Annotated in this window: 48 protein-coding genes and 1 pseudogene (2 of these 49 running past the window's edge); 30 read left to right on the top strand and 19 right to left on the bottom strand. The window is 45.6% G+C overall.

The window, feature by feature from the left end:
- The 5 genes from MKA69_RS12990 to MKA69_RS12970 form a co-directional block, all read right to left on the bottom strand.
- A protein-coding gene (locus MKA69_RS12990) for a lysophospholipid acyltransferase family protein (RefSeq protein ID WP_305848186.1) crosses the window boundary here: on the bottom strand, window positions 1-515 show its 5' portion. 166 nt of this gene lie to the left of the window's left edge; 515 of the gene's 681 nt are visible here — the first part of the coding sequence; it begins with the start codon at window positions 513-515; its stop codon lies off the left edge, out of view.
- Window positions 516-522: 7 nt separating this feature from the next.
- Complete coding sequence (locus MKA69_RS12985) at window positions 523-1,455, bottom strand: phosphatidate cytidylyltransferase (protein WP_000932198.1); 933 nt, start codon at window positions 1,453-1,455, stop codon at window positions 523-525.
- 2 nt (window positions 1,456-1,457) lie between these two features.
- Entirely contained in the window at window positions 1,458-2,150 is a 693-nt protein-coding gene (locus MKA69_RS12980) for a CDP-alcohol phosphatidyltransferase family protein (RefSeq protein ID WP_095468212.1), read from the bottom strand.
- 144 nt (window positions 2,151-2,294) lie between these two features.
- A complete protein-coding gene (locus MKA69_RS12975; RefSeq protein WP_305848245.1) occupies window positions 2,295-4,124 on the bottom strand; it encodes a bifunctional diguanylate cyclase/phosphodiesterase in 1,830 nt (609 codons plus the stop codon).
- 98 nt (window positions 4,125-4,222) lie between these two features.
- Window positions 4,223-4,693, bottom strand: coding sequence for an oxidoreductase (locus MKA69_RS12970; protein ID WP_305848185.1), 471 nt, complete (start codon window positions 4,691-4,693; stop codon window positions 4,223-4,225).
- Window positions 4,694-5,222: 529 nt separating this feature from the next.
- Between MKA69_RS12970 and MKA69_RS12965 the strand changes: the two genes are divergently transcribed.
- The 4 genes from MKA69_RS12965 to MKA69_RS12950 all read left to right on the top strand — a co-directional run bounded on the left by MKA69_RS12965 (window position 5,223) and on the right by MKA69_RS12950 (window position 10,014).
- Entirely contained in the window at window positions 5,223-6,692 is a 1,470-nt protein-coding gene (locus MKA69_RS12965; RefSeq protein ID WP_305848184.1) for a protein adenylyltransferase SelO, read from the top strand.
- Between the two features lie 227 nt (window positions 6,693-6,919).
- On the top strand, window positions 6,920-7,918 hold the full coding sequence (gene dctP, locus MKA69_RS12960) for a TRAP transporter solute-binding subunit DctP (protein WP_000595035.1): 999 nt from the start codon (window positions 6,920-6,922) through the stop codon (window positions 7,916-7,918).
- Window positions 7,919-7,986: 68 nt separating this feature from the next.
- Entirely contained in the window at window positions 7,987-8,649 is a 663-nt protein-coding gene (locus MKA69_RS12955) for a TRAP transporter small permease (RefSeq protein WP_000438268.1), read from the top strand.
- A gap of 3 nt (window positions 8,650-8,652) precedes the next feature.
- Window positions 8,653-10,014 carry a TRAP transporter large permease gene (locus MKA69_RS12950; RefSeq protein ID WP_000257372.1) on the top strand — a complete coding sequence of 454 codons (1,362 nt, stop codon included), beginning with the start codon at window positions 8,653-8,655 and terminating at the stop codon, window positions 10,012-10,014.
- Between the two features lie 106 nt (window positions 10,015-10,120).
- On the opposite strand, the gene MKA69_RS12945 is transcribed toward MKA69_RS12950, so the two are convergent.
- Window positions 10,121-11,461: a sigma-54 dependent transcriptional regulator gene (locus tag MKA69_RS12945; RefSeq protein WP_055030046.1), complete on the bottom strand. Its 1,341-nt coding sequence runs from the start codon at window positions 11,459-11,461 to the stop codon at window positions 10,121-10,123.
- Window positions 11,462-11,463: 2 nt separating this feature from the next.
- Window positions 11,464-13,257 (bottom strand): sensor histidine kinase, encoded by a 1,794-nt coding sequence (locus MKA69_RS12940; RefSeq protein WP_305848183.1) that lies wholly within the window; start codon window positions 13,255-13,257, stop codon window positions 11,464-11,466.
- On the opposite strand from MKA69_RS12940, the pseudogene MKA69_RS12935 reads away from it, so the two are divergent.
- The 14 genes and pseudogenes from MKA69_RS12935 to pyrF all read left to right on the top strand — a co-directional run bounded on the left by MKA69_RS12935 (window position 13,247) and on the right by pyrF (window position 28,091).
- Window positions 13,247-13,466, top strand: a pseudogene (locus MKA69_RS12935) (TolB protein). The gene MKA69_RS12940 and the pseudogene MKA69_RS12935 sit on opposite strands and share 11 nt — an antisense overlap.
- 290 nt (window positions 13,467-13,756) lie before the next feature.
- Entirely contained in the window at window positions 13,757-15,058 is a 1,302-nt protein-coding gene (tig, locus tag MKA69_RS12930; protein WP_001198448.1) for a trigger factor, read from the top strand.
- A 106-nt stretch (window positions 15,059-15,164) separates the two neighbouring features.
- On the top strand, window positions 15,165-15,791 hold the full coding sequence (gene clpP / locus MKA69_RS12925; RefSeq protein WP_000121679.1) for an ATP-dependent Clp endopeptidase proteolytic subunit ClpP: 627 nt from the start codon (window positions 15,165-15,167) through the stop codon (window positions 15,789-15,791).
- Window positions 15,792-15,870: 79 nt separating this feature from the next.
- Window positions 15,871-17,151, top strand: a complete 1,281-nt coding sequence (gene clpX / locus MKA69_RS12920; protein ID WP_000130332.1) for an ATP-dependent protease ATP-binding subunit ClpX — start codon at window positions 15,871-15,873, stop codon at window positions 17,149-17,151.
- Between the two features lie 122 nt (window positions 17,152-17,273).
- A complete protein-coding gene (gene lon, locus MKA69_RS12915; RefSeq protein ID WP_055032989.1) occupies window positions 17,274-19,643 on the top strand; it encodes an endopeptidase La in 2,370 nt (789 codons plus the stop codon).
- Window positions 19,644-19,818: 175 nt separating this feature from the next.
- Complete coding sequence (locus tag MKA69_RS12910; protein ID WP_001044516.1) at window positions 19,819-20,091, top strand: HU family DNA-binding protein; 273 nt, start codon at window positions 19,819-19,821, stop codon at window positions 20,089-20,091.
- Window positions 20,092-20,243: 152 nt separating this feature from the next.
- Complete coding sequence (gene ppiD, locus MKA69_RS12905) at window positions 20,244-22,103, top strand: peptidylprolyl isomerase (protein WP_095458555.1); 1,860 nt, start codon at window positions 20,244-20,246, stop codon at window positions 22,101-22,103.
- A gap of 133 nt (window positions 22,104-22,236) precedes the next feature.
- Window positions 22,237-22,548, top strand: a complete 312-nt coding sequence (locus tag MKA69_RS12900; protein ID WP_001159854.1) for a ComEA family DNA-binding protein — start codon at window positions 22,237-22,239, stop codon at window positions 22,546-22,548.
- A 176-nt stretch (window positions 22,549-22,724) separates the two neighbouring features.
- Window positions 22,725-23,402: a (d)CMP kinase gene (cmk, locus tag MKA69_RS12895; protein ID WP_000094754.1), complete on the top strand. Its 678-nt coding sequence runs from the start codon at window positions 22,725-22,727 to the stop codon at window positions 23,400-23,402.
- A gap of 108 nt (window positions 23,403-23,510) precedes the next feature.
- Window positions 23,511-25,181, top strand: coding sequence for a 30S ribosomal protein S1 (rpsA, locus tag MKA69_RS12890; protein ID WP_000140315.1), 1,671 nt, complete (start codon window positions 23,511-23,513; stop codon window positions 25,179-25,181).
- 252 nt (window positions 25,182-25,433) lie between these two features.
- A complete protein-coding gene (ihfB, locus tag MKA69_RS12885; protein WP_000167341.1) occupies window positions 25,434-25,712 on the top strand; it encodes an integration host factor subunit beta in 279 nt (92 codons plus the stop codon).
- 144 nt (window positions 25,713-25,856) lie between these two features.
- The gene (locus MKA69_RS12880) at window positions 25,857-26,138 is read left to right on the top strand and encodes a LapA family protein (protein ID WP_000691489.1); all 282 of its coding nucleotides are present in this window, start codon (window positions 25,857-25,859) and stop codon (window positions 26,136-26,138) included.
- Window positions 26,139-26,150: 12 nt separating this feature from the next.
- Complete coding sequence (gene lapB / locus MKA69_RS12875; protein ID WP_000889972.1) at window positions 26,151-27,320, top strand: lipopolysaccharide assembly protein LapB; 1,170 nt, start codon at window positions 26,151-26,153, stop codon at window positions 27,318-27,320.
- Between the two features lie 75 nt (window positions 27,321-27,395).
- The gene (gene pyrF / locus MKA69_RS12870) at window positions 27,396-28,091 is read left to right on the top strand and encodes an orotidine-5'-phosphate decarboxylase (protein WP_000999554.1); all 696 of its coding nucleotides are present in this window, start codon (window positions 27,396-27,398) and stop codon (window positions 28,089-28,091) included.
- 63 nt (window positions 28,092-28,154) lie between these two features.
- On the opposite strand, the gene miaE is transcribed toward pyrF, so the two are convergent.
- Entirely contained in the window at window positions 28,155-28,925 is a 771-nt protein-coding gene (miaE, locus tag MKA69_RS12865; RefSeq protein ID WP_032469804.1) for a tRNA isopentenyl-2-thiomethyl-A-37 hydroxylase MiaE, read from the bottom strand.
- Between the two features lie 67 nt (window positions 28,926-28,992).
- Window positions 28,993-29,757: a hypothetical protein gene (locus MKA69_RS12860; RefSeq protein WP_001020614.1), complete on the bottom strand. Its 765-nt coding sequence runs from the start codon at window positions 29,755-29,757 to the stop codon at window positions 28,993-28,995.
- 288 nt (window positions 29,758-30,045) lie between these two features.
- Between MKA69_RS12860 and cysB the strand changes: the two genes are divergently transcribed.
- Window positions 30,046-31,020 carry an HTH-type transcriptional regulator CysB gene (gene cysB / locus MKA69_RS12855; RefSeq protein WP_305848182.1) on the top strand — a complete coding sequence of 325 codons (975 nt, stop codon included), beginning with the start codon at window positions 30,046-30,048 and terminating at the stop codon, window positions 31,018-31,020.
- 79 nt (window positions 31,021-31,099) lie between these two features.
- Window positions 31,100-32,314 carry a methyltransferase gene (locus MKA69_RS12850; RefSeq protein WP_305848181.1) on the top strand — a complete coding sequence of 405 codons (1,215 nt, stop codon included), beginning with the start codon at window positions 31,100-31,102 and terminating at the stop codon, window positions 32,312-32,314.
- An 18-nt stretch (window positions 32,315-32,332) separates the two neighbouring features.
- Here the strand turns inward: MKA69_RS12850 and ald are convergent, their stop codons facing one another.
- Entirely contained in the window at window positions 32,333-33,457 is a 1,125-nt protein-coding gene (ald, locus tag MKA69_RS12845; RefSeq protein WP_000583517.1) for an alanine dehydrogenase, read from the bottom strand.
- A 156-nt stretch (window positions 33,458-33,613) separates the two neighbouring features.
- Here ald and lrp point away from each other — a divergent pair, with 156 nt between their 5' ends.
- Both lrp and MKA69_RS12835 read left to right on the top strand, forming a co-directional pair.
- Window positions 33,614-34,108, top strand: coding sequence for a leucine-responsive transcriptional regulator Lrp (gene lrp, locus MKA69_RS12840; RefSeq protein ID WP_000228498.1), 495 nt, complete (start codon window positions 33,614-33,616; stop codon window positions 34,106-34,108).
- Window positions 34,109-34,289: 181 nt separating this feature from the next.
- Complete coding sequence (locus MKA69_RS12835) at window positions 34,290-37,148, top strand: DNA translocase FtsK (protein WP_305848180.1); 2,859 nt, start codon at window positions 34,290-34,292, stop codon at window positions 37,146-37,148.
- A gap of 51 nt (window positions 37,149-37,199) precedes the next feature.
- Here the strand turns inward: MKA69_RS12835 and dsbB are convergent, their stop codons facing one another.
- Entirely contained in the window at window positions 37,200-37,721 is a 522-nt protein-coding gene (gene dsbB / locus MKA69_RS12830; protein ID WP_001238518.1) for a disulfide bond formation protein DsbB, read from the bottom strand.
- A 78-nt stretch (window positions 37,722-37,799) separates the two neighbouring features.
- Window positions 37,800-39,392, bottom strand: coding sequence for a Na(+)/H(+) antiporter NhaB (gene nhaB / locus MKA69_RS12825; protein WP_055032993.1), 1,593 nt, complete (start codon window positions 39,390-39,392; stop codon window positions 37,800-37,802).
- Between the two features lie 647 nt (window positions 39,393-40,039).
- On the opposite strand from nhaB, the gene fadR reads away from it, so the two are divergent.
- Window positions 40,040-40,879, top strand: coding sequence for a fatty acid metabolism transcriptional regulator FadR (fadR, locus tag MKA69_RS12820; protein ID WP_000234817.1), 840 nt, complete (start codon window positions 40,040-40,042; stop codon window positions 40,877-40,879).
- Window positions 40,880-40,970: 91 nt separating this feature from the next.
- On the opposite strand, the gene MKA69_RS12815 is transcribed toward fadR, so the two are convergent.
- Both MKA69_RS12815 and MKA69_RS12810 read right to left on the bottom strand, forming a co-directional pair.
- Window positions 40,971-42,122: a DUF1887 family protein gene (locus MKA69_RS12815; RefSeq protein WP_000974446.1), complete on the bottom strand. Its 1,152-nt coding sequence runs from the start codon at window positions 42,120-42,122 to the stop codon at window positions 40,971-40,973.
- A 157-nt stretch (window positions 42,123-42,279) separates the two neighbouring features.
- Window positions 42,280-44,271 carry a methyl-accepting chemotaxis protein gene (locus tag MKA69_RS12810; RefSeq protein ID WP_032469797.1) on the bottom strand — a complete coding sequence of 664 codons (1,992 nt, stop codon included), beginning with the start codon at window positions 44,269-44,271 and terminating at the stop codon, window positions 42,280-42,282.
- 260 nt (window positions 44,272-44,531) lie between these two features.
- On the opposite strand from MKA69_RS12810, the gene hinT reads away from it, so the two are divergent.
- The 7 genes from hinT (at window position 44,532) to MKA69_RS12775 (ending at window position 50,557) form a co-directional block, all read left to right on the top strand.
- Window positions 44,532-44,882, top strand: coding sequence for a purine nucleoside phosphoramidase (gene hinT / locus MKA69_RS12805; protein WP_055030338.1), 351 nt, complete (start codon window positions 44,532-44,534; stop codon window positions 44,880-44,882).
- A gap of 36 nt (window positions 44,883-44,918) precedes the next feature.
- Window positions 44,919-46,322: a COG3014 family protein gene (locus tag MKA69_RS12800; protein ID WP_305848179.1), complete on the top strand. Its 1,404-nt coding sequence runs from the start codon at window positions 44,919-44,921 to the stop codon at window positions 46,320-46,322.
- Window positions 46,322-46,711, top strand: coding sequence for a YcfL family protein (locus tag MKA69_RS12795; protein WP_055027991.1), 390 nt, complete (start codon window positions 46,322-46,324; stop codon window positions 46,709-46,711). The genes MKA69_RS12800 and MKA69_RS12795 overlap by 1 nt, the downstream gene beginning before the upstream one ends.
- A gap of 24 nt (window positions 46,712-46,735) precedes the next feature.
- Window positions 46,736-47,326 (top strand): penicillin-binding protein activator LpoB, encoded by a 591-nt coding sequence (gene lpoB / locus MKA69_RS12790; protein WP_000750166.1) that lies wholly within the window; start codon window positions 46,736-46,738, stop codon window positions 47,324-47,326.
- Between the two features lie 27 nt (window positions 47,327-47,353).
- A complete protein-coding gene (locus MKA69_RS12785; RefSeq protein ID WP_305848178.1) occupies window positions 47,354-48,220 on the top strand; it encodes a phosphotransferase in 867 nt (288 codons plus the stop codon).
- A 151-nt stretch (window positions 48,221-48,371) separates the two neighbouring features.
- On the top strand, window positions 48,372-48,911 hold the full coding sequence (gene ycfP, locus MKA69_RS12780; protein ID WP_000587953.1) for an alpha/beta hydrolase YcfP: 540 nt from the start codon (window positions 48,372-48,374) through the stop codon (window positions 48,909-48,911).
- A gap of 356 nt (window positions 48,912-49,267) precedes the next feature.
- A complete protein-coding gene (locus MKA69_RS12775) occupies window positions 49,268-50,557 on the top strand; it encodes an NAD(P)/FAD-dependent oxidoreductase (RefSeq protein ID WP_055032997.1) in 1,290 nt (429 codons plus the stop codon).
- A gap of 48 nt (window positions 50,558-50,605) precedes the next feature.
- On the opposite strand, the gene MKA69_RS12770 is transcribed toward MKA69_RS12775, so the two are convergent.
- The 5 genes from MKA69_RS12770 to mfd form a co-directional block, all read right to left on the bottom strand.
- Entirely contained in the window at window positions 50,606-51,931 is a 1,326-nt protein-coding gene (locus MKA69_RS12770; protein WP_305848177.1) for an IS4 family transposase, read from the bottom strand.
- 127 nt (window positions 51,932-52,058) lie between these two features.
- A complete protein-coding gene (locus MKA69_RS12765) occupies window positions 52,059-52,595 on the bottom strand; it encodes a GNAT family N-acetyltransferase (RefSeq protein ID WP_000186697.1) in 537 nt (178 codons plus the stop codon).
- 155 nt (window positions 52,596-52,750) lie between these two features.
- Complete coding sequence (locus MKA69_RS12760; RefSeq protein ID WP_305848176.1) at window positions 52,751-54,820, bottom strand: beta-prism lectin domain-containing protein; 2,070 nt, start codon at window positions 54,818-54,820, stop codon at window positions 52,751-52,753.
- Window positions 54,821-55,164: 344 nt separating this feature from the next.
- Window positions 55,165-55,935, bottom strand: a complete 771-nt coding sequence (locus tag MKA69_RS12755; protein ID WP_305848175.1) for a peptidoglycan binding protein CsiV — start codon at window positions 55,933-55,935, stop codon at window positions 55,165-55,167.
- Window positions 55,936-55,988: 53 nt separating this feature from the next.
- Window positions 55,989-57,671, bottom strand: partial view of a transcription-repair coupling factor gene (gene mfd / locus MKA69_RS12750; protein ID WP_305848174.1) — the final stretch only. It continues 1,785 nt past the right edge of the window; the window shows 1,683 of its 3,468 coding nt (coding positions 1,786-3,468); its start codon lies off the right edge, out of view — the gene reads right to left on this strand; its stop codon occupies window positions 55,989-55,991.

Raw genomic sequence — 57,671 nt, 5'->3', positions numbered from 1 at the left:
ACGAACATCGCTGTACCTTTGGGTAGCGCGCGCCCTAAACCTCGCATGACCACGGGTAATACCGCACGCTCCGGGTGATGTTTGACTAAATGATAAATGCCTTTTTTCAAACCACTCATTATTTCCGGCTCGCCTCGACTCCCTTCTGGGAAAATAATCAGAATATCGCCTTGGTCTAAAGCCTCATGGCAAGCTTGCAGTACCGCGTCACGTTCACTGTTTGAGGGGGAGCGACGGATCGGAATGATGCCAATAATATTCAGAGATAACCAAGCCACAAAGGGATTCACCAGAAAATAATCCGCTGCAGCGACAGGACGCACTCGGTGAATTAAATGCAGCGGAAACAGAGCCATAAGTACGAGTGTATCTAAATGACTATTATGATTTGCGGCAATCACCATTGGACCTTGAGTAGGGAGATTTTGGTGTTGCAAAATATTGAGCCCTAAACCAATAAAAACGAGGGGTTTAACGATCAATAGGAAAAACAGCACTTTCAGAATACGCGCCATATAAGCCTCAGTAATAGAGATAATAGAGGTAGTGGAAAAACAGCGGAGCAGTAAACATCAAGCTATCGACCCTGTCCAAAATGCCTCCGTGGCCCGGAATAAACTGGCTGGTGTCTTTGATACGCAAATCGCGCTTGACTGAAGAAATCACCAAATCGCCAATAAATCCACTTAAAGCAATGATGACGCCGCCGACTAACCCTTGCTCTGCGGTCAGTGGCGTTAAATAAGGCGCTGCAAAATATGAAGCCGTAACCACGGTCAATGTGCCGCCGATAAAGCCTTGCCAAGTTTTATTCGGGCTGACTTTCGGAACGATCTTATGTTTACCCAAACTTTTTCCCCATACGTATTGGGCAACATCATTGAACTGAGTCATCACTAATAAAAACAGCAACATACCCAGTGAACCTGCATCTGGGTTTAAGCTTGGTAACACCAATAGGTATGCCATATGGCTGATACAAAATACCGTCAACATCATTGCCCAGTGAATAATGCCTGCCGAGCGAATAAAGCCTTTAGTATCTCCAATCAGCACCATCACCATGGGTAGGTATAGGAATACATAGACTGGAATAAAGATAATGAACATGCCGTACCAGCCGATGGAGAGCCAGTAGTACTGAAATGGAATGGACAAATAAGCCCAGAAAATCACCCGGCGATCGGTCATTCGTGTGGGCACAATCGAGAGAAACTCTTTCAGCGCCATGAAGCTCAGAAAACCCACAAAAAAGAGCGTGTAATTGAGGGGAAGCTGCAATACGACAAACACAATCGCAACCATCCACCACCATGAACGAATACGCAGCTTTAATTCGAGATAATCGCGTTCAGGATTGCGGCGAGACAACCACAAATAACAGAGTGTCCCCACCACTAAAACGGCTAAAATCACCAACATCAAGTGCAGTGAGTGTTGCGGAATGTTGAGCATGACTAGTTACCTTGATGATCGGACGAGGAAGTACGTGCCGCATGGAATTGATAAATGTGCTGTAAGCGTCGCCAAACCGTGAGTACCAGCCCGATTAGCATGACGATTAAGGTGGTATCCATGGTGTATGCGAAAAAAGTTGGGAGTTCGTCGAACAGTGACAGTGCAGCGATAAAGAGCAAACTCAGGGTCAGCAGCGCCATGCGATGCTGTTTAGCCATCGGGCCTTGAAAATCAGCTTCACCGCCCATGCTGACTCCCAATACACGAATGTAGGCGGTCAGCACCGCAAGGAGTGCGCAAAGCCATGCCAAAGTCATTCCCAGCGCAGAAGTCGTGACAAAACCTGCACCAAGAATTAACAAAGGGTCGGCAATGCGATCCGGTACATCATTAAATAATTCGCCAGCAGGCGTTTTCTTCCCACCTTCTACGGCAACCATGCCATCAAACAAATTACACAGTAAACGTGCTTGAATCGATAAGGCCGCCAGAATGAGCCAAAGCGGAGCAGGGTAGCCTTGATATACGGCCAATATGACAAAGCCAAGCAGTGCGAAGGCAATACTCATGAGCGAAATTTGGTTAGGGGTGATCTGTTTTTGGCTCAACCAAACGGCAATACGTTTGGTGAAGTTCAGTTCTCGGACCGCAAGTGGGCGGCGATTTTTCTCTTCGGATGGTGTCTTGTCCATATAACCTCTTGTTGCCACATAGAAAGAGTGGCTAGCAATAGGCGATGTGGTACCACCAATCCGCGCTGAAAAGAAGTCATACCAAGTATGGGTTACCTATTTTTGGCACGCGTCTCAATCTTGTAGCATGGTATTGCTAATGCATTACTCATTAATTTGCGCGGATAGCGAGGTATTCTCTGAGGAAAAGTAGTGATCGCAGAAAGTGGCGAACTCAGTTTTAGTGATAGGACGAGAGAAATAGTAGCCTTGAAATTCATCTACCCCCAATTGCTTGAGCTGATCGAGTTGTGTCATCTGTTCAATACCTTCAGCAACGACTTCCATCCCTAATTGATGAGAGAGGCTAACAATCGAAGCGATGAAAATCGCTTGCTGCTGATTTCGATTCATATTGTCGACAAAGGATTTATCAATTTTCAGTTTACTGAACCTGAGATGGTTGAGTTGATACAGTGAAGACCAACCCGTTCCAAAGTCGTCTAAGGCAAAGCGAACCTTCATTTTTTCCAATTTTTCAATGATGCTCATGCTGTGTGCGAAGTCATCAATCGTCATCGTTTCAGTGAGCTCTAGGATGATCGCATTAAGAAAGTTTTCATGGCTGCCAAAAATGTCGGTGACGAGATCCGGTAATTCATCGTCAAACAGAGAGTTGGAAAGGTTGATGGAAACATCTAATCGACGGTTATAGTTTTTCCAATCATTTTGTAATGCAAGGTAGACTTGCTGCATGATCCACGCCCCGAGTTTTTTCCCGAGTCCGTATTCTTCTGCTATTTCAATCAAGTATTGTGGATTGATGAAGCCAAATTCATGATGCTGCCAGCGGATTAAGGCTTCGCACCCTAATCGCTTTGGGTTGCGCGATAAAATAGGTTGGTAGCATAAGTACAAGTGAGATTGGTCTGGATCCAACATCAGCTTTTGTAATTGCTCTGCAAGTATCCGCTTTTTGTTGTAGGCACTTTCAATTTCACGGGTGTAATACACCACCTGACCATCCGGAGTTTTTTTCGCGATATTCAGCGCTAAATCAGCATTATTTAATAAACTATTCGCTCGTAGCGTACTGGTTTGTGTGATGTCTTGGGTTTGACAGGTGACAACGCCCATTGCGACACTCAAACGTTTTGTGGGGTCATTGTCTTGTACTAATTTGGTTAAATCATTCCATAAATTACGGATGAAAAACTCCGCGTTGCCATTACAAGGATGCAGTAAAACCGCGAATTCATCGGCACCAATTCTGGCGCATTGATAAGCAAATGGATGGCAACGTTGAGTTAATAACCCAGCAATTTTGATTAGTAATAGATCGCCAGAGGCATAACCGATGGTATCGTTCAACTCTTTGAATCGATTAAGGTCGAATAAAATGAGTGCAACGGGTTCTTGTTTACCTAAACGACTTGTTTTCAGTATTTTAACGATGTAGTTGCGATTTTTGAGCCGTGTTAATGGGTCATGCCATGCGAGAAACTGCTGGTAATCGGCGGAGCGATAGGTCAGGTAAGACAGCAAAATCAATATGAGTAAGATCGCGGCGAAAAAATAGAGCAGCTGCTGTTTATTGTCGGTGATAATGCGGAGGTTCGCGTTGGCGCTTTCACCCGTGAAATTCACAATGGCTAAATCACGAATTTGATTGTTGTAAGGCTCCAGAATTTGCCGCAACTCCTGAAGTGCTGCTTTATCGCCTCGACTTATTGCTAACTCATAACGTTTGAGTTGAATAAACGTTTCTTGAATGATTTTTTGGGCATCGTGCTGCTGCCGAAGCTCATGAGTCTCTTTGCTGGTTAGAAAAAGATCAAAACGGTTCCACAGAATATCGTAATTGAGGCTCATTGCCTGATAGTTTTCACGGCTTCCGGTTAGCAAGTAAGTGTCTAATCTATGGGTAAAATTGAGCGTCTCTACTTCCAATTGTGCCAAAGACCAAGCGGTAAGCTGAGTATATTTGGTCAGCATGTTGTAGGTATTGGTAAAGCGTACCATGGCCCACAACGAAATTAGGATCATAGCGAAGACTAGAGTGAAAAAAGCAAGCAGAGACTTTTTCATAATAGTTAGGGGCTAATAATTTCTATATGGCTGATTTGCCAGACCATGCGGCTGTGGAGCACTTCATTATTGAGCTCCCCATTGCTACTGAGCGGGTAAATCGACCAAACTGGCCCACGATCACGAATGGCCATCGGCTTACCATTTTTCTGAATGGCGAACACAGGATTGTATTTTTCGATGTCGGAATAAGGGATAACTGCCCAATATTTATTTAATGCGATGACTTTGAGATCGGCTTGTTTTACGCCCATCCACGCTAAAATCGCTTGAGCAGAAATGCCTTTGAATTCGGTATTGCCTTGTGTCCAAGGGGTTTCGGTGACAATCGTTAAATCACTACGTGCAAGAAGCTCTTGGTAGGTGGCAGAAACGGTTTGATCCTGATGGGCTAGCGTTAGAATCGGTTCCTCAGCAAAAAGTTTGTTGCTGATTAAAACTAATAATGTAAAGAATAAAGTACGACCAGTTTGCATGCGCGCGCTCCCAATTTGAGTGACTCTTATAGGTATAGGTAGCCCGTGTGCAGCGTGCAAGTTCCATCTTTAGACTTAACACTAAAGTCGTGTTTGTTTGGTTTTTGGATGAGTAGTAGGTGCAACTTTTGTCACAAAAAATTAACACCATAACCTCTTGCTGATTTTCTGAAACTTCACCATATTGTCATTACCGTGTCATAAACATAAAGGTGAGGAGATCGATATGGAACACGTTGAAATGGTTCAACCTAGCATGCTAGGTGTTGTGGGTCGTACTTTGGTGTTTTCCTTGCTGGCATTAGGCTTCACCTTCATGCTTTTGTAATGACACCGAATTGTTGTCAAAGCCGAGCTTAATGCTCGGCTTTTTTATGGGCTTGAATTGCGTTGTGAGTGCCTTACACAAGCATAGGACGTTGAACCGATCTTGGCGTTATTTTCTGCATGCCAGAGGCCACAATAAAACCTAGTGTAAAGGTCGGGTATTTGCTAACGTGCGGAAAAATGATTTATCGCGAGTCTGATTATGTCGGTGTGGAATTCTGTACGTCTTAGCCAACGCTTTGCTGCTTTACCTCAATCTTTTTATACATCAATCCGTCCACAGCCTTTAAAAAACGTTCGCTGGGGAATGTGGAATGCGGCTCTAGCGCAGGATTTTGCTTTGCCTGAAGTCCCTAATGATGAATTATTGGCCTCTCTTTCTGGTCAACAGTTAGCGGCTGGTTTTGCACCTTTAGCGATGAAATACGCCGGACATCAATTTGGTATCTACAATCCAGATCTCGGTGACGGGCGTGGATTACTGTTGGCCGAAATGGTGACGAAGCAAGGGGAAGTGTTTGATATTCACCTCAAGGGGGCAGGGCTTACGCCTTATTCACGCATGGGGGATGGTCGTGCGGTGCTGCGTTCGTCAATTCGCGAATATTTGTGCAGTGAAGCGATGGCTGGGCTCGGAATTGCTACCACACGCGCTTTAGCGCTGATGGTGAGTGATACTCCAGTGTATCGTGAACGTGAAGAACGGGGGGCGTTGTTAGTACGTCTTGCGCAAAGCCACATTCGGTTCGGTCATTTTGAACATTTGTTTTATACCGAACAACACACTGAACTGAAATTGTTAGCGGATAAAGTGATTGAATGGCATTTCCCTGATTGCGCTCAGAGCGCAAAACCTTATGCCAATTGGTTTCTGCAAATTGTAGAACGCACGGCACTGATGATTGCGCAGTGGCAGGTTTATGGCTTTAACCACGGGGTGATGAATACCGACAATATGTCGATCCTAGGGCAAACCTTTGACTATGGACCGTTTGCCTTTTTGGATGATTACGATCCTAATTTCATCTGTAACCACTCCGACTATCAGGGGCGTTATGCCTTTGATCAGCAGCCGCGTATCGGCTTATGGAACCTGTCTGCGCTCGCGCATGCACTATCGCCATTAGTCGAAAAAGCAGATTTAGAAACCGCGCTAGCCAGTTATTCCGATCACCTTAACGTGCATTTTAGTCAATTGATGCGAGCAAAGCTGGGGCTAGCAACCCAGCAAGAAGGTGACGGTGAGCTGTTTGCTGATTTCTTCGCGCTACTGGCCAACAATCACACCGATTACACGCGCTTTTTACGCGAGCTCTCTTGTCTGGATCGGCAAGGAAATGAGGCGGTGATGGACTTAGTGTTAGATCGCGAAGCGGTTAAGCTTTGGTTAACCCGTTATCTTGATCGCGCTGCCCGTGAGCTTGGGCAAGATGGTCTGCCAATCAGTACCAGTGAGCGTTGTCAAGCCATGCGTCAAGTGAACCCGAAATACATCTTGCGTAACTACTTAGCTCAGCAGGTGATTGAGTGGGCAGAGCGTGGGGATTTCCAAGAGATGCATCATTTGGCTCGGGTTCTCGCGACCCCTTATGATGAACATCCAGAGTTTGAGCATTATGCAAAGCTGCCTCCAGAGTGGGGTAAAAAACTCGAAATTAGCTGCTCATCTTAATTATCGTGCATGGGTGGAAAGTGACACAAACGTTAAATTTGATGGGTGGTTTTCCACCCATTTTTTATGGTGTTAGTGTAGCATGGGGGCCATTTTGTAGTGTGTTGGATAGCAACGTACTGATTTATAAGTGATGTTAAATTTATGTAATGGTTGGCGCGCTTGTTGCTTTGGTATAGGTACGCAGTCCAATGATGGGCTGAAAAATCCAACCAAGGAGAATAAGAATGATCAAGCCGCTTACCCTAATTGCTGCTTCTGTCCTCGCTGTCACAAGCTTTAATGCTGCCGCTAATTGTGACCCAGGCGAAATCGTGATCAAGTTTAGCCACGTGACCAATACAGATAAGCACCCGAAAGGGATTGCTGCGTCACTGCTCGAAAAACGTGTCAATGAAGAGATGAATGGTAAAGCCTGTATGCAGGTGTTCCCTAACTCGACACTGTACGATGATGACAAAGTGTTAGAAGCATTGCTCAACGGAGATGTGCAATTGGCGGCGCCTTCGCTGTCAAAATTCGAAAAATTCACCAAAAAGTACCGCATTTTCGACCTACCTTTCCTTTTTGATGATGTTGATGCTGTTGACCGTTTCCAAAGTTCGGCCAAAGGTGAAGAGCTGAAAAATGCTATGACTCGCCGTGGCGTGAAAGGCCTAGAATTCTGGCACAACGGAATGAAGCAAATTTCTGCTAATAAACCGATCCTCGTTCCTGCGGATGCGAAAGGCTTGAAGTTCCGCGTACAAGCGTCTGACGTATTGGTGGCTCAGTTTGAGCAGATCGGTGCTAACCCACAGAAAATGTCATTTGCAGAAACCTATGGCGGGCTACAGACCAAAGTTATTGATGGTCAAGAGAACACTTGGTCAAACATCTATGGCCAAAAATACTTTGAAGTACAAGACGGTGTAACCGAAACCAACCACGGTATTTTGGATTATCTGGTCGTGACTTCAAGCAAATGGTGGGACGGTTTACCGGCAGATGTTCGTGACCAGTTTGCTCAAATTCTTCGTGAAGTGACGTTAGAACGTAACGCAGAATCCAATAAGGTTGAAGAACTGAACAAGCAGTACATCATTGAAGCGGGTGGGGTGGTGCGTCCCCTGACTCCTGAACAACGTCAGCAATGGGTTGATGCTTTCAAACCAGTTTGGAAAAAGTTTGAAAAAGACATCGGTTCTGATCTGATTGATGCCGCGTTGGCTTCGAACAAGAAGTAATCTCTCTTTTGGCCCCATTGCGGTGGGGCCTTTTGTCTGTTCGTCACACTATTAGAGCGATGTATCACATGGAACAGTCATGGCTTTCTAGAGTCGGTCAGTTTACCGACATGATTGAAGAATTTCTGATTGCGTTTTTTATGGGCGCAATGACCCTATTAACCTTTGCTAACGTCGTCATGCGCTATCTGTTTAACGACAACATTCTCTGGGCGTTAGAAGGCACCGTATTTATGTTTGCGTGGATGGTGCTGGTCGGTGCCTCTTTCGGCGTAAAAAGACACTTCCATATCGGTGTGGATGTATTGATTAATATTGCCCCTCAAGGGCTGCGCAAGCTCTATGCGCTAGTGGCGGTGGCTTGCTGCTTAGCATTTTCTATCATGCTGTTGGTCGGGTCTTGGCAATATTGGTATCCCTTTATCAGTGAACGTGCATGGTATGAAACGGACGATATTCCTATGCCGGATGCACTACAGTTTCTCGCGGATTGGTTAAATGAAGGTGAGCGTTATGAAAAGCTGCCGCGTTTTATCCCTTATGCCGCCTTGCCAATTGGTATGGGATTGCTCACTTTCCGTTTTATGCAGATCGCTTGGAAAATTGTAACGGGTCAGTTGGATCGTATGATTGCAGGGCATGAAGCAGAAGAAGATTTAGAAGCACTGAAAGCGGAGCTTTCAGAAGCCAGTGAGGCAATGATGCCTAACACCCAAGGCAAGGAGAAGTAAATCATGGCGGTTGCACTGTTATTTATTCTGGTGATTGGCCTGATGCTGATTGGGGTACCGATTGCCATTTCTCTTGGGTTGTCGAGCATTCTGTTTCTGCTTTGGCATTCTGATACCTCTCTAGCGGCAGTGGCGCAAACGTTGTTTAACGCGTTTGCAGGGCACTATACGCTGCTGGCGATCCCGTTTTTCATTTTGGCTTCAAGTTTTATGTCTACTGGCGGGGTAGCAAAACGGATTATTCGTTTCGCGATTGCGATGGTGGGTTGGTTCCGCGGTGGTTTGGCGATTGCCTCCGTCGTGGCTTGTATGATGTTCGCTGCGTTGTCAGGCTCCTCTCCGGCAACGGTGGTTGCCATCGGTAGTATTGTGATCGCCGGTATGGTGAAAAACGGCTATAGCAAAGAGTTTGCGGCTGGAGTGATCTGCAACGCGGGAACCTTGGGTATTTTGATCCCGCCTTCGATTGTTATGGTGGTGTATTCAGCGGCAACCAACGTCTCGGTCGGTCGTATGTTTCTTGGTGGTGTGATACCAGGATTATTGGCCGGTTTGATGCTGATCATCGCCATTTACATTACCGCGCGGGTGAAAAACTTACCCAAACAGCCCTTTGTCGGCTGGAAAGAGGCATTAAAAGCGGCCAAAGAAGCGAGCTGGGGCTTATTGTTGGTGGTGATTATCCTAGGCGGTATCTACGGTGGGATCTTTACTCCAACGGAAGCCGCAGCGGTGGCGGCGGTGTACGCTTTCTTTATCGCCAACTTCATTTATCGCGATATGGGGCCGTTTGCGGATAAGACCAATACCAAACCGGTACTGGTCAAAGTAGTGGAAACCTTTGTCCACAAAGACACCAAAGCGACTTTGTATGATGCAGGTAAACTGACCATCATGCTGATGTTCATTATTGCCAACGCCCTGATCCTCAAGCATGTACTGACCGAAGAACGCATTCCACAAATGATTGCAGAATCGATGTTATCTGCGGGAATGGGGCCTATCACTTTCTTGATTGTGGTGAACTTACTGTTGCTGATTGGCGGCCAATTTATGGAACCATCAGGCCTATTAGTGATTGTTGCACCTTTGGTATTCCCGATCGCAATCGCGCTGGGTATTGACCCCATCCACTTGGGAATCATGATGGTGGTGAACATGGAAATTGGGATGATCACTCCTCCGGTGGGCTTGAACTTGTTTGTGACGGCAGGGGTTGCAAAAATGTCGATGGTTAACGTGGTGAAAGCGGCGCTACCATGGGTTGGCGTGATGTTCTTATTCCTCATCATTGTGACTTATGTACCGTGGATCTCGACATGGTTGCCCACACTCTTGATGGGGCCGGAAATCATTACTCGCTAGAGGATGAGCCATACCGTGAATGAGACACAGCCCTTCGCATGCGAAGGGCTGTTTTTTCCTATCATCCACAACTGATGGCGGTGTGCGCGCTTTCTAGAATCGGCAACTAGGGTTTGTAACTCTCTTTATCGAGTTGGTACTTCTGCATTTTGTCATACAAGGTTTTACGCGGGAGGTTGAGACGCTCCATGGTCGTCTTGATACTGCCACCACACTCAATCAGAGTTTGTTCTAAGATGGATTTTTCGAACTCCGCGACCTGCTCATTCAATCCCAACAACTGGCGCTTAGGCTCGTTATTTTCAGCAAACTGCGCCAACTTACCGAGTAAAACGTAGCGTTCAGCGGCATTGCGTAGCTCGCGCACATTGCCCGGCCAGTCGTGGCTGAGTAAGTTCTGCACATCAATGGAAGTTAAAGCGGTCGCGGCTTTGCCATAACGAGCGGCGGCGACCAGTAAAAAATGGTGAAAGAGAGCCGGAATGTCCTCTCTGCGTTCACGCAGTGGTGGAATGTCCAAGGTGACAATATTGAGTCGATAATAGAGATCTTGCCGAAATTGTCCTTCCGCCGCGGCTTGTTTTAAATCGATTTTAGTCGCCGCAATCACCCGAATATCGAGAGGGATGAGCTCATTTGAGCCAATTCGCTCTATCACTCGTTCTTGTAATACACGCAGTAGCCGGATCTGTGCTTGCATTGGCATGGACTCAATCTCATCGAGGAACAGAGTACCGCCTTGGGCATGTTCAAATTTTCCAACTCGTCGACTTTCGGCACCCGTAAACGCGCCTTTTTCATGGCCGTACAGCTCGCTTTCAATCAAGTTTTCCGGTACGGCACCACAGTTAATCGCGACAAAGTTTTGCTCGCGGCGTGAGCTTTGTTCATGCAGCGAACGGGCAACCAACTCTTTGCCCGTTCCCGTTTCTCCGAGCAGTAAAATATCCGCTTGGGTGTCCGCCACCTGGGCAATGGTTTCACGCAAAGACTGAATCGCCATTGTCTCGCCAATAATACGTGGGCCTAAAGTTTGGCTGACTTTTAAACTGCGTTTTAGCTGACGGTTTTCCAAAGTAAGGCGACGCTTTTCGATGGCACGGTGTACTGTATCAATCAGTCGCTCTGGGGCGAATGGCTTTTCAATAAAATCGTAAGCACCATCATGCATGGCTTTGACCGCCATTGAAATATCACCATGTCCCGTGATGAGAATGACGGGCAGTTCACTGTCTTGATGCAATACGGAGTTCAGTAAATTCTGCCCACTTAAACCGGGTAGACAAATATCACTGACTATCACCAGTGGTAACCCTTGTGCCTTGATTGCCAGCAGTGCCTCTTCGACACTGGCAAAAAACTGCGCGTTGAGGTTGGCCAGTTCAAAACTTTGTGCGAGCGCGATGCGAATATCGCTCTCATCATCAATCAAAAATACATCACACATGGTCATTCCATATTGAGAGGTGTGAAACGAGGCAGGATGATCATAAAGCGCGCACCACCCAGTGGTGATGTTGCGACACTCAACTCGGCCTGCATGCTGTGTAAAATCTGTTGTGAGATAGAAAGTCCAAGCCCTAAACCATTCTTTTTGGTGGTGTGGAATGGCTCAAACAGATGCGGCAGAGTTTCAATACCAATGCCGGGGCCGTTATCATCCACATAAAGCTGTATCTGCTGTGGAGAAATATGCAACCTGATTTGGACGATGCGTTCAGCTTGTCCCTCTAAGGCTTGCAGTGCATTGGTGAGCAAGTTGATCAGCACCTGTTCAAGCTGAATGGGGTTCACGCGTACCCAGACCGGAGTATCAACCTCACACAACTCTAATTGAGTCATCTGCGCTTTGAATTGAGCGGTCATTAACTCTTTGGCGGATAAAATCAACGGGTACAACTGGACTTCTTGCTGCTCATTCGAGGTGGATTTACGAGCAAATGATTTAAGCTGTTCACTGATTTTAGCCATCCGTTCGGTGAGTGCTGAGATGCGTGTTAAGTTCTCTTCCGCTCGTTCTGGCTTGTTGGTCGCAAGGAAACGGCGACCGTTATCGGCAAAGCTGCGAATCGCGGCGAGGGGGTTGTTCAGCTCGTGACTGATGCTGGCCGACATCTGGCCGAGCACTGCCAGTTTCGCCGCTTGGATCAGTTCATCTTGTGTTTGGCGCAGGGCGTGCTCGGTTTTGATTCGCTCGGCAATTTCCGCATGCAGCTTGGCGGTGCGTTCCATCACCTCAAATTCAAGTTTCTGTTTGGTTTCTTGTTGCAGTTGTTCAATTTGTCGTTGGCGCAGTTGTCTGTGATACCAGAGCTGGAAACCCAAGTAGACGATTGCAAACAGCATGCACAGGATGATCAGTAAGCCAAAAGCGGACCAAAATAGCTCGATCTTCGGTGAAAGCACGCGAATAGTCAGCGCATGTTGCGGTAAGGTCCGGCTAGAAACGATATAGTCATCTTGCAGCCAATGTTTTTCTGGCTTGCGCCATTCGCTTTGTTCTGCATACAAATCGCCTTGCCAACCCAAGGAAGGAATGGGGCTGTCCAGATATTGTTGGCTGGTGCGAATCGCTTTCAATTGCGATGCAGGTAAATCTGCAACACTATGAAACAGCCAAGCGGGTTGGCTCGACATAAACACCACTTGATTATCATCCGTCGCGACAAAATAGCTTTTCTTGCTTTGCCAACCCTCTTCAATGGCTGACAGATCCATTTTGACCACGATAACACCCAGCGTTTCCGCAGCATAAATAACGGGGTAGGCGTAATAGTAACCGCGTTGTCCCGAAGTCGAGCCGAGCGCGAAATACTGGCTTTTTTCACCGGTGATCGAGCGGTAAAAATAGGGGCGCCATGCAAAGTTTCGCCCAATAAACGAGCGATCCAAATTCCAGTTACTTGAAGAAATGGTGTTACCAAATCGGTCAATCAAATAGGTGTCCGCAGCTTGAATCACGTCGTTGACCTGCTCTAGGTAACGATTGGTAATGTCAATTTGCGCTGAATTTTGTGGAGCAAGCAGAGCGTCAATTAACTCTTTATCTTTCGAAATCAAGTGGGGAATGTGAGCGTACTTATCTAAAGTAGTCACAATATGATTGGAAAAGCGATCAAGCTGTGATTGATGCTCACTGAGCAAAGAACGGTATTGAACACGCCAATAGAGATGCGTGCTCAAACTGGCTAGCGCAATAAAAATTACCCACAACATCAGGCTAAGACGACGAATCGAAGACATCCTTGGCTCTTATTCAACAAATCCTTTCGCTTCATCATACTGAGTCTAGGAGGCTCACGCGTTTAAAAAGATCGCAATCTCGGTATGCAAAACAAGAGCAAGATCTCTTTTTACGCTTTTCAATAAAAAAAAGCCTCGATTCCATTGAAAAAGCCTATATTGTCCCCATTTCAGAGTGGCTATTGGTTTCCTTTTGGTTGAATTTTTAGCACTTGATTGGGTTTTCAGGAGATTGGCTTGACTCTGACCGGGGATTAACTCGACAGCTCCTGCTGCGGTCGTTAGAATGTCGCGTCTGAAATTTTGTCCTGAGACTAATCAGAGATACCTTTACCAAAAGATATCGCTCATTAGTCTGGTTTTCTGGCGATTCGCTTGAAAGCCGATGCTCAATATTTACATTTCAGTGTTCAATCGGGCACAACACAAGGATGCAGCCACACGTCGTGTTGGCTCATGACGCTCAGAAACCCTGAGCCAGTTTTGAGGTTTAGAAATAATGCAAGTTACTGTTGAAACGCTAGAAGGCCTACAGCGCCGTCTGAATATTACTGTTCCAGCTGCAAACATCGAAGACGCTGTAGCAGCTGAATTACGCAACATCGCGAAAAACCGTCGTTTCGATGGTTTCCGTAAAGGCAAAGTGCCAATGAAGATGGTTGCGAAAATGTACGGCAAAGCAGTACGTCAAGACGTGCTGGGTGAAGTGATGCAACGCCACTTCATCGAAGCGATCGTAAAAGAAAAAATCAATCCAGCTGGCGCACCAACGTTTGCTCCAGTTGAAATTGGCGAAGGCAAAGATCTGGTTTTCACAGCAACATTCGAAGTTTACCCAGAAGTTGAACTGAAAGGCCTAGAAAGCATCGCAGTAGAAAAACCATCAGCAGAAGTGACTGACGCTGACGTGGCAGAAATGCTGGAAACTCTGCGTAAGCAACAAGCAACTTGGAAAGAAGTTGACGAAGCTGCAGAAAACGGCAAGCGCGTTTCTATCGATTTCGTTGGTTCTATCGACGGCGTTGAATTTGAAGGCGGTAAAGCAGAAAACTTCCCTCTGGAAATGGGCGCAGGCCGCATGATTCCAGGTTTTGAAGACGGTATCGTTGGCAAAACTAAAGGAATGGAATTCGTTATCGATGTGAACTTCCCAGAAGAGTACCACGCAGAAAACCTGAAAGGTAAAGCAGCTCAGTTCGCGATCAAAGTGAACAAAGTGGAAGCACGTGAACTGCCAGAACTGAACGATGAATTCGTTGCACGTTTCGGCGTTGCTGAAGGCGGCGTTGACGCTCTGAAAGCAGAAGTTCGTAAGAACATGGAACGCGAACTGAAGCAAGCGATCAAAGCGCGCATCAAAGAGCAAGCGATCGAAGGTCTAGTAAAAGCGAACGAAATCGACGTTCCTTCTGCACTGATCGATCAAGAAATCGGTGTTCTGCGTCAGCAAGCTGCACAACGTTTCGGTGGCAATGTTGAAGCTGCGGCTCAACTGCCTCGTGAACTGTTCGAAGAGCAAGCTAAGCGCCGCGTAGTTGTTGGCCTGCTGTTGGGTGAAGTTATCCGTACTCACGAACTGAAAGCAGACGAAGAAAAAGTGAAAGCACTGATCACTGAAATGGCTACCGCGTATGAAGATCCAACTGAAGTTGTTGCTTACTACGAGCAAAACCAACAGTTGATGAACAACATGCGTAACGTTGCTCTAGAAGAGCAAGCGGTAGACGCGATCATTGCGAAAGCACAAGTAACTGAAAAGGCGATCAGCTTCAGCGAGCTGATGAACCCAGTTGCTGCTTAATAAGCAAACTGTAGCGTAGAAGGTTGACGAAACAATCAATCATCTGCTAACAATGGTCCGTGTGATACCCATCATTCGGGCCATTTATTTTAGGGATATTAAGACTATGAGCTACCAAGAAAAAAATGCAATGTCGCCCATTTTTGACGCACTCGTACCTATGGTGGTTGAACAAACCTCTCGTGGTGAGCGCTCATACGACATCTATTCTCGCTTACTGAAAGAGCGAGTGATTTTCTTAACCGGTCAAGTAGAAGATCACATGGCAAACCTTGTCGTGGCTCAACTGCTTTTCTTAGAATCTGAAAACCCTGATAAAGATATTTTCCTCTACATTAACTCACCAGGTGGCAGCGTGACGGCTGGGATGTCAATTTACGACACCATGCAATTCATTAAACCCAATGTGAGCACAGTATGTATGGGGCAGGCCTGTTCAATGGGCGCTTTCTTGCTTGCTGGCGGTGCGCCAGGCAAGCGTTATGTACTGCCGAACTCTCGAGTGATGATTCACCAACCACTGGGTGGATTCCAAGGCCAAGCCTCTGATATTCAAATTCATGCTCAAGAAATTCTGACCATTAAAAACAAACTGAACCGTTTGTTGGCAGAGCACACAGGCCAGCCACTTGAAGTGATTGAGCGTGATACCGATCGTGATAACTTCATGTCGGCAGATCAAGCAGTGGAATACGGTTTGGTGGATGCGGTGCTCAAACACCGTGGCGAGTAAGCTCGTAATTGTATAACGCAATTTTGATTGAAGTGTTATACACTCAAACCAAAGTGAGTAAAGGCTAAGAGGTTAGCGAATGACAGACAAAAGCAAAGAGGGCGGTAGTAGTAAACTGCTGTACTGCTCTTTCTGTGGCAAAAGCCAGCACGAAGTTCGCAAACTGATCGCAGGTCCATCTGTTTACATTTGTGATGAGTGCGTTGATCTATGCAACGATATCATCCGTGAAGAGATCAAAGATGTTCTGCCAAAAAAGGAATCAGCGGCGTTACCGACGCCAAGAAAGATTCGTGAACATCTCGATGATTATGTGATCGGTCAAGAACACGCCAAAAAAGTGCTAGCCGTTGCGGTATATAACCACTACAAGCGTTTACGTAATGGTGATACGACTAGCGAAGGCGTTGAGCTGGGCAAAAGTAACATTTTGCTGATTGGCCCAACGGGTAGCGGTAAAACACTACTGGCTGAAACGCTGGCGCGTTTGCTGGATGTGCCATTTACCATGGCGGATGCGACCACATTAACCGAAGCGGGTTATGTGGGCGAAGATGTAGAAAATATCATTCAAAAGCTGCTGCAAAAGTGCGATTACGATGTTGCAAAAGCGGAGCGTGGTATCGTCTATATCGATGAGATTGACAAAATTTCTCGTAAGTCTGAAAACCCATCCATCACACGTGACGTGTCGGGTGAAGGGGTTCAGCAAGCGCTGTTAAAACTGATTGAAGGTACCGTTGCTTCAGTTCCACCACAAGGTGGCCGTAAGCATCCACAGCAAGAATTCTTGCAAGTGGACACCTCGAAAATCCTGTTTATCTGTGGAGGCGCATTTGCTGGCCTAGATAAAGTGATTGAACAGCGTGTCGCGACGGGTACTGGTATCGGTTTTGGCGCGGATGTGCGTTCTAAAGACAACAGCAAAACCTTAAGTGAGCTGTTTACTCAGGTTGAACCTGAAGATTTGGTGAAATACGGTTTGATTCCAGAGTTCATCGGTCGTCTGCCTGTGACGGCGACGCTGACTGAACTGGATGAAGCGGCATTGATTCAAATTCTGTGTGAACCAAAGAACGCACTGACCAAACAATATGCTGCATTGTTTGAACTAGAAAATGTTGACCTTGAGTTTCGTGAAGATGCGCTGAAAGCGATTGCCGCCAAAGCGATGAAACGCAAAACTGGTGCACGTGGTCTACGTTCAATCCTTGAAGCGGTTCTACTGGAAACCATGTACGAACTGCCTTCGATGGAAGAAGTCAGCAAAGTCGTGATCGATGAATCCGTAATTAACGGTGAGTCTGCACCGCTACTGATTTACAGCGCAAATGAGAGCCAAGCCGCTGGCGCGGAGTAATCTGAAGCAACAAAAAATAACGAGGAGGTATTCAATACCTCCTTTTTTTTATTCTGTCATTGAATCCAGTCAGTTAGCCCCCATATACTGCGTAACAAATGCAAAGCGGAAGAGAGAAAAATATGAACTTGGAGCGTTCCGAGCGTATCGAGATCCCCGTACTACCCCTGCGCGATGTGGTTGTCTATCCACACATGGTCATTCCTTTGTTTGTTGGCCGAGAAAAATCGATCCAGTGCCTTGAAGCGGCGATGGATAACAACAAGCAAGTCTTGTTAGTCGCGCAAAAGAAAGCGGAAACCGATGAGCCGAAAGTTGCCGACTTATTTGAAGTCGGTACGGTAGCGACTATCTTACAACTGCTGAAACTTCCCGATGGCACAGTAAAAGTGCTGGTCGAAGGCCAGCAGCGCGCCAAAATCACTCAATTCTATGAAGAAGAGTATTTCTTTGCCGATGCCGAGTACTTGGTTACCCCAGAGCTGGATGAACGTGAACAAGAAGTTGTGGTTCGTAGTGCGATTAATCAGTTCGAAGGCTTTATCAAGCTCAATAAAAAGATCCCACCTGAAGTTCTGACTTCTCTCAACGGGATTGATGAAGCTGCACGTTTAGCGGATACGATTGCCGCGCATATGCCGCTGAAATTGGTGGATAAGCAAAAGGTGCTCGAACTGCTGGATGTGACAGAGCGTTTAGAATTCTTGATGGGGCAGATGGAGTCTGAAATCGATCTGCTGCAGGTTGAGAAGCGCATCCGCACCCGCGTTAAAAAGCAGATGGAAAAATCGCAGCGCGAATACTATCTGAATGAACAAATGAAAGCGATTCAAAAAGAATTAGGCGAGATGGATGATGCGCCTGATGAATTTGAAACGCTGAAAAAGAAAATCGAAGACTCGAAGATGCCGAAAGAGGCGCGAGAGAAGACGGAACAAGAGCTGCACAAACTGAAAATGATGTCGCCCATGTCTGCGGAAGCGACCGTTGTACGTAGCTACATCGATTGGATGGTGAGTGTGCCGTGGACAAAACGCAGTAAAGTGAAAAAGGATCTCTCGAAAGCAGAAGAGATTCTTAATGCGGATCATTATGGTCTAGAACGCGTTAAAGAACGTATTTTGGAATATCTCGCCGTTCAGAGCCGCATCAATAAACTCAAAGGCCCAATTCTATGTTTAGTCGGGCCTCCAGGGGTGGGTAAAACGTCATTAGGTCGTTCAATTGCTGCTGCAACAGGACGCCAATATGTGCGTATGGCTCTAGGTGGGGTACGTGATGAAGCGGAAATTCGTGGTCACCGCCGTACCTATATTGGTTCTATGCCGGGCAAACTTATCCAGAAAATGGCGAAAGTTGGCGTAAAGAACCCGCTATTCTTGCTTGATGAAATCGACAAGATGTCATCTGACATGCGTGGTGATCCAGCCTCTGCATTGCTAGAGGTGCTTGACCCTGAGCAAAACAACTCGTTCAACGACCACTATCTGGAAGTCGATTACGATCTGTCTGATGTGATGTTCGTTGCGACTTCAAACTCGATGAACATTCCGGGGCCATTGTTGGATCGGATGGAAGTCATCCGTCTATCGGGTTACACCGAAGATGAGAAGCTCAATATTGCCAAAGACCATCTGGTTAGTAAGCAGATTGAGCGTAATGGCCTCAAACCAAGTGAAATCGTGATTGAAGATTCCGCCATCGTCGGCATCATTCGTTACTATACGCGTGAAGCGGGTGTGCGTGGCCTTGAGCGCGAAATCTCAAAGATTTGCCGTAAAGCAGTGAAGAAAATCCTGCTCGATAAAGGGGTGAAAACCGTTGTCGTAAACCAACAAAACTTGAAAGAGTTTTTAGGTGTACAACGTTTTGACTACGGCAAAGCTGAAGAAAGCAACCGTATTGGTCAAGTCAACGGCTTGGCGTGGACAGAAGTCGGCGGTGATTTACTGACTATTGAAACCCAATCGATGCCGGGTAAGGGTAAACTGACCCAAACGGGCTCACTGGGTGATGTGATGCAAGAGTCGATTCAAGCGGCGATGACGGTGGTACGTTCACGTGCAGAAAAACTGGGCATTAACCCTGATTTCTACGAGAAAAAAGATATTCACGTCCATGTTCCTGAAGGAGCGACGCCTAAAGATGGTCCAAGTGCGGGTATCGCCATGTGTACTGCGCTGGTTTCTAGTTTGACGGGGAACCCAGTTAAAGCAGAAGTGGCTATGACCGGTGAAATCACTCTGCGTGGTGAAGTGCTACCGATTGGCGGGTTGAAAGAGAAACTACTAGCGGCTCACCGTGGTGGCATCAAAACCGTACTGATCCCGAAAGATAACGAGCGTGATTTGGAAGAGATCCCAGACAATGTGATCGCTGATCTGCAAGTCCTTCCGGTACAGTGGATTGACGAGGTGCTCCAAGTTGCTTTAGAGCAAGACCCGACAGGGGTTAGCTTTGAGAGCAAAAAGAGTGATGCGCAGCAAAAATAAGTAAATCTTTACGCTGATAGGTCTAAAAAGGCTTGTCAGCGTTTTTTTTGGAAGCTAACGTTACTGTCAGTAGCTTGTAGCCCTGATGCAACAAGGCTTTAGGCTAGTTTAAAAACTTTAATGGAACGAAATCGGCACCGATAAAATAATAACGGGTGACCAAAGGGGAATCACAGTGAATAAGACACAATTAGTAGAACAAATTGCAGCGAACGCAGATATCTCTAAAGCCTCTGCAGGCCGCGCTCTTGACGCTTTCATCGAAGCAGTGAGTGGTACACTACAATCAGGTGACCAAGTGGCACTGGTTGGCTTTGGTACGTTCAGTGTACGTACTCGTGCAGCGCGTACAGGCCGTAACCCAAAAACTGGCGAAGAGATCAAAATCGCTGAAGCAAAAGTGCCATCATTCAAAGCTGGCAAAGCGCTGAAAGACGCTTGCAACTAATTTGAATGAAGTTTTTGCACTTTTCTGCAAAATAAATTCGAACCTTTTGAAATTATGCGCATCCTACTGATGCGCATTTCTTTTTCTGATATTATCGCGCCATTCATTTTGGGCTGACGTGCCTGATATCAACCCCGGAGAGTAGTAGCACTATGATGGATCGATTACGCGAAGGCGTGAACAGCATCGCGGTTAAAGTTATCCTTGGATTAATCATCCTGTCTTTCATTTTTGCTGGTGTAGGTAACTACCTGATCAGCGGCGGTAACAACACGGCCGCTAAAGTGGGCAAAGCAGAAATTAGTCGTGGTGACTTTGAGCAAGCCTATCAAAACGAACGTAACCGTATGCAAGCTCAGTTGGGCGATTATTTCTCCAACTTACTGGCGGATCCGACTTATGTCGCTTCTTTCCGTAAGTCAGTGTTGGACCGTATGGTGAATGATTTACTTCTAGAACAACATGCGGCGTCGTTGGGTCTACGTGTGAGTGACCAACAAGTGCGTCAAATGATTTTGGACATGCCTCAGTTCCAGTCGCAAGGTCAGTTTGATCAAGAACTCTACCAAGCAGCGTTGCGTCGTGCAGGCTTTACACCAGACATGTTCGCGGAATATTTACGTAAAGATTTAGTACGTAACCAATTAATGAGCGCATTGCAGGGTAGTGAGTTCAGTCTACCCGGTGAAGTGAATCTGCAAGATCAACTGATTTCTCAAACCCGAGACATTCGCACCATCACTCTATCTCTGGCTGACTTTGCGAAAAAAGTCACGCTCAGTGATGACGACATTCAACAGTATTACAAGGCCAATACAGAACGCTTTACTCGCCCTGAGCAGATGAAAGTGTCCTATGTTGAGCTGTCTGCTGACGCGCTGAAAAAACAAATCATGATTGATGATGAAGCTGCGCAAGAGTATTACCAAGAGCACCTTGATAAATATTCAACCGCTGAGCAGCGCAAAGTGAGCCATATCCTCGTTGAAGGCAGTGATGAGCAAAAAGCGCAAGCGATTCTAGATGAATTGAACGCGGGTGCTGATTTTGCCACTGTTGCAAAAGAAAAATCGCAAGATGTTGGCAGCGCACAAGAAGGTGGTTCACTCGGTTGGATCGAGCGTGACACGATGGATCCCGCGTTTGAAGCCGCCGCCTTTGCGCTGACCGAAAATGGGCAAATTTCTGGCTTAGTTAAGTCTGAGTTTGGTTATCACATTATTCGTTTGGATGAAGTGAAAGCTCCAGTTGTTAAGCCATATAGCGAAGTTGTGGAAGCGATCAAACAAGAATTGGTCGATCAGCAAGCCTTAGATACGTTCTATGCAAAACAAAGTGAGCTTGAAAAGCTAGCTTTTGAACACTCGGATTCTTTGGATGAAGCCGCGAAAGCGATTTCCGCTACGGTACAACACACTGATTTTATTTCGGCTGAACAAGCGCCTGAACTGTTAGCTGCGCCTGCTGTGCTGCAAGTGTTAAAAACTCCAGAAGTGAAAGAAGATGGCTTAAATTCAGAAGTGATCGAAGTTGCTCCTGAGCATGTGGTTGTGGTGCGTGTTGAAGAATCACGCCCAGAAACGGTATTGCCTTTAGAAGAAGTGAAACCTCAAGTGGTTGAACAACTTTCACGAATGAAAGGCGAGCAGCAGGCTCTTGAGTTGGGGAATCAGTTAGTTGCGTCACTGAAATCTGGCAAGACGGATGTGTTAGCTGAAAACGGCGTTGCTTTTGGCGAATTACAAATGATTGATCGTAGTTCACCACTCGCGAATACCGTCTACGCAATGGTTAAACCACAAGACGGCGCAAAAGGTTACGCACAAGCGAAAGACTTTGACGGTAACGTAGTAGTGATTGAGCTAGATAAAGTCGAGAGTAAAGTCACACCGGCTTATCATGAGCAAATTGCTACTCAGTTATCACGTATTGGTTCACAACAAGACTTAGCGGGCGTGATCAGCGTACTGCGTCAAAACACCGATATTGAGTATCATATTGCGACAGAATAATCATTCAGATTGTAATTGATATGTTTAAAGAAACGGGCTACAGCAGTAGCCCGTTCTATTTATAACACCTTGAAATATCCACTATAACTATCCTCGTTATGATGTCCCTCTATAACCAAAACGAGGGTCAACTATGCAATTCAAAACGAAATTAATCACACTGCTACTTTCACTCTGCTTGCCAACACTGCCAGTATTGGCAAACGCGGAGGACACAGTGCCTGCAGCACAAGTCGAAGAAGGCATTGATATTACTGTGAATATTAATACGGCTTCGGCAGAAGAGTTAGCCACCTTACTAAAAGGCATTGGTGTAAAGAAAGCGCAAGCGATAGTGGAATATCGTGAAGCAAATGGGCCTTTCTTGACTATTGATGACCTCGCGAAGGTAAAAGGAATTGGTGACGCGACCGTGCGTAATAATGCCGCAAGGATCTTGTTATAAATCCTGTCTTGGATTCATTTTAACCCGGTTAATACCGGGTTAATTTTTTGATTAACCGTGTTTTTGTGGGTTAATCCAGACTCTTACCTAGCACAGAAGCGCCTTTACACTTATAATTCTTCGCCGAAAATGCGGACGTAATATCGGCCGCCTAAAACTAGAAAGTGGAGAAACGCATGTCCTCTCATACGCCAGTTGTTACCGTCGATGGCCCGAGCGGTGCAGGTAAAGGCACACTATGCATGTTGTTGGCTAGAAAGCTCGGTTTTCAACTGCTAGATTCTGGTGCGATTTATCGTGTATTAGCTCTAGCGGCCATTCATCACGGAGTGGATCTTGAATCAGAAGAGGCTTTAGTCCCTCTAGCGACTCACCTCGATGTACAGTTCATTGCCGAGGGTGACCTAGTGAAAGTCATTCTCGAAGGCGAAGATGTTTCTCGTGAATTACGCAAAGAAGAAACCGGTATGGCCGCTTCAAAAGTCGCCGCATTGCCTCGAGTTCGCGAAGCTCTTTTGCGTCGTCAACGCGCATTTGCGAATGGCAGTGGTTTAGTCGCTGACGGTCGCGATATGGGTACTGTGGTTTTTCCAAGCGCAGAAGCCAAAATTTTCCTTGATGCGAGTGCAGAAGAAAGAGCCCGTAGACGCTTCAAGCAGTTGCAACTGAAAGGGCTTGATGTTAAATTTGACGCCCTTTTAAGCGAAATTCAGGAAAGAGACGATCGCGACAGAAATCGTGCTGTTGCTCCTTTACGTCCTGCTGAAGACGCATTAGTGCTGGATTCAACCTCATTGACTATCGATGAAGTGGTAGAACAAGCGCTACAATATATCGAATCTAAACTGGTGTGAGTGAATCACGCTAAGTAAGAACGTCGGTCGCAAGGATGATGACTGGCGAATTTAATAACCCCATGTGGTAGGACACCCGTGGCCGTTTACTTATTGAAGATTAAATAAATGACTGAATCTTTTGCTCAACTCTTTGAAGAGTTTCTGAACGAGACCCAATTCCAACAAGGTACTATCGTTAAAGGTACTGTAGTAGCAATCGAGAACGGCTACGTTCTGGTTGATGCTGGCCTGAAGTCTGAGTCTGCTATCCCTGCTGAACAATTCAAGAACGCTGCTGGCGAACTAGAAGTTCAAGTTGGTTCTCAAGTAGACGTAGCTCTGGACGCGGTTGAAGATGGTTTCGGTGAAACTCAACTTTCTCGTGAGAAAGCGAAGCGCCATGAAGCTTGGATCGTTCTTGAAAAAGCTTACGAAGAAGCTGCAACTGTTATCGGTATCATTAACGGTAAAGTTAAAGGTGGTTTCACTGTTGAACTGAACGGTATCCGTGCGTTCCTGCCAGGTTCACTGGTTGACGTGCGTCCAATCCGTGACACTGCTCACCTAGAAAACAAAGAGCTAGAGTTCAAAGTTATCAAGCTAGACCAGAAGCGTAACAACGTTGTTGTTTCTCGTCGTGCAGTTATCGAATCTGAAAGCAGCGTAGAGCGTGATGAACTGCTTGAAACTCTGCAAGAAGGTACTGAAGTTAAAGGTATCGTTAAGAACCTGACTGACTACGGTGCATTCGTTGATCTGGGCGGTGTTGACGGTCTGCTACACATCACTGACATGGCTTGGAAACGCGTTAAGCATCCATCAGAAATCGTTAACGTTGGTGACGAGATCCTAGTTAAAGTACTGAAGTTCGATCGTGATCGTACTCGCGTATCTCTAGGTCTGAAACAGCTGGGCGAAGATCCATGGGTAGCAATCGCTAAGCGTTACCCAGAAGGTCACAAACTGTCTGGCCGTGTAACTAACCTGACTGACTACGGCTGCTTCGTTGAAATCGAAGAAGGCGTTGAAGGTCTAGTACACGTTTCTGAAATGGACTGGACTAACAAGAACATCCACCCATCTAAAGTTGTTAATGTTGGCGACGAAGTTGAGGTTATGGTTCTGGATATCGACGAAGAACGTCGTCGTATCTCTCTAGGCCTGAAACAGTGTAAAGCTAACCCATGGCAATCATTCGCTGAAGCGCAAGCTAAAGGCGACAAAGTAACTGGTAAGATCAAGTCTATCACTGACTTTGGTATCTTCATCGGTCTAGACGGCGGTATCGACGGTCTGGTTCACCTGTCTGACATCTCTTGGAACGTACCAGGAGAAGAAGCAGTTCGTGAATTCAAGAAAGGCGACGAAATCTCTGCAGTTGTTCTAGCAGTAGACGCTGAGCGTGAGCGTATTTCTCTGGGCATCAAGCAAATGGAAAACGATCCATTCAACGCTTATGTATCAGACAACAAGAAAGGTGCTCTGGTTAACGGTACTGTAACTGCAGTTGACGCTAAAGGCGCAACTATCGAGCTGGAAGACGGCGTAGAAGGTTACATCCGCGCTTCTGAAGTATCACGTGACCGTATCGAAGATGCATCACTGATCCTGAGTGTTGGTGACAAAGTTGAAGCGAAATTTACTGGCGTTGACCGTAAAAACCGCGTAATCAACCTGTCTATCAAAGCGAAAGACGAAGCTGAAGAGCAAGAAGCAATGGCAACTATCAACAAAGCGGACGACGCTGCGTTTGGTAATGCAATGGCTGACGCTTTCAAAGCGGCGAAAGGCGAATAATAGCCAAACGCTAAAAGATAAAAGGAGCCGCAAGGCTCCTTTTTTGTCTTTGTAATCTCATGATCGCGACCTAAGATTCACGATGAAAAGTTGCGAAAGTGCAGTTGAGCGTTCACTCTTATCAATAGCGCCACAAACCCGATGTGAGATCTCGCCCAACGCCGAGTTCTTTTTCTACAATATAAATCAAGTGTTTGTTGGAATTGATATTACTGACTATAATTAAGCAGTAAAAACTCGAAGAGGGAAACTATGACTAAGTCCGAATTGATTGAAAGACTCTGTGCAGAACAAACACATCTATCTGCAAAAGAGATCGAAGATGCGGTAAAAAATATCCTTGAGCATATGGCCTCTACGTTAGAAGCGGGTGAGCGCATCGAGATTCGTGGTTTCGGTAGCTTTTCCTTGCACTATCGTGAGCCTCGTGTTGGTCGCAATCCTAAAACTGGCGATAAGGTTGAACTGGAAGGTAAATACGTTCCACACTTTAAACCTGGCAAAGAGTTACGTGAACGCGTTAACTTGTAATAGGTATTGAGTAAAGTTTGTTCATATAAGCGGCATGCTGATCCAGTGTGCCGCTTTTTTATGAAAGCAAGCTTACTTAGCCGTGGTTTGTCTCGCCATTTTCCTGCATAATCTGTGTGCCAATTTGTGAAAAGGTAATGACTTATGAAAATTATAAAGATAGTCGCCGTACTCGCTCTTTTCTTAATCGCATTAGCCCTAGGCTCTCAAAATCAGTCGGTTGTAGTTTTCAACTATTTGCTGGCTCAAGGTGAATTTCATCTGTCTACATTGTTAGGTGGTGTTTTTATTATAGGCTTTGCTTGTGCAGGTGCGATCTTCGGAGCAATGCACCTTAAATCGCAGCTGAGAATCAGAAAATTGTCAAAACAGCTGAAATTAGCCAATCAGCAATCGGCGCCTGAAACTAAAGTGCATACCGGATAAGGCTGCTTTTCAATGTTAGAAATACTGTTCTTGTTATTGCCAATTGCCGCCGCCTACGGTTGGTATATGGGGCATCGTAGTGCCCAGCAAGACAAGCAGAAGCAATCTCATCAAATTTCACGGCAATATGTAACGGGGTTAAACCTGCTGCTTTCTGATCAATCGGATAAAGCCGTTGATCACTTCATTGAATTACTTCAAGTCGATAACGAAACTATCGATACTCACTTGGCGCTTGGTAATCTTTTCCGTTCTCGTGGTGAAGTGGACCGTGCCATTCGTATTCACCAGAATCTTATCTCTCGATCTGGGTTAACGGTTGATCAGAAAAACCTCGCGCTACAGCAGCTAGCAAAAGATTATATGGTGTCAGGCTTTCTTGACCGAGCCGAAAAAATTCTTGAGCAACTGATTGATGAACCTGAGCATCGTGAATCTGCTCTTCAGCAACTCACCGCTATCTACCAACAGACGCGTGAATGGCACAAGGCTATTGAATGTGCCTCAGCGTTGGTGAAGTTAGGGCGTAAGCGGATGAGAGGCAGTATTGCGCACTTTTACTGTGAATTAGCCATGCTTGAAAAAGCGGATGGCAATGACAGCAAAGCCGTTCAGTGGTTTAAGAAAGCATTACAAGAAGATCCTAAGTGTGTGCGTGCTACGATCTCACTAGGTAAGCTTTATCTACAAAATGAAGACTACCAAAAAACCATTGACCATTTAGAAGCCGTTATTGAACAAGATATTGATTTTGTTGGTGAAGTGCTTAATACCTTGGCGGAGTGTTACCACCATCTTGGCCGCGAGCAAGATCTCATTGACTTTTTACGTCGCTGTATTGCCAACAAAGCTGGGGTATCAGCAGAGTTAATGTTAGCTCAGCTCGTCGCTCAACATGAAGGCACTGCGGCGGCACAAGAAATTTTGACCAAACAGTTGGTTAAGAATCCTACAATGAAAGGTTTTTATCGCCTGATTGATTACCATATTGCGGAAGCAGAAGAAGGTCGAGCGAAAGCCAGTTTATCGACACTGCAGCGCTTGGTGGGAGAACAACTCAAAGTAAAACCACACTACCGCTGCCGTAAATGTGGGTTTTCAACGCATTCACTCTATTGGCATTGTCCTTCGTGTAAGAACTGGGGTTCAATTAAACCGATCAGAGGCTTAGACGGTGAGTAATTAAAGCATTCGGAAGCATTATGCAGCTATTTATGGCTGTTTTTTTTTAAACATGTTGTACAGATAGGAGAAACGATGAACGACCCAAAAGTGATTGTTGCACTGGATTATGACAATCTCGCGGATGCGCTCGCGTTTGTGGATAAGATCGACCCAAGCTCATGTCGATTAAAAGTGGGTAAAGAGATGTTTACTCTGTTTGGCCCTGATTTTGTCCGTGAACTACATAAGCGCGGTTTTTCTGTGTTTCTGGATCTGAAATTTCACGATATTCCCAATACTTGTTCAAAGGCGGTGAAAGCTGCCGCTGAGATGGGGGTATGGATGGTAAATGTTCATGCTAGTGGTGGTGAGCGTATGATGGCGGCATCACGTGAAATCTTAGAACCATATGGAAAAGATCGCCCATTACTGATTGGTGTTACGGTTTTAACCAGTATGGAATCTTCTGATTTACAAGGTATTGGGATTCAAAGTTCACCACAAGATCATGTATTAAGACTGGCTACTTTGACCAAAAATTCAGGCCTTGATGGTGTTGTTTGCTCTGCTCAAGAAGCGTCACTGTTGAAGCAAAATTTGGGGCGTGAATTCAAGCTCATCACACCAGGGATTCGACCTGCTGGCTCTGAGCAAGGCGATCAGCGCCGTATTATGACGCCAGCGCAAGCTATTGCTGTAGGCTCTGACTATTTAGTGATTGGCCGACCTATCACTCAGGCTGAGCAACCTGCATTCGTCTTGCAAGAAATTAATCGCTCTTTAGCCTAGTCGGATGAAGATAAGCATTATGTAATCATTAAGCCCTACTTTGGTAGGGCTTAATTTTATGGTTTAGTTTGGAACACCGCTGTGGAATTTGAAATCACTGTCTGGGCTTGAGATCAATTCCGCTTCAATTCTTCCGAAATACGCTACACGTTCAGAGATATCGTGGCCGGCAATTTGTTCTGCGAGCTGCAAGTAATCTTGATAATGGCGCGCTTCTGACCGTAACAAGGAAATGTAGAATTTTGCCATCTCTTCATCCAGATAAGGAGCGAGTTTAGCAAAGCGCTCACAGGAGCGAGCTTCAATGTAAGCGCCTACTATCAATTTATCTATCAAAGTCTGAGGCTCATGCGTTTTCATGTGTGATAAAAGTGTTTTCGCATAACGACTGGCAGGAATTGATTCATAGGCGATATTGCGTGCCTGCATGATTTCTAAAACTTGATAGAAATGGTGTAACTCTTCTTTTATCAGTAACACCATTTTGTCGATCAGATCTTGGCTATATGGCGAGTTAGATTTAGCAATGATCGCTTTAGAGATTTGGCTTTTTCCTTTGAGCGAGTCAATATCTCCAATTTTGCGGTAAGCAAAATCTTCATAAGGCTTAAACCAATCCAGTAGCGATACTTCACTGTCTTTGTCGACCGCATATTTACGGATCAGGAACATAGCCGATTGACCGGCTTTTAATTCACACAGCAAATGGTCTAAAAGTAAAATACGCAGACTTTCGGGTTTACGAGCTTCGGCTATCCATGAGTCTGGAGTAGGGCATTGCAAGAAATGGTTAATCGGTTCTAAGAGCGGTTGAATGGCAGAGGAATAAATCATGGTCATTATTTAATAGCAAGGCCGCATAAGCGGCCTGAAGTTAATCAAATCAATATAGTGCGGAATATTACCACTTTTTCTTTTCGCCGAAGAGCACATCCATATCGCTTTTACGCTCATTTTCTTCAATCTGTTGCAAATCAGACGCAGTTTTGTTTTGGCGTTTTTGTTCGAGCTCGTCATACATGGTTTGTAGTTTTTCTCGAGCTTGGTTCGAATAGCTATCATTTTTAGACGCTAACACATCGATCCCTTTACGTAGCAACTGAATTGCGGTGCCGGGTTGACCACGCAAAATAGAGTCATTAGCGCGTTTGATAACGTTCTCTATGTTGATACGGATCTGAATGGTTTCTAAGCGAGCATTTTCGGCTACATAGGCTTGGGTTTCAAAACGGCCTTTGTTGTGTTCGCTGCGGATCGTATCACGTAAACGCTTGACGAGCTTGAGCATGATGATGGCTTGTTTATCGCTACTCGGTACTTTAAAGGATGTACTTTCACCACCCGGATGACTTTGTTGCAGGTGGTTGATTTGTCCCTTCATATTCTCAATTCGTTGAGCGAGTTGTTTATTTTTAGGGTCAAGGTCATACATGCTTTGCAGTGCATCAAGAATGCGATTGTTCAAGCAGACTAATAGCTCTTTACTGAAGGGTAAGTGATGAGCGTTACCGATAAGATCTTCAGTGGCATCAATGATGGCAACATAACGTGAAGATTCTTGCTTCTTAGCACTTTCGACCTTCACTCTATATTGCAACATGATGTTGTAGCCAAGAACCAAAATAAGCAAAATGGCCACCAGAGCAATGATTAAACCTATATTCATAAAATCCGTATCTTCAGTTTTCAATGGCTAACGATTAAGGATACACGCTCGTTGTAATCCCGACAATTTACTCTGTTGATTATTCCTGTTTTATCAAGCAAAAACCGCTTTGCCGCAACGACTTTGAGGGTTACGTGGCAATTTTTTCATCAGATACGCAAGACGCTGAATATTCAAATCACGCTTCTTTCGATAAAGGCTAGGAATTGTTGTCCTGAAGCGTTATAACTAATAATTATAAAATATGTGTGTATGTGGCAAAGCATCGCAAGGGATTATGGGAAAAAGATGAAACTGCAGCAGTTAAAATACATTGTTGAAGTGGTCAATCACAATTTGAATGTGTCTGCGACCGCGGAAAATCTGTATACCTCACAGCCTGGGATCAGTAAACAGGTCAGATTATTGGAAGATGAACTTGGGATTCAGATTTTTGAGCGCAGTGGCAAGCATCTGACACAAGTGACACCAGCAGGGGAGCATATTGTTCGGATTGCAACTGAAATACTTTCGCGAGTAGAAAGCATTAAAGCGGTGGCGTCTGAACACACTCATCCAGAAATGGGTACGTTGAATATTTCGACAACCCATACACAGGCTCGATATGCCTTACCTGAAGTGATCAAAGGTTTCACCAAACGTTATCCCAAAGTCTCTTTGCACATGCACCAAGGTACGCCAACTCAAATGTCAGAAGCGATTGCAAAAGGTACAGCCAATTTTGCGATTGCGACGGAAGCTTTGCACTTGTACCAAGACGCGATCATGTTGCCTTGCTATCACTGGAATCGTTCGATTGTTGTTCCGAAAGATCACCCATTGACTAAGAAAGAACAGGTGACGATCGAAGATCTGGCTTCTTACCCATTAGTGACCTATGTGTTTGGTTTTACTGGCCGCTCAGAGCTGGACAGTGCATTCAACCGAGTTGGTATGACACCTAAAGTAGTGTTCACTGCCACGGATGCGGATGTGATCAAGACTTATGTGCGCATGGGTATCGGCGTGGGGGTAATTGCGAGTATGGCAGTTGATAAAAAACAGGATACCGATCTTGTCGCCATCGATGCGAGCCATATTTTTAGTGCCAGTACAACCAGTATTGGCTTCCGTCGTGGTACTTTCCTGCGTTCTTATATGTTTGATTTTATGGAGCGTTTTGCTCCACACTTGACTCGCCCTGTGGTTGAGCAAGCGATTTCTCTTAAATCTAATGTTGAGATCGCTGAAATGTTTAAGGACATTGATCTTCCTGTACGTTAACGCGCTTTTACTTTTACTTTTACTTTTACTTTTACTTCGCTGTGCTTCCTCCTAGAATGGCTCACCCATCGGAGGAAGCATGCAAGCTCAGTTCAAACTACTCGATTCATTCCTAACTCAAACACAACCTTTTTGGCGTTATGAGGCTTTTCACGCTTGTCGGTTGGCCGGTGTGCCTTGGGGAGAACAGAAACCTACGTTAACCGCCTGGTTGCATTCACTCACTCAACGCGAGATAGAACAATACAAGGCTGAACCTGAGCATCTATTCTCCGTTCTGTCTGAATTTTTCCCGCCGTTGGACGAAGTTAGAAATACACTTGTCATCCAGCCTTGTTCATTGCCCGGATTACTTTTGCCTAAGTTTTTTGATAAAGGAATCCCTGGGCGCAAATGGCAGCAGATCGAAGCAATGAGCAAAGTGCTTATCGCTCACCATCAAGGAAATCAATGGCTAGAGTGGTGTGCAGGTAAAGGTTATTTAGGGCGCATTTTGGCTTGTGTGAGTCAGCAACCCGTGGTCAGTTTTGAATATCAAGCTGAGCTTTGCTGCTCTGGGCAGCAGGAAGCAGACTTACTTCAATTGCCGATGCAGTTTGTACAAGGGGACGCATTGGATGAGCGTTCAGCCTCCTTGTTTCAACCCAGCACGCACGCTGTTGCGCTACACGCGTGTGGTGACTTACACGTAAAGATGCTGCAGTACGCGACATCTGCTCACACTGATGCCATCAGTTTTTCTCCTTGTTGTTATCACTTGACTCAAACTGAACAGTATCAAGGTATGTCGAGTCTTGCGCAGAGTTCCGCTCTTACACTCACTCGCCAAGAGCTGCGATTACCGCTCCAAGAAACTGTGACGGGTGGCGACCGTGTTAAAAGGCATCGTCAACAAGAGATGGTTTACCGCTTTGGTTTTGATGCCTTAATGACCCAAGTGTGTAATCTATCTTCTTATACGCCAGTTCCCAGCATTCAAAAATCCAAGCTTAACCAAGGACTTGCAGAATTTTGCCAGTGGGCAGTACAAGAGAAAAATCTCGCAGTGGATTTTACCGAAGTTGATTTTGCTTACTTTGAGAGCATTGGATATCAGCGATTTTGGCAAATGGAACGGATAAGTCTCGTTCAAGATGGTTTCCGGCGACTGCTAGAGCTTTGGCTTGTTCTGGATAAGGCGCTGTATTTACAGGAAAACGGCTATGAAGTCAGCCTGAGTGAGTTTTGTGACCGTAAGGTAACGCCGCGAAATTTGGTCGTAAACGCTCAGCGTCGAAAAGGAGAGAGCCGATAATATCGGCTCTCAGAAAAATTAATTAAACATCGCAATCGCTTTGGCTGGCTCGATATATTCGAGGCCAAAGTTTTCTGCTACCTCTTTGTAAGTCACTTTTCCGTGAATTACGTTGAGGCCTTTTAAAAATCCTGCATCTTCCAATAGGGCTTTTTGGTAGCCTTTATTGGCGAGTTTAACGATATATGGTAGCGTGGCGTTATTAAGAGCAAAGGTAGAAGTGCGCGCCACAGCACCGGGCATATTCGCCACACAGTAATGAACGACATCATCAACGATGTAAGTCGGCTCTGCGTGGGTAGTTGGATGAGAAGTTTCGAAACAGCCGCCTTGGTCGATGGCAACGTCAACCACTGCAGAGCCTGGTTTCATGCGTTCAATGTGTTGTTTGGTAACCAGTTTGGGAGCTGCTGCACCGGGAATCAGTACCGCCCCGATCACTAAGTCTGCTTCTAATACGTATTTTTCGATAGCATCTGTGGTGGAATAAACCACGTTAGCTCGGCCTTGAAACTCTTCATCGAGTTTGCGTAAGGTATCAATATTGCGATCCAAAATGGTGACATTTGCACGTAGCCCAATCGCCATACGAGCAGCATTGGCGCCGACCACGCCACCACCGATGACGACGATATTGGCAGGAGCTACACCGGGTACGCCGCCGAGCAGTAAGCCGCTACCACCGTGAGATTTTTCTAATGTTTGAGCGCCTGCCTGAATGGACATCCGGCCCGCGACTTCAGACATTGGAGCCAATAGTGGTAAACGACCCATATTATCTGTTACAGTCTCATAGGCTATGCAGACAGCTTTGCTCTTGATTAGCTCTTCAGTTTGTGGAAAATCTGGAGCGAGGTGCAAATAAGTAAATAAAATTTGCCCCTCTTTGAGCATGGCACGCTCTACAGCTTGAGGTTCTTTGACCTTTACAATCATCTCTGCTTTCGCGAATACGTCTGCAGCGGTAGGAAGAATGGATGCGCCTACAGCGATGTAATCATCGTCTGAAAAGCCGATGCCGGAACCGGCATTTGTTTCTACGTAAACTTGGTGACCGTGTGTGACAAGTTCTCGCACGCTAGCTGGAATCATGCCCACACGATATTCGTGGTTCTTGATTTCTTTAGGAACGCCAATGATCATCCTAACTCCTTAGATTAATTTGGTTGTATTGACTATATGTAGGGTTGTTCTATCGAATTTGTGGCTAGTATAGTGACTAGTGTGAAAAATTTGATGCTAAATATTAAGAAGTTGTAGTATATTTTTTTGCAGGGAAGTAATAAGGTGGAATAAAAAATGGTGGATAGTTATAAGAAGCCGTCTAAGGACTTAGACCGTATTGATCGCAATATATTGAATGAATTGCAAAAAGACGGTCGAATTTCAAACGTAGAATTATCAAAGCGTGTAGGACTTTCACCTACACCGTGTCTTGAGCGTGTTCGTCGTCTCGAACGTCAAGGATTTATTACCGGCTATACCGCGTTATTGAATCCTCAGTATTTGGATGCGTCACTATTAGTGTTTGTTGAAATTACGTTAAATCGTGGTGCGCCCGATGTATTTGAACAGTTTAATACCGCAGTTCAAAAGCTAGATGATATTCAAGAGTGTCACCTAGTTTCCGGTGATTTTGACTATCTGCTAAAAACCCGTGTATCGGATATGGGCGCTTATCGCCGTTTGTTAGGTGACACCTTACTCCGCTTACCTGGTGTAAATGACACGCGTACTTACGTGGTCATGGAAGAAGTTAAGCAAACCAACCAATTAGTGATTAAAACTCGCTAACTCAGAGCGAATGTTGGAGATCTTTCCACATTCTGACTTTCGCGAATTGGGTTTTTGCCCTTGATATGGTTAAATCTCCAAACAAACCGAGCGGCGTTAGCCGCTCGGACTGTTTCAACGCCATGAAACTGCGTATAGTGTTGCGCAGTATGAATTGCCTTAATCATAGTCAAGTTGGTTTATGTTCAAAGAGAACAAAAATAAAGTCGAAACCATTATTAAAACGAGTGAAGAGGTTGCCTCTTCTCGACTCAATGGCTCACAACGTCTAAAAGAAAGCGGACTCATTCTCGCTTTCTTGTCTTCTATTTTTCTTGCAGTTGCCCTATTTAGTTTTAATCCAGCCGATCCTTCATGGTCACAAACTGCATGGGGCGCGGATATTCATAATGCAGGTGGTTTAGTCGGTGCTTGGCTGGCTGATACGCTGTTTTTTGTTTTTGGTTCTTTAGCTTATCCATTACCTTTCATTATTGCTTTTGCTGCTTGGGTCGTATTACGCAAGCGTGATGAAGGCGAAGAAATTGATTTTACGCTCTGGGGAACAAGGTTACTTGGATTAACCATTGTGCTCTTAACCAGTTGTGGTTTAGCGGACATCAACTTTGATGACATTTGGTATTTCTCCTCTGGCGGCGTAATTGGCGATGTATTAACCAGCTTGGCTCTGCCGACTTTGAATATTTTGGGTACCACATTAGTGCTGCTGTTTTTGTGGGGAGCTGGTTTTACGTTATTAACAGGAATTTCGTGGTTACGAATTGTTGAATGGATTGGTGATCGTAGCATTGCGTTTTTTGTGGGTGTATTTAATCGTCTGCGTGGCGAAAAAGCAGAGCGAGTGACACCGGCTTTAGTCAAGCCAGAATTGCCGGCCGAAGATGCTGAAGAGAGTGATGTTGAAGATCTTGAACCGACGCGGAGTTTTGTGGAACCTGAGGTTGAAGAGCCTGCGGCCAACTTGCGTAGATTCAACATTCATATGCCTGAAGAACGTGATGAGCCTGAGATTAACCATGAACCTAAATTTGAGGCTGAACCAGTCACGCAACATCGAACCGTGGCGGTGACACAACCCGCACCCATTAACCCACCACGTACCCAACAGTGGGATGTCACCATCGAAGAGTTAGATCAACAAGCCCGCTTAATGGATGACTATGCAGAGGAACAGGAAGATTTCTCACTTGCCCCGAATGGGATGCAAGAGCAAGCCGAGCCAACCATGCCAGCCCACTCAATCGCTGACGTGGAAGACGATGAACTAAGCTCTGAATCATTTAGCCATTCATTCAATATTAATGTTGAGGATGAAGAGGTTGAACCAAGCATTTCCAACCTCAATTGGTCAGATGAAGAGGATGAGTTGGATGAGATACCCTCCGTTAACATGTCCCAAACTCTTGACCAAGACTGGGAAGAGGAGGAAGACTCTGGAGATCGTGACGTCAGCGCGTTTCAAAACATAGTTGCCGAAGCGCAAGCGAGCGCAGTTGCAAAGCAAAACCCATTTTTAGTCCAAAAATCGGTGAATTTGCCCAAACCTACGGAGCCGATGCCGACCTTAGAGCTACTTTATCATCCAGAAAAGCGCGAAAACTTTATTGATCGCGATGCCTTGGAAGAGATAGCCCGTTTGGTTGAATCAAAATTGGCAGATTACAAAATCCAAGCGCAAGTGGTGGATATTTTCCCAGGGCCGGTCATCACTCGTTTTGAGTTAGATTTGGCTCCAGGCGTGAAAGTTAGCCGTATTTCCAGCCTATCGATGGATTTAGCGCGTTCTCTATCTGCAATGGCGGTACGAGTGGTCGAAGTGATCCCAGGCAAGCCTTATGTTGGACTTGAATTGCCTAACATGTCGCGTCAAACCGTTTATTTATCCGATGTGATAGCGAGCCCTCAGTTTAAAGAGTCTAAATCTCCGACGACGGTTGTTCTTGGTCAAGATATCGCTGGTGATGCGGTGGTGGCGGATCTTTCGAAAATGCCTCATGTGTTGGTGGCAGGTACCACAGGCTCTGGTAAGTCAGTCGGTGTGAACGTGATGATTCTGAGTATGCTCTATAAAGCGTCTCCTGAAGATGTACGCTTTATCATGATTGACCCGAAAATGCTTGAGTTATCGGTGTATGAGGGGATCCCTCATCTATTGGCTGAAGTTGTAACCGACATGAAAGATGCTTCTAACGCGCTACGTTGGTGTGTGGGAGAAATGGAACGCCGTTATAAACTGATGTCGGTACTGGGTGTACGCAATATTAAAGGTTTCAACGATAAGTTGCGGATGGCAGCGGAGGCTGGGCATCCGATTTACGATCCTCTCTGGAAAGAGGGGGATAGTATGGACAGTGAACCGCCATTGTTGGAAAAATTGCCTTATATCGTCGTTGTGGTGGATGAATTTGCTGACTTAATGATGGTGGTTGGCAAAAAAGTCGAAGAGCTGATTGCTCGTTTAGCACAAAAAGCGCGTGCAGCGGGTATTCACTTAATTTTGGCCACACAACGTCCATCTGTCGATGTTATCACCGGATTGATTAAGGCCAATATTCCGACTCGCGTCGCCTTTACGGTATCGACTAAGACTGACTCGCGTACCATTTTGGATCAAAGTGGGGCAGAGTCTTTGCTTGGTATGGGTGACATGCTTTATCTCCCCCCAGGCTCAAGCCATACGATTCGAGTGCACGGTGCATTTGCTTCTGATGATGATGTGCATGCCGTTGTGAATAACTGGAAAGCACGGGGTAAGCCCAATTACATCAGCGATATCATTCAAGGTGATCATGGCCCAGAAGCCTTATTGCCTGGAGAGCAGTCTGAATCAGACGAAGATCTGGATCCCCTGTTTGATCAAGTGGTTGAGCATGTTGTAGAAACACGGCGAGGTTCAGTTTCTGGTGTGCAGCGCCGCTTTAAAATTGGCTACAACCGCGCGGCAAGGATTGTTGAGCAGCTTGAAGCGCAGGGTATTGTGAGCCCACCGGGACATAACGGCAACCGTGATGTACTGGCTCCATCCCCCATTCGTGATTAATGGAAAATAAAAAAGGCGCATCCAGCGCCTTTTTTATTTTCTGACGTTCAACTAGCGTGTCGTTTTCGCTAATTGTGCGATCAAGAAGATACCGACTGCGAGCAAGTTTGCCGCAAAAATGATCACTAACCACTGTGGCATCGAAAGTGTCAAAAATTGCCACACGATCTTGCTGCAATCTCCGTAAGCTTCAAACATGGCAGGAGCCCATTGGTTGAGTGGTGCCCATGACGGGAAAGTCACAAAAAGATCACAAGTAGCAAAAGGTGAAGGGTTGAATTGATAGTTCACATGCTCTATCGCCAGCATCAGCCCTTTATAGCTGCTTGCTCCCCAAGCGGCGAGCCCTAACCAACGTAAAAGAGGGTTTTGTGGAGCAATTACACCGAGGATAGCCGCCGCACCGACACCCAACATCGCCACACGTTCGTAGATACACATCACGCATGGCGCGAGTAGCATCACATGTTGGAAGTAAAGTGCACATAATTCAAAGAACACCACAAAGGCCAGTAGCAATAACCAAGATAATCGCGACTGTGAAAAGGTTTTTAAAGAGGAGAGTAAACGCACAAATGATCCTTGTTGAAAAGAAAAGCTCTGAATACTCAGAGCTTTTTATCTTGGAATAGTTTCAGGTTCAACTGAAATTTAGTGTCCACTTTGCAATAGCGTATTTGCTGCAGGCACCACATGGTGATTGATCCAACCCAAGCTGTAGAAAACATCCGTCATTGGTTCGAGGAAGAACATAATGCCAATAAAACCAACGACTGAAAGTGCGAGAGTGTAAGGGAATGCCATGACAACCATGCGACCATATGACAAACGGATCAGAGGAGCTAGGGCTGAAGTGAGTAAGAATAAAAATGCGGCCTGACCATTCGGGGTTGCGACCGAAGGTAAGTTGGTGCCGGTGTTGATGGCTACCGCAAGTAGGTCAAACTGATCACGAGAGATCATCCCTTCTATTAGGGCTGTTTTGACTTCCGTAATATAGACAGTCCCGACGAATACGTTATCCGACACCATGGAGAGCAAGCCGTTTGCCACATAGAATAAGGCTAGCTGCGCACCATGATCTTCCACATTCAATACCGCATCAATAACGGGCTTAAACAGTTCTTGATCGATAATCACGGCAACCACCGAGAAGAATACAGCGAGCAAAGCCGTAAAGGGCAGTGCTTCTTCAAACGCTTTGCCCAACGAGTGCTCTTCTATCACACCTGTGAAAGCGGTGGCGAGAATAATGACGGACAAACCGATTAAGCCTACTGCTGCTAAATGCAACGCTAAACCAACAATCAACCATACCGCAATGGCACCTTGTACCCACAGCTTGGCAACGTCTTGATTCGTGCGGTTTTTACGCTCTTCCGAATCGAAATCGAGCAAAATTTGGCGAACATTGGCAGGTAAGCGAGCGCCATAACCAAAGAGGCGAAATTTTTCAACCAACATGCAAGTGAGCATACCTGCAATGAAAACGGGTACCGTTACTGGCGCCATTCGGAGTAAAAACTCACCAAAGTGCCAACCTGCTTGGTCCGCAATGATTAAGTTCTGTGGTTCACCGACCATGGTTGTTACACCACCTAATGCGGTACCGACACCCGCATGCATCAGGAGCGATCGTAGAAAAGCACGATAGTTTTCTAAGTCATCCCGAGTTAATTCGGGAATGCCATCATCATGGGTATGGTCATGTGAAGATTGAATACTCTGACCTGAAGCCACTTTGTGGTAAATCGAATAGAACCCAACAGCTACACTAATGATCACCGCGATCACGGTTAGAGCATCAAGAAATGCCGACAGAAAAGCGGCCGTTACGCTAAATGCGACCGAGAGTAGAATTTTAGAACGGATGCCAAGTAGGATCTTAGTAAAGATAAACAGCAGCAGCTGTTTCATGAAGTAGATACCCGCCACCATGAACACCAACAGTAGCAAAACCTCGATGTTGGCGACTAGCTCATGTTTCACCTGAGCTGGGCTTGTCATACCAATCGCAATTGCCTCAATGGCAAGTAAGCCCCCCGGTTGTAGCGGGTAGCACTTGAGAGCCATTGCAAGGGTGAAAATGAACTCGATAACCAACAACCAACCCGCAAGGAAGGGATTGATAAAAAAGAACACGATGGGGTTAATAATAAGAAAAGCAATGATGGCAAGTTTGTACCAATCAGGCGCTTTACCAAGAAAGTTCTTGATAAACGCATTTCCGAGGGACATCGGCATGATGATTACTCTTTAGCTGTTGTTATAGATAGACTTTGTGTCGTGCCTGCTCTCACGAAAACATCAGACTTAGTGTTTAGACAAAATCTTCTTCAACAGTGACTCGGTAAGAAAATACTTTATGGAACTAAAATATTTTCTTACCGAGTCACTCCCTGAGAAAAACAAGCACTCCCTACTTCGACCGCACTCTACTTGCCGTTAAATAATAGTCAACAACAAATATCATGATGATAAAAAGTTACTAAACTTTCGTTAAAAAACGCGATCTAAGTGGTGTAAGCATAGCACAAAGTTGATAAAAAATTCATTTAGAAGCCGTGAGTTAGGCGAAATTGAATTTAATACATATTAACTCGGAATAAATACCTCTTTAGAGTAAGTTTATTTTGCTGATAAGAAATAGAAGAGTGTGAGCTATGTCGATTTAATTTCAGATACGTTGTGTTTTTCGGTTTATTGGAAAATATTCGCAATACATATTATTCAACAAAATATTCACAATGTATGGTGTAAGTTAAATTAGAGTAATTGCACTATGTTTGCTTTGTGACAAGATTATCGATGCTTGGTTTTCGAGTCACCCTAAGTAGTGGTATGATGAGTGCCATTCGACCCAAATAAAACAAGCATTGGATAAGTTATTAATGGTCATTAAGGCAAAAAGCCCAGCAGGTTTCGCTGAGAAGTACATTATTGAAAGTATTTGGAATGGTCGCTTTCCACCGGGTTCCATTTTACCTGCAGAGCGTGAGCTTTCAGAGTTAATCGGGGTGACACGTACTACATTACGTGAAGTGTTACAGCGTTTGGCGCGTGATGGCTGGTTGACTATCCAGCACGGAAAACCGACTAAAGTGAATCAGTTTATGGAAACCTCTGGGTTGCATATTCTTGATACTTTGATGACGCTTGATGCGGATAATGCCACGAGTATTGTCGAGGACCTTCTTGCTGCCAGAACGAATATCAGCCCAATATTTATGCGCTATGCCTTTAAGACGAATAAAGAAAGTGCGGAGCGCATCATCATCAATGTGATTGAATCTTGTGAAGCTTTGATGAGTGCACCATCGTGGGATGCATTTATTACGGCTTCTCCTTATGCAGATAAAATTCAGCAGCATATTAAAGAAGATGGTGAAAAAGACGAGTTCAAAAGACAAGAAATCTTGCTTGCGAAGACGTTTAATTTCTACGACTACATGCTTTTCCAACGTTTGGCTTTCCACTCAGGTAACCAAATTTATGGCTTGATCTTTAACGGATTGAAAAAGCTTTATGATCGTGTTGGTAGCTACTATTTCTCGAATTCAGAAGCACGTGAACTGGCGATGGAGTTTTATCGTCAACTCTTGTCCGTATGCCAAAGCGGTGAGCGTGAGCAACTTCCCCACGTTATTCGTCAATATGGTATTGCGAGTGGACATCTCTGGAATCAGATGAAAACGACGCTGCCATCGAATTTTACGGAAGATGATTGTTAAGTCGGTTACCAAATCGATAAAAAAGCCCGCCGTGTTGCGGGCTTTTTTGTGGTGATCAACTGAAATAGCTCGATGAGATGCGGGTTGAAAATCAATGGCCACCAGCGGCTTTAAACCACTGTGTTAAATGATTTTTGAGATCTTTGAGTTCATCAGGCCCAATCAAAGCAAGGCCCAAATCCTCAGCTCGTGTTATGTCGTTGTGGCGTAGTGGGCGGAAACTGACTAACATCGCGCGAGCTTGCAGTCCACCGAGTAGATCGCGTAATGACTCTAATTTGTAGAGTGTATCGTCGCCATCATCCCGCATCCCTTTAGTTTTGCATTCGATAATGTGCAGCTTGTTATTCACTACGGTTGCCACATCAAGCTCATTACGTACTTCTCTATCACCCAGTTGGCGGTAAACTTGCACGTTCAGTGAGCGATCTTGAATGGTGGGCAGATCGTCTTGTATCTGTTTAACAGTGCTGTGCACGAGAGTCTCTAACCATTCTCCGTTGGCAAAGCGCCGCGCATCTTCATTGCTGAAAGTAAGAATACCATTTTCATAACGAGCAATGTTGGCTTCGACCAGATCGCTGAGCAGTAGATTTAATTCTCGATAGCCTTGTTGTTTCTCTGAAAGCTCGACATCTAGCCGCTGTTCTTTACGGCATGTCGTCGCTAGATAGTTAAGGGTTGCCAAACCAGGCCCCAACTCTAAAGCATTGCCTGCCCAACGTTCACCTAATTGGTAAAGCTGTTGATCTAATTGCGGTGGAAGTTGGTGTTCATTAAATTCGCCACGCGCACCAAAAATGGTTAGATAATCGGCAATGGTGATGCGGTCTTGAACTTGAGTATCTTGATTTCCATCTGGGTAGAGCCAGCAGAGACAGTCGCTGTTAGGCTCGACGACAAAGATTGGCCAGTGGTAGCTGCGGAAAATTTCATAAGCGGAGAGAAGACGATGGCGTAAGCCACAACTTGCGTTGAATTTTACATCCTCACCACGTGCTTTTAATGTCTCGGCGAGATGACGAATTGCACTTTTGATGGCAGAAGTATTGGCTCCTGCTGGAATTTCAAAAAAATCTGTCGTGATATTGCGCTTTTGTAATACCGCACTCAGGCGTTCAAAAATCAATTGTTGAGTCTGGTCGCCAATAAAAATGATGTGGCGGCTGACAGTTCGGTTATCGAGCAGCGGTGTCACTAAACGAACCGGGTCCTGATCGATAATTCCTACGTGAATAGCCATAAAGTATCCTCATGATTTGCTTGCATGAGTGGAGAGAAAAATGGCGCAAGCTTTGTTAACCATATAATGATGAGGAGATTAAAAAACAAGAGCGACTCCGGTTAAAAGTCGCTCTTTGTGGAAAAATTGACACTGAGGGTATCAATGCTGACCGATTTTAGAGGGTAAAACGGTGTACCAACTCACTTTGTTGATTGGCTAATACGGTCAAATTGGCACTGGTTTGTGCTATCTGAGACATCGCTTGGTAGCTTTCATCAGAGATATGATTGATATCTTCGATACTACGCGCAATCGACGTCGTGGTTTCATTTTGCTCACCTGCGGCTTGCGAGATGTGGGTACTCATATGGCTGATTTCGATAATGAGAGCTTGAATCTCTTCCATCGCGCTGTTGGCGTGTGAGGCTTGCTCCACAGAAAGCTCCATATCCTGCATACAGCTTTCAATCACTTTGCTCGCCAGTGAAGAACTTGATTGCAAATTGCTGATCATTGACTCGATTTCAGACGTTGATTGCGTGGTGCGTTGAGCAAGAACGCGAACTTCATCGGCCACCACCGCAAAGCCACGTCCTTGTTCTCCGGCACGCGCCGCTTCAATCGCGGCGTTGAGCGCGAGCAGGTTGGTTTGTTCGGCGATATTACGAATCACATCTAAGATTGAACCAATCTGACTACTCATCTTGCGCAAGTCACCCACCGCTTCAACCGATTCAATTAAACGGGTTTCCAGTTGGCGAATGGTACTGATGTTTGTGCTCATGATCTGACGACCGGATTCAGACGCAGTTTCGACCTGCTGAACCATCGACAACGAGTTTTGTGCACTGTTTGCGACTTCTTGTACTGAATGTGCCATTTCTGTCATTGCGGCGGCCACACTAGAAGTCTGCTCACGTTGACTATTGAGTTTACTTTGTGCGCTGAGTGAGGTGCTTTGGTTGTTCGAAGCCGTGGCGGTTAAATCATCGGAAGCATTGTTCAGTTTGAGCAAAATATCGTGCAGGCTATCAGCAAGAGTATTGATATGACGGCTGAGACGACTGAACTCGTTGTTATAACGGATTTCAATGCGTTGAGTCATATTGCCTTGTGTGAGGCTTTCTAATGTTTTCAGAATACGTGTTACAGGCTCTCGTACACTGTGCGCAATATGGTAACCAATCGCAGTCGCTAAGAGCACGACTGCGATACCAATGATGATCGCCTTGATCGTACCTTGTTTGTAAACTGAACCCGCCTCGGTCAGAGATTGATTGAGGTCATCGCTAGCGGTTTGGTTAAAAGAACCCAAAATCGTCATCGCTTTATCAACTTCACTCGCAAGATTGGCGATGTTGTCGTAAAGCGCAGCACGAGCTTGTAGATATTCATTGTGCTGATCCAGTACGCCACCTTTTTGCCCAATGTCTTGGGTGAATTTAGCGACCAAGTCATCAAAACGCTCTTTAAGTTGTGGCATTTGCGTTACCAGACCACGATAAGCGTAGTTGAGATGAGTCACCGCTTTTTTATTCTGGTTGACGGCTTTCTCAACGAAGCTCACGTCAGAGCTGGCTAACGCATCCGAGGTGATTAACTCGGCATCTTTGAGCTTGATGAAATAGCTTTTAGCCATGACTTTGACTGAAATACTGTCATTGTTGTCGACAAATTCTTTCATCCCAACGCTTAATTCAGAATGCAGGCGTTGAAATTCTCGAGTGGATTTTTGCACTGCGGCTTGAGCGGCAAACATGGCTTGATAGTTATCCATCGCGAGATCCGCTTCGTTAAAATAACGCGCTTCAAGCTTTTTGAGTTCTGCAATGGGCTGTTCAAGTTCGGGGTGGTTTAAGCTCGCTTGACCGAGTTCATCCAAGACTGTCTGAAAATTTTGTTTTGATTTCGCAAATTCCTGACGCATGCCTTCCATACGTGCCATATCTTGCGTGGTCAGAAAGTCTTTAAATGATTTGTCGGCAGATAGCAGTTGTACGCTAGTCTGGTTAGATAGTGACACAAGCGGCAACGATGTTTTCGACACACTTTCAAAGTTGCTGTGAATTTGGCTCATCCCACGTAGCATGATCGCGACAGTCACCACAAACATAATAATGATCAGCGCAAACCCTGCGTACATACGCCTGATTACGGAACCCTGCATATTTTCTCTCCCTCGAACATAACTCGTTTTTATTAGAATTCATTTAAAGACAAACGTTGTCTTAAAAAAGTAACAAAATAATCATTATTGTATTGAGGTTGGGAAACGCGTTTTATGACCGATACAACAAAAACAGCCTTTCACCAGTGAGCTTGCTCAGGTTCTTTTAACTGTACGGTGTTTTTTATTGAGCTTTAGCATGCCTTGACGCATACTCAATCCAGCAAAATTCTCAATCAAAACCTTTATATGGAGCTGTCATGGCGGAAGAAACCATTTTTAGTAAAATCGTTCGCAGAGAGATTCCAGCTGAGATCCTTTATCAAGATGAGCTGGTTACTGCATTTCGTGATATTCATCCTCGTGCACCAAGCCATATTTTGATCATTCCTAATAAGTTGATTCCTACAGTCAATGATGTAGAAGTCGAGGATGAACTCGCCCTTGGGCGTATGTTTACCGTCGCGAAGAAAATCGCCGAACAAGAAGGCATTGCAGAAAACGGTTACCGTTTGATCATGAACTGTAACTCACACGGTGGTCAGGAAGTCTATCATATTCATATGCATTTAGTGGGAGGTCGCCCTCTTGGACCTCTGTTGATGGGCTAAGCCTGTGCACTTCTGTGCCATAGGGTAACCAATACCATGGTTCAATACATGCAATTTCCCAAACGTCGCTTGGTACTGACCATAACCTCAGTCTTGCTCGCGGGGTGTGCAAACCTCACCGCGGGCAATTTGTTTAGCCATTATAGTGCTCAAAATAGTGGCTTATATCAGTCTGTTGCGGCAGGGCAATATGACCAAGCTAGCCAATTATTACCGGATTATGTGGCTGGTGATGTTTTAGATAATCTTGAGAAAGGACGTGTTTACTTTCTGAGTCAGCAATATTCAGAAAGTCAGCAAAGTTTGTCGATAGCTGATAATGCGGTTAAAGCACAGCAAGATCGGGCCATTATTTCGCTGAGCAGTACCGCGACCAGTGTGGGCTCGCTCGCTGTTAACGATAACCTCAATGAGTATGAACCCGCAGATTATGAACTGGGCTTTTTGCATCTGTACTTAGGGTTAAATTATGTGCGCAATAATGATCTTGATGGTGCGCTGGTTGAGATGCGCCGAGCGAATCAGGTTCAAGAAGCCGCTAAAAAGAGACGCGAGCAAGAGCTAGCTAATGCAGAGCAAGACATGCGTTCACAAGGATTATCTCCCAGTTTAGGCAGCGTGTTAGCACAGTATCCCGATGCTGGCAAAACCTTACAAGCGGTACAAAATGGTTATCTATTATATCTGTCAGCGTTGCTCTATGAGGCTGACAATGACTTAAACTCAGCCTATGTTGACTACCGTCGAGCGTTAGCCGTTGCACCGAATAACCCTGCTGTGATTGATGGAACGCTGAGAGTTGCTACGCGCTTGAGCATGCAACAAGATCTCAAGTTGCTGAAACAACAATACGGTGAGCCTCAACGATTAAGTGCTTCGCAAGCACGCGTGATCGTAATTGAAGAGGAGGGTATTGTGCAGCCTAAACAAGCATGGCGACTCTCTTTACCTCTATCTGACAGTCGTGGAAACACCGCGTTGTATTCTTTGGCTCTGCCGTATTATGAGCAATCTGTGATGCCTCAACGTGCGACTTTCAGTTTGAATGGGGTGAGTGTGCAGCCAGCACCAGTGACGGATGTTAACTTAATGGCTAGACAGGCACTTACAGAACAAATGCCCGCGCTGGTTTTGCGTCAAGCCTTACGCGTAGTGGCTAAAGACCAACTCCGTAAAGAGACCACAAAAGAAGAAGATGTGGCCAATTTAGTGTTTAATATTTGGAATACCTTAACCGAGCAGCCGGATACCCGCAGCTGGTTAACGTTACCCGCTACTGTCAATACAGCAACTCAAGTGGTAAAAGCGGGTGATCAAGTGCTGGATATTGCAGGGATTCACTATACCTTTCATGTTCCAGAAAATGGCACCGCGTTAGTTTGGCTATCGAGACAGAGTAACAGTGTGACGATTTGGCATAAACAACTAGGGATACGGTAATGAAAACGTGGCTATTAGCTGTATTAACAGGGTTACTGTTGGTGGGATGCAGTGCCAATACCGCAGGTCTGCGGGTCGATGGCGCATCACAACAAGTATTATTTAATGACAGTGTGTTGAGCAAAAGCTTGAGCATTGAAGATATCGCGACCACGGAAGTGGATGGTCATACCCGAGGGGTGGTGCGTCTGCAGAGCAATCAGAAAAGTGATCTGCATGTACAGTACCGCTTTTACTGGTATGACAATGATGGGCTTGAAGTGAATACGAAATTAAGCCCATGGAAAATCATCATTTTGCGAGGTATGGAAACCGTGTCTCTGACTGAAGTTTCGGTGAACCCGAACGGTAAGCAGTTCCGTGTCCAAATTCGCGAAGCGAATGAATAAAACGTAAGTTCAAGAGGATTCACAATGAAAAAGAGTGTCATTGCCCTGCTAGGTCTAGCCGTTATCTTAGGGGGATGTTCAAATAAAGTCAGTTATGGTGATGCGCAAGCCGTTGAAACCGTGAATGTTGATTTTGGTTCAACCGATCTGCAAAAAATTGCCGCAGAAATGGTCGACAGCATGATGATGTCGGGTTCGGTGTCAGCCATTACTCGAGATGGTCGCCCAATTGTGTTTGTTGAGCGGATTAAGAACAAAACCAGTGAACATATCGATACGGAATCAATCACCGATACGATCAGTACCAAAATGCTCAATTCTGGCAAGTTCCGTTTCGTCGATATGGATCGTGTGGAAGCGGTTCGCGATCAACTGAATTTCCAAAACAATGATGAACTGGTCAATCAAAGCACGGCAATCCAGTTTGGTAAAATGGTTGGCGCTCAATACATGCTATACGGTAACTTATCGAGCATTGTAAAGAATGAGGGTAGTGACAAAGACGTTTACTACAAAATGACCATGCGTTTGATGGACTTACAAACAGGTTTGATCGAATGGGCGGATGAAACTGAAATTCGTAAGCAACAATCTAAAAGCTTACTCGGTTTGTAATCCACTCACACAGAGAAGGAGTTGGTAATGGCAAAGATTGCGTGGCGCGAAGCAACCTCGTTAGACCCATCACTGTTGTCATTGAATCACTTCTTCTCTGTGCCACCTACCTATGCGCAGACCTTAACCGGAGGTCTCACTAATCGTTGTTGGAAAATCGTGACGGGTGAGCGAGCCTTTGTCTGGCGACCTGCAACGGCGATCACCAAAGCTTTTTCTATCTCCCGATTTCAGGAGTATCAAATACTCAAGGCGATTGAGCATGATCATATCGGCCCTAAAGCTGAATTAATTAATGATCAAGGGTTGCTTGTCGAATGGATCGAGGGGGAGTCACTACGCGATGGTGTGGCTTTTGATGCCATCTTGAAAACGCAGATCCGAATCCATGAATTGGATGTACACCGAATTCCCGTTGCGCCGTTTAACTATCTTGGTCGGGTCGATCACTATTGGCTACAAATTCGAGAAGAGCTGAAAACAGATTCAGTGAAAGCGCTTTATGGCCAGTGGCGTTCAGTCCCTAATTTAGCCGATGTTGGGCAAGTGCTTTGTCACTTTGACCTTGCAGGTTACAACATGGTGAAAACCGCCCAAGGTCAGCGAGTGATCGATTGGGAATATGCGGCGTTAGCGGACCCACGGATCGACTTGGCGCTGAGTATTGATGTGGCAGAAGAAAAAGTGCTTGATGCCGTGTTTCGTTACTGCCAATTGCGAGAACTCTCTGGTATCGATGACTGGGTTGAAGGCGTGCAAGCATGGCGGCCACGCACAATGATGATGGCAATGTTATGGTATCTCTTGGCCTATCAGTTGTGGGGCGATGATCTTTATCTCCAATGTGCACAGCAATTAGAGCAGCGATTCGCCACCCATAACCGCACACAGTGATGGATTTCTTGAACCGTATTGCGCTTGGCAAAATGCCCGTTGGGCAACGAAAAGAAATTTTTTTCTGATTCTCTTTATGGAGATGTCCGCGAGGCTGTTTAAAACCATAATCTTCGTGGTAGATTAAACCTCAAGGAACGGGGGAAATATTATGATTATTTATTTACACGGATTTGATTCAACCAGCCCGGGCAACCATGAAAAAGTGCTGCAATTGCAGTTCATTGATAGTGATGTTCGTTTCATTAATTACAGCACCTTACACCCTAAGCATGATATGCAGCACTTACTGAAAGAAGTGCACAAAGCTATTGAGCAATCGGGCGATCCACATCCATTGATTTGCGGCGTTGGTTTAGGTGGATATTGGTCTGAACGGATTGGCTTCTTGTGTGGAATTAAACAAGTTATCTTTAATCCTAATTTGCATCCTGAGTTGACAATGCAGGGACGTATTGATCGCCCTGAAGAGTACGAAGACATCGCGACTAAATGTGTTGAAAAATTTCGTACCAAAAACCAAGGCCGCTGCTTAGTGGTACTGTCGCGTCAGGACGAAATCCATGACAACCAGAAAACTGCGCAAGAGCTACAGGACTATTACGATATTCTTTGGGATGAAACCCAAACTCACAAATTCAAAAAAATCGCTCAGCATTTACAGGCGATGAAAGCCTTCAAAGCCGTTTGATTTCGTCAGCGTACACATTGTTTAACAGCCTCATGTCGAGGCTGTTTTTATTTATCCAAACCCACAAAAAATCTAATGAATATGAGTAAATCTGTGGTTGCGCGATAGATTCAGCCCTATATAATGACTGACGTAAAGATTTGTTGATAAATATCAAAAAAAATTGAGAGCGAGTAGAAAACTTGCCATTTGTTTGTGTTAGCGCAGCCTTTTCTGCCTCGTAACGTGCCACTGAGAGTAACTCACCCTCACCCAAGCATGCCAAGATGGACATACGTCATGGCTATAACAGATTCCCTCAGCACGAGTGATCGGGCTGGATAATAATTATTCATCTTTATTTGAGGATTGTTGTTGTGACACGAATTATCGTTGTAGGTGGTGGAGCTGGCGGTTTAGAGCTAGTCACCAAACTGGGTCGCACACTAGGGCGCAAAGGTCGAGCCAATGTCACTTTGGTTGACCGCAATTCAAGTCATCTTTGGAAACCATTGCTGCATGAAGTTGCAACCGGTTCTCTGGACGAAGGGGTAGACGCACTGAGCTACCGCGCACATGCCAAAAATCACAGCTTTGATTTCCAACTCGGCAGCTTGGAGTCGATTGATCGTGAAAGTAAAAAAATCACGTTAAGCGAGCTCAAAGATGAGCATGGCGAACTGCTCATGCCTAAACGCGATTTGGAATACGATATGTTGGTGTTGGCGATTGGTTCAACCTCGAACGATTTCAACACTCCTGGAGTTAAAGATCACTGCATCTTCCTAGATAGCCCTGAACAAGCGAACCGTTTCCGTACTGAAATGAACAATGAGTTCCTCAAACTGCACGCGAAAAATGGGCAAGGCACCGTGGACATTGCAATTGTGGGTGCGGGGGCGACAGGTGTTGAGCTCTCAGCCGAATTGCACAATGCGGTTAAAGAACTGCGGACTTATGGTTTCGGCGATCTCGATTCAAGCAAGTTAAACGTAAACTTAATTGAAGCCGGTGAGCGTATTTTACCGGCATTACCACCACGTATCTCAGCAGCGGCGCATCAAGAACTCACCAAATTAGGTGTGAATGTTCGTACCATGACGATGGTGACTAAAGCGGAAAAAGATGGCTTAACCACGAAAGACGGTGAGAAAATTTCTGCGCATATCATGGTGTGGGCGGCAGGTATTAAAGCCCCAGATTTTATGAAAGATATTGCTGGGTTAGAGACTAACCGTATTAATCAAGTTGTGGTTAAAGGTACGCTACAAACCACCCGTGATGACGATATTTTCGTGATTGGTGATTTGGCGCAATGCACCCAAGCGGATGGAAAGTTTGTGCCGCCTCGTGCTCAAGCAGCACACCAAATGGCGTCATTGGCGTTCCGTAACATCGTTGCCAAAATGTATGGCCGTGAGCTGAAGTCTTATGTTTACAAGGATCATGGTTCGCTGGTGTCTTTGAGCCGTTTCTCAACCGTGGGTAGCCTGATGGGTAACTTAACTCGTGGTTCGATGATGGTAGAAGGCCGAATTGCTCGCGTGGTCTACATTTCGTTGTATCGTATGCATCAAATGGCGCTGCATGGCATGCTCAAAACTGGGCTGATGATGTTGGTTGGACGAATTAACCGTGTTCTGCGTCCAAACCTTAAACTGCATTAATCTCTTTAGTTGGTTATCGAGTAAAGCGGCGCTGAGTGCTAATGCCGTTCACTTAAGGTGAGCGGCATTGTATTTTCTAGGGTATCGGCTTGGCTTTTTCTTCACGACTCTAGGGAAGGCTCTTTCTCGCCTTGGCTCAAGTATTAAGCTTCCACTCATTGCGTAGAAGTTTTGCAGTTGCCTTGGTATTGCTCCCGGTGACGAGTAGGGAAGTCCCACTATTAGGCGCATGATGTGGGCTAACGCTCCATTGAAGCTCAGTTGGTATGGCAAGTAGTCTCCATTCAACGTATTACACATCTGCACCATTTGATATCTGACTAAGTTGTATGTCAGGAGTATTCCCCAGAGCTCTTGTCTCACCAGCTCTGGGAGTCGGCTTCGCAGTGTAAGACGGTTACCAAGCATGTATTGCTTTTGCTCTCGGTACCCTTGTTCAATTTCCCAACGGTATTCATATAAACCGACTATATCTGATTTCGGATAACACATCGGGTCAACCATTGAGGTGAGAACATCGTATTGCTTCCCCTCTTTAACTCTCGTGATTAAACGTACCACTACCTCTTCTTCTAGCTCTGGCCATTTCTTACGCGCTTGCGGGTTACTCTTCAGTTTTATCAGTTTATCTTGTCGGCCAAAAGACTGAACAACTTCATAAATCAGCCCTTTTTTCATGGGGATAAGCCAATGTCGATTGATGCCTTGCGAACACCATGCTTGAAGTAAACCTAGGGAGTAAAAGCCTTTGTCGAAGAGCGTTAAGCTGTTATCGGGGGTTGTGTCGATAAGCTGCTCTGCCAGCTTCATTTCATTAACGGTATAACAGCCAAAAGCGCTGCCTGTGATTAAGTGACTGCTCAGCTCCATCTGACAGACCATGCGCACCTGTGGGTACTGTGTTTCTTTACCATCACTGTGGGTAGGCTTGGCGAACGCTTCAGCGTTATCTTTTGAGTCTTCTGTTCGCCATAAAACGCCATCAACGCCCAGTAACCGAAGTCCGTTCCAGTTTGGTACGTTAGCCTGCTTAAACCAATGACGTTGCGTACACTCAAAGAGCGCTTTAGCCGCTGACTCACCAAGGTTTTTTCTTCGCTGTGTTAATGCACTTGGAGCAACGAATGGCTTGCCTGTGCGGTCAACAATATCGAGCATATTTACAATGTCAGCCATGGATTTATCGTTATAGATAGCCATGCCAACCAGTAACCATGCCATCGACTCTAAAGTGAGCTTTCGTTTTCTTAGAGTCACGGTATCCGTAAGCTGATAAGCACTATTGATGAGTTCAATGGGCAGGAGGTCTGCGAGTGTTTCAACGTGATTGGGTTTATAACTGTTGATGATGTCGAGGGCTTGAGAAACGTGCATAAAAAAATCCGATAAACAGGGTCTACCGGATTTTTACATACAGGCAGGATCGTTCAACTGATCTGCTGATTAAAGTCTTAACTGATCGGCATTAGGCGCTGAGTGCCGCTTTATTTTTATCTGCCGTTTAGGGAATTAATGAGAAGACGATTCCGGCTCTGGGTTCTCCCGCATACAAGAATCGATTGGGCGCTAACTGCTCTTGAACGGCACCACATCTCAACGCCAACGTTTGGCTAGGCACATTCTCAGGATCGCAGACAATTTCTAACCGGGTTAATTCTAAGCGCTCAAAACAGAATACGATGAGTGCGGTAAGGGCTTCCTTACCATAACCTTGCCGCTGGCAATCATCCGCTATCCAATAACCCAAGCTGGCCATATTGAAGGTATGGTAAAACTCATTAATCGCCACCATCCCAACCAATGTTTGTGTTTGACGTTCGAAAACCCCAAATCCATACGCTTCCGCTTTAACCCAATTTAACCGAGTCGCCTGAATGAATTGTTCAGCTTCTTGTGTACTGAATAACGCGTGGCACCAGTCTACCCATTGATGAAGCGTTTGAGATTGACGAATACGCTGCATTAATTCTGGTGCTTCGGTGGCGGTGATTAACCGCAGTTGTAAGCGCTGAGTAATGATTTGAAAATCCGGAGTCATGCTTATCCTTGTTGTTATGCAAACTCATGAGCGTTGGGTTAATTATATGCAACAAGATAAGAGTGTGGAAAATCAATTGTTTTGGAATGAGAAGGCGAGGTTGAAATCGGTGAAGTCAATAAGCCGCCCCAAAGGAGCGGCTTTTGTGCAGAGAGTTATTTTAATGGTGTACGAATTGTTGCTGAACGGAAGCTGTTGTGGGTTAACCAGCTTGGCTGTGCTTCCGCAGGAGCGGTACCGTTAGCGCTAATGTCGGAGAAATTAAACGCATACTGATTCCAAATTCGCGTCGCATTTTTCCAAGGCTTGCTAGGATCGGCAGACTCATACACAAACACACCGTGGTTGACTTGGCTTTCACGATCGTAGTCATTCGCCACCATGATCAGCGCAGCATTGTCATTGCCAGCCAGATCAACAACGATAGGGTATTCCCATAACGTGCCAGAGGAGTTCGCAATGATGCTGAGTACACGCCCTGTTTTACCATCAAGGATACGCATTCTGAGACGATCTTGAACTAACACTTCGTCAATGCCATCCCCAGTAAAATCATAGGCAGAAACACCGATTTTACCGCTGTTCAAATCATCATTAGCGACAGACCATACCTTATTGCCATTGATATCATACATATCTACGGCGTAGTAACCGGCATACACAATCCCCATGTGGGACTGATCTGCGGTAAGTTTGCCGACTAAGAACTGCACTGCATTGACTTGCTGCTTACTTTTGAGCAGGGCTTTTTCTTTGCTCCAAACATTCATACCGAGCAATTGCGAGCCTTGCGGAACGTCATAATGGACGGTTGTGGATTTTGATAACGTCACTGGAGCTAAATAAGGAATGGTTTTCTCTTTCCATACTGGGGCTAAATAAGCCACTTGCTTAGTGTGCCAGCCAAAGAACCAGTAAGACACGGTTTTGGTACGCCACTCCAAACCTAGATAAGGAATGGTTTTGGTTTTCCACTCTAACCCAAGGTAAGTAAACGCAGAATCTTTTGAACCGACAGTCACTTTCGAGCCATTGTCGAGTGTGAAGCTCATTTCAAGAATGCCATAGCTCCACCAATCTTTGAATTTACCGTAGGTGACATCAATCGCTCGTACTTTGGAGGTGTCTAACGTACGCAATGAACCACCACTACCGCCAACCATGCTTTGGCTATTGGCACCAATTGCATCGACAATGGAACCAGAACGAATCGCGATCTGATGATCACTGCCTGCGAGAATTCGTGCAGTATTCGCCCAATCGGTATACCCATATACCGATGATTGACCATCAATTTGACTTACACTTTCGGTTTGCGTACCTAAAAAGCTCGATACGGCTTGAACGCTGCCGCCAGGGTTGTCTAAGTTATTCACTCGCCATTTCACGGTGCCATCATGCTCTAGAACCGCAATCTCACTGTTTTGGGCTGTATTTAAAGAGGCGGGAACTGAAACCACCAGTTCTGGGTTGTTATCGCCATCAAGGTTAGCCACAGAAGAGAACCAAACCGTATCATTGGCTTGATATTGCCAGAGGTAAGCCCCGTTATTTTGGTAGAGTGCACCATTCGCGAACACTTCTTTCTGGCCATTACCATTGCTGTCGAAGGCAATTGAGCCCGGAGTCCAATCATGGCTAAAGAGTAGGCCTGAATCATAATTGTAGACGCCATCGGATGCCAAAATCTCAATTTGGCCATCACCATTAATATCAGCTAGTGTGATGGCACCAGCAGAACGAGCAGATTTAGTCAGTTGTTTTTTGATGTTGCCTTGGTGGTCCAGAATATTGATGTAAGGTGATTTTTCACTACTAGATACGATTTCAATCAGTCCATCACCATCGAGATCTGCCGCTGCAGGTGCATAGCGAGCATCAGCAATCACGCCCCCATTGCTATAACTCCACAATTCAGAGCCATCTACACCGCTTAGGGCGCGAATATAGCCTCCTTTTGCATATTTATTACCTTCAAAGGTGACCACAATAATGTCAGCCACGTCTTTATCATCAATCTTGCCATCGCCATTGTCGTCGTTAAGTTGTACGACAATCGGCGCAGCCATCACCTGATTGGACTCAGGATGAAAAACACTGGTGGACCAAGACCATTTCAATTTGGTCTGTATATCACTGCTGTTGGACGCGAATGCGGTGCTTTGAGTCATCAAATGGCTCAACGCTAGTACACTTATCGCGGTCAACTTTTTTGTCTGTTTCATCGCTTGACCTTAATCTATCTTGACAGTTCGAATGGTGTGTATAGTGAGTTTCCATACTCTCGCGTTAGATTGATGCGCAAATACGTAGAAGAAATGTTTGGCGTCAATAACGAAATGCTGAGAGCGATAGAATTATCTGTGGCAAAGACGATATGGTTCAACCCACTCAAAGGTTGATCGATTAGATTTCTTGTTACAAAGACATCGCTGCTCATTAAATATGAGAGGGTGAGTCATTTTTGAGACGGAATTAGAGTGTGTATAAACGAGAATGCGTGATTTATCGAGGGAAGGGGGTAAGTCTAAATCCGCTTAAACCGCGTATTCAGACTTACAATAGAGCCTTATTCAGTGACGCGGCGTACTTGAATGATCATACCCATGAGTGGGTGATCCAGATAGTGTGTTTCACCACTGCGCATACGGCGTTTTTGGTCAAGGCGGTAGCTTTTCAGGAACGTCTCTTCTTCCACTTTGGGGGAAACAGACTCCAGCAATCCTGCTTGGACGGTGGCATCTTGATCTTCTGGCGCCGTCTTCAGTTGAAGTGGTGAATCTTGTAAAGTTACTTCACGAACCGCAGGCTGTTTTAAATCGAGCAATGCTTCAGCAAATAAGAAGTGCTGAACATAAATCTGTAAAGTGCCATCCAGCTCATACAATGGCTTGGCAATACTCATTTCAGTCACACCATCAACCGGTGCGGCGACGCTTGTGCTGCCGATCGGATTACCATCAGCTTGGAATTGCCCTGAAAAATCACGTCCAGCTTGAATGTGGAACACGGGAGCCGATTGTCGACCCTGATCATTTTGGCGCCAAGCCGTATGCAGTAAAACATTAAAACCCGCATGGTTTCTTAACTTTTGCGCTTCGTTGGTCAGTTGGTATTGTGACGATGGTAATAACATGACGCCTTTATCTTGGCGAAAGCTCACGTCAGCAAAACTCCCTGCGCGATCAAGATTAATCGCAGGAAGCGTATTGGGCCAAGATTCACTCACTTTTTCAGCATTTACCGCACGTTTAAAAATGATCACTTCAATATCAAACTGCCGAGCCGCCATGCTGGGCATTGCCATTAGCAACAGCAGCAGTGGGATCAATCTTTTCATTGTCACTCCGTTGTTCAGTGTTTCACACTGGGTTATTACATCTGGTTAATTACTTAAATCGCCGGTAGCACATTTTGCTGGAAATCGTTCAACATGTCAGCGACAAATTGAATGCGCGCACTGCGTTCAACCAACGGCAAGGTAAATTTAAATTTGGTCGGCCCATCCATCGCAAATTGCTTAGGTTGCGATTGCAGCAGTTTAACCAAAAACAGTGGGTTAATGTCAGCATTGGGATAGAACTCGATGTATCCGCCACGTTCATGGGCTTCAATTTTACGCACTTTGAGACGCATAGCATTAAGCTTCAGTTCGACGATGGCGAGTAAGTTTAACGCGGCGTCAGGCAATTTACCAAAGCGATCAATCAATTCGACTTTGAGCTCGACTAATTCATCTTCACTGGCGACGCTGGCAATCTGTTTGTACATCGACAAACGGGTGTTGATGTCCGGAATATAATCTTCCGGCAGCAAGGCAGGCAGACGCATTTCAACTTCGGTTTGCTCACGCAGCAAGTCATCCAGCGCGGGTTCTTTACCCGATTTCAGGGCTTCAACTGCTTGTTCAAGCATTTCCATATACAGGGTAAAACCAATCGATTGAATTTGGCCGCTCTGTTCTTCACCCAGTAGCTCACCAGCACCACGAATTTCCAAATCGTGCGTTGCCAGAGTAAAGCCAGCCCCCAAATCCTCTAAGGATGCGATGGCCTCTAAACGTTTTACTGCATCTTTGGTAATCGCTTTCGGCGGCGGGGTTAACAAGTAGGCGTACGCTTGGTGATGTGATCGCCCTACACGGCCACGCAACTGATGCAACTGAGCCAAACCTAGGCTATCTGCACGATCCATGATGATGGTGTTCGCTGTCGGAACGTCGATACCCGTTTCGATGATTGTGGTACACACCAGTAAATTGAAACGCTGGTGGTAGAAATCGTTCATCACTTTCTCCAGTTCGCGTTCACGCATCTGCCCGTGGGCCACGGTAATCCGCGCTTCAGGAACCAGTTTTTCTAAATCTGCCGCCACTTTATCGATGGTTTCGACCTGATTGTGCAGGAAGTACACTTGACCACCACGCATAATTTCACGCAGCACGGCTTCGCGAATTACGCTGTCTTCACTTTGACGGACAAAGGTTTTGATCGCCAAACGCCGCGCTGGCGGCGTCGCGATGATCGAGAGATCGCGCATGCCACTCATCGCCATATTCAGTGTGCGCGGAATCGGCGTGGCGGTGAGGGTGAGGATGTCGACATCCGCACGCATTGCTTTGACTTTCTCTTTTTGACGAACCCCAAAGCGGTGTTCTTCATCGACAATCAGCAAACCAAGATCCGCAAAGCGAATCTCGCTAGAGAGCAGTTTATGGGTGCCGACCAGAATATCGACCTTACCGTCCGCCACATCTTGTAGGATGAGTTTCTGCTCTTTGGCTGATTTAAAGCGGGAGAGCACTTCGACGCGGATCGGCAAGTTGGCAAAGCGGTCGCGGAAATTCTCGAAATGTTGCTGAGCGAGTAGGGTGGTCGGGACTAATACCGCGACTTGTTTGCCGTTGTCGGTGGCGACAAACGCGGCGCGCATCGCCACTTCAGTTTTACCAAAACCGACATCGCCACACACCAAACGATCCATCGCTTTGGCTTGGCACATGTCTGACAACACGGCGTTGATCGCCATCGCTTGATCATCGGTTTCTTCAAACGGGAAAGTCGCTTTGAAGGTCGC

The organism is Vibrio sp. AH4, from assembly GCF_030710545.1.
Taxonomy (GTDB): Bacteria; Pseudomonadota; Gammaproteobacteria; order Enterobacterales; family Vibrionaceae; genus Vibrio; species Vibrio metoecus.
Note: the sequence above shows the minus strand (reverse complement) of the source record. Positions and strands in the feature narration are given on the sequence as shown.

What these genes read in the sequence shown, in the direction of transcription:
- clpX (WP_000130332.1), top strand. Translation starts at nt 15,871, where the DNA reads ATGACAGACAAAAGCAAAGAGGGCGGTAGTAGTAAACTGCTGTACTGC.
- fadR (WP_000234817.1), top strand. Translation starts at nt 40,040, where the DNA reads ATGGTCATTAAGGCAAAAAGCCCAGCAGGTTTCGCTGAGAAGTACATT.
- MKA69_RS12785 (WP_305848178.1), top strand. Translation starts at nt 47,354, where the DNA reads ATGGCAAAGATTGCGTGGCGCGAAGCAACCTCGTTAGACCCATCACTG.
- MKA69_RS12860 (WP_001020614.1), bottom strand. Translation starts at nt 29,757, where the DNA reads ATGAATATAGGTTTAATCATTGCTCTGGTGGCCATTTTGCTTATTTTG.
- MKA69_RS12815 (WP_000974446.1), bottom strand. Translation starts at nt 42,122, where the DNA reads ATGGCTATTCACGTAGGAATTATCGATCAGGACCCGGTTCGTTTAGTG.
- MKA69_RS12985 (WP_000932198.1), bottom strand. Translation starts at nt 1,455, where the DNA reads ATGCTCAACATTCCGCAACACTCACTGCACTTGATGTTGGTGATTTTA.
- MKA69_RS12810 (WP_032469797.1), bottom strand. Translation starts at nt 44,271, where the DNA reads ATGCAGGGTTCCGTAATCAGGCGTATGTACGCAGGGTTTGCGCTGATC.
- MKA69_RS12955 (WP_000438268.1), top strand. Translation starts at nt 7,987, where the DNA reads ATGGAACAGTCATGGCTTTCTAGAGTCGGTCAGTTTACCGACATGATT.
- MKA69_RS12975 (WP_305848245.1), bottom strand. Translation starts at nt 4,124, where the DNA reads ATGCTGACCAAATATACTCAGCTTACCGCTTGGTCTTTGGCACAATTG.
- MKA69_RS12900 (WP_001159854.1), top strand. Translation starts at nt 22,237, where the DNA reads ATGCAATTCAAAACGAAATTAATCACACTGCTACTTTCACTCTGCTTG.
- cysB (WP_305848182.1), top strand. Translation starts at nt 30,046, where the DNA reads ATGAAACTGCAGCAGTTAAAATACATTGTTGAAGTGGTCAATCACAAT.
- hinT (WP_055030338.1), top strand. Translation starts at nt 44,532, where the DNA reads ATGGCGGAAGAAACCATTTTTAGTAAAATCGTTCGCAGAGAGATTCCA.
- tig (WP_001198448.1), top strand. Translation starts at nt 13,757, where the DNA reads ATGCAAGTTACTGTTGAAACGCTAGAAGGCCTACAGCGCCGTCTGAAT.
- lapB (WP_000889972.1), top strand. Translation starts at nt 26,151, where the DNA reads ATGTTAGAAATACTGTTCTTGTTATTGCCAATTGCCGCCGCCTACGGT.
- dctP (WP_000595035.1), top strand. Translation starts at nt 6,920, where the DNA reads ATGATCAAGCCGCTTACCCTAATTGCTGCTTCTGTCCTCGCTGTCACA.
- MKA69_RS12760 (WP_305848176.1), bottom strand. Translation starts at nt 54,820, where the DNA reads ATGAAACAGACAAAAAAGTTGACCGCGATAAGTGTACTAGCGTTGAGC.
- lrp (WP_000228498.1), top strand. Translation starts at nt 33,614, where the DNA reads ATGGTGGATAGTTATAAGAAGCCGTCTAAGGACTTAGACCGTATTGAT.
- ald (WP_000583517.1), bottom strand. Translation starts at nt 33,457, where the DNA reads ATGATCATTGGCGTTCCTAAAGAAATCAAGAACCACGAATATCGTGTG.
- MKA69_RS12880 (WP_000691489.1), top strand. Translation starts at nt 25,857, where the DNA reads ATGAAAATTATAAAGATAGTCGCCGTACTCGCTCTTTTCTTAATCGCA.
- MKA69_RS12770 (WP_305848177.1), bottom strand. Translation starts at nt 51,931, where the DNA reads ATGCACGTTTCTCAAGCCCTCGACATCATCAACAGTTATAAACCCAAT.
- MKA69_RS12835 (WP_305848180.1), top strand. Translation starts at nt 34,290, where the DNA reads ATGTTCAAAGAGAACAAAAATAAAGTCGAAACCATTATTAAAACGAGT.
- MKA69_RS12755 (WP_305848175.1), bottom strand. Translation starts at nt 55,935, where the DNA reads ATGAAAAGATTGATCCCACTGCTGCTGTTGCTAATGGCAATGCCCAGC.
- MKA69_RS12850 (WP_305848181.1), top strand. Translation starts at nt 31,100, where the DNA reads ATGCAAGCTCAGTTCAAACTACTCGATTCATTCCTAACTCAAACACAA.
- clpP (WP_000121679.1), top strand. Translation starts at nt 15,165, where the DNA reads ATGAGCTACCAAGAAAAAAATGCAATGTCGCCCATTTTTGACGCACTC.
- rpsA (WP_000140315.1), top strand. Translation starts at nt 23,511, where the DNA reads ATGACTGAATCTTTTGCTCAACTCTTTGAAGAGTTTCTGAACGAGACC.
- pyrF (WP_000999554.1), top strand. Translation starts at nt 27,396, where the DNA reads ATGAACGACCCAAAAGTGATTGTTGCACTGGATTATGACAATCTCGCG.
- miaE (WP_032469804.1), bottom strand. Translation starts at nt 28,925, where the DNA reads ATGATTTATTCCTCTGCCATTCAACCGCTCTTAGAACCGATTAACCAT.
- MKA69_RS12945 (WP_055030046.1), bottom strand. Translation starts at nt 11,461, where the DNA reads ATGTGTGATGTATTTTTGATTGATGATGAGAGCGATATTCGCATCGCG.
- ihfB (WP_000167341.1), top strand. Translation starts at nt 25,434, where the DNA reads ATGACTAAGTCCGAATTGATTGAAAGACTCTGTGCAGAACAAACACAT.
- MKA69_RS12950 (WP_000257372.1), top strand. Translation starts at nt 8,653, where the DNA reads ATGGCGGTTGCACTGTTATTTATTCTGGTGATTGGCCTGATGCTGATT.
- MKA69_RS12940 (WP_305848183.1), bottom strand. Translation starts at nt 13,257, where the DNA reads ATGTCTTCGATTCGTCGTCTTAGCCTGATGTTGTGGGTAATTTTTATT.
- MKA69_RS12795 (WP_055027991.1), top strand. Translation starts at nt 46,322, where the DNA reads ATGAAAACGTGGCTATTAGCTGTATTAACAGGGTTACTGTTGGTGGGA.
- MKA69_RS12965 (WP_305848184.1), top strand. Translation starts at nt 5,223, where the DNA reads ATGTCGGTGTGGAATTCTGTACGTCTTAGCCAACGCTTTGCTGCTTTA.
- ycfP (WP_000587953.1), top strand. Translation starts at nt 48,372, where the DNA reads ATGATTATTTATTTACACGGATTTGATTCAACCAGCCCGGGCAACCAT.
- ppiD (WP_095458555.1), top strand. Translation starts at nt 20,244, where the DNA reads ATGATGGATCGATTACGCGAAGGCGTGAACAGCATCGCGGTTAAAGTT.
- MKA69_RS12800 (WP_305848179.1), top strand. Translation starts at nt 44,919, where the DNA reads ATGGTTCAATACATGCAATTTCCCAAACGTCGCTTGGTACTGACCATA.
- MKA69_RS12765 (WP_000186697.1), bottom strand. Translation starts at nt 52,595, where the DNA reads ATGACTCCGGATTTTCAAATCATTACTCAGCGCTTACAACTGCGGTTA.
- MKA69_RS12970 (WP_305848185.1), bottom strand. Translation starts at nt 4,693, where the DNA reads ATGCAAACTGGTCGTACTTTATTCTTTACATTATTAGTTTTAATCAGC.
- lpoB (WP_000750166.1), top strand. Translation starts at nt 46,736, where the DNA reads ATGAAAAAGAGTGTCATTGCCCTGCTAGGTCTAGCCGTTATCTTAGGG.
- nhaB (WP_055032993.1), bottom strand. Translation starts at nt 39,392, where the DNA reads ATGCCGATGTCCCTCGGAAATGCGTTTATCAAGAACTTTCTTGGTAAA.
- lon (WP_055032989.1), top strand. Translation starts at nt 17,274, where the DNA reads ATGAACTTGGAGCGTTCCGAGCGTATCGAGATCCCCGTACTACCCCTG.
- cmk (WP_000094754.1), top strand. Translation starts at nt 22,725, where the DNA reads ATGTCCTCTCATACGCCAGTTGTTACCGTCGATGGCCCGAGCGGTGCA.
- MKA69_RS12980 (WP_095468212.1), bottom strand. Translation starts at nt 2,150, where the DNA reads ATGGACAAGACACCATCCGAAGAGAAAAATCGCCGCCCACTTGCGGTC.